Origin of the sequence: Streptomyces naganishii JCM 4654, from assembly GCF_014650575.1 — a bacterium.
In the GTDB taxonomy this organism is placed as follows: Bacteria; Actinomycetota; Actinomycetes; order Streptomycetales; family Streptomycetaceae; genus Streptomyces; species Streptomyces naganishii.
The window spans coordinates 1-55403 of record NZ_BMVF01000015.1; the positions used below are offsets into that span (position 1 = coordinate 1).

The 55403-nt window shown below is 73.0% G+C and carries 55 protein-coding genes (1 of these 55 running past the window's edge); 25 read left to right on the plus strand and 30 right to left on the minus strand.

The annotated features are described in order from the left end of the window. The first annotated feature begins 5 nt into the window (after positions 1 to 5). The 3 genes from IE217_RS24690 to IE217_RS24700 all read left to right on the plus strand — a co-directional run bounded on the left by IE217_RS24690 (position 6) and on the right by IE217_RS24700 (position 1239). A complete protein-coding gene (locus IE217_RS24690; RefSeq protein WP_229865602.1) occupies positions 6 to 155 on the plus strand; it encodes an HNH endonuclease in 150 nt (49 codons plus the stop codon). 106 nt (positions 156 to 261) lie between these two features. Then, on the plus strand, positions 262 to 834 hold the full coding sequence (locus IE217_RS24695) for a Uma2 family endonuclease (protein WP_506004910.1): 573 nt from the start codon (positions 262 to 264) through the stop codon (positions 832 to 834). A gap of 66 nt (positions 835 to 900) precedes the next feature. Next, complete coding sequence (locus tag IE217_RS24700) at positions 901 to 1239, plus strand: STAS domain-containing protein (protein WP_190180144.1); 339 nt, start codon at positions 901 to 903, stop codon at positions 1237 to 1239. Here IE217_RS24700 and IE217_RS24705 read toward each other — a convergent pair. Both IE217_RS24705 and IE217_RS24710 read right to left on the minus strand, forming a co-directional pair. Next, positions 1123 to 2139, minus strand: coding sequence for a sigma-70 family RNA polymerase sigma factor (locus IE217_RS24705; protein WP_190180145.1), 1017 nt, complete (start codon positions 2137 to 2139; stop codon positions 1123 to 1125). The two genes, IE217_RS24700 and IE217_RS24705, sit on opposite strands and share 117 nt — an antisense overlap. Before the next feature lie 142 nt (positions 2140 to 2281). Further along, entirely contained in the window at positions 2282 to 3571 is a 1290-nt protein-coding gene (locus IE217_RS24710; RefSeq protein ID WP_190180146.1) for an MFS transporter, read from the minus strand. 63 nt (positions 3572 to 3634) lie between these two features. Between IE217_RS24710 and IE217_RS24715 the strand changes: the two genes are divergently transcribed. Next, complete coding sequence (locus IE217_RS24715; RefSeq protein WP_190180147.1) at positions 3635 to 4597, plus strand: LysR family transcriptional regulator; 963 nt, start codon at positions 3635 to 3637, stop codon at positions 4595 to 4597. A gap of 77 nt (positions 4598 to 4674) precedes the next feature. Here IE217_RS24715 and IE217_RS24720 read toward each other — a convergent pair whose 3' ends face one another. Beyond that, entirely contained in the window at positions 4675 to 5436 is a 762-nt protein-coding gene (locus tag IE217_RS24720; RefSeq protein WP_190180148.1) for an alpha/beta hydrolase, read from the minus strand. Positions 5437 to 5550: 114 nt separating this feature from the next. Between IE217_RS24720 and IE217_RS24725 the strand changes: the two genes are divergently transcribed. After that, entirely contained in the window at positions 5551 to 6714 is a 1164-nt protein-coding gene (locus tag IE217_RS24725; protein ID WP_190180149.1) for an adenosine deaminase, read from the plus strand. A 128-nt stretch (positions 6715 to 6842) separates the two neighbouring features. Beyond that, the gene (locus IE217_RS24730) at positions 6843 to 7190 is read left to right on the plus strand and encodes an ATP-binding protein (protein ID WP_190180150.1); all 348 of its coding nucleotides are present in this window, start codon (positions 6843 to 6845) and stop codon (positions 7188 to 7190) included. A gap of 99 nt (positions 7191 to 7289) precedes the next feature. On the opposite strand, the gene IE217_RS24735 is transcribed toward IE217_RS24730, so the two are convergent. The 5 genes from IE217_RS24735 to afsQ1 all read right to left on the minus strand — a co-directional run bounded on the left by IE217_RS24735 (position 7290) and on the right by afsQ1 (position 11179). Further along, complete coding sequence (locus tag IE217_RS24735; protein ID WP_190180151.1) at positions 7290 to 7490, minus strand: PspC domain-containing protein; 201 nt, start codon at positions 7488 to 7490, stop codon at positions 7290 to 7292. A gap of 63 nt (positions 7491 to 7553) precedes the next feature. Next, complete coding sequence (locus IE217_RS24740) at positions 7554 to 8135, minus strand: VanZ family protein (protein ID WP_190180152.1); 582 nt, start codon at positions 8133 to 8135, stop codon at positions 7554 to 7556. 94 nt (positions 8136 to 8229) lie between these two features. Next, a complete protein-coding gene (locus tag IE217_RS24745) occupies positions 8230 to 8838 on the minus strand; it encodes a hypothetical protein (RefSeq protein ID WP_190180153.1) in 609 nt (202 codons plus the stop codon). Further along, on the minus strand, positions 8835 to 10505 hold the full coding sequence (locus IE217_RS24750) for a sensor histidine kinase (protein WP_373298126.1): 1671 nt from the start codon (positions 10503 to 10505) through the stop codon (positions 8835 to 8837). The genes IE217_RS24745 and IE217_RS24750 overlap by 4 nt, the downstream gene beginning before the upstream one ends. Then, entirely contained in the window at positions 10502 to 11179 is a 678-nt protein-coding gene (gene afsQ1 / locus IE217_RS24755; RefSeq protein ID WP_189703548.1) for a two-component system response regulator AfsQ1, read from the minus strand. Before afsQ1 ends, IE217_RS24750 begins: the two co-directional genes overlap by 4 nt. A gap of 304 nt (positions 11180 to 11483) precedes the next feature. On the opposite strand from afsQ1, the gene IE217_RS24760 reads away from it, so the two are divergent. Then, complete coding sequence (locus IE217_RS24760; protein WP_190180154.1) at positions 11484 to 12266, plus strand: SigE family RNA polymerase sigma factor; 783 nt, start codon at positions 11484 to 11486, stop codon at positions 12264 to 12266. A 187-nt stretch (positions 12267 to 12453) separates the two neighbouring features. Here IE217_RS24760 and IE217_RS24765 read toward each other — a convergent pair whose 3' ends face one another. Further along, the gene (locus tag IE217_RS24765; RefSeq protein ID WP_190180155.1) at positions 12454 to 13098 is read right to left on the minus strand and encodes a uridine kinase family protein; all 645 of its coding nucleotides are present in this window, start codon (positions 13096 to 13098) and stop codon (positions 12454 to 12456) included. Between the two features lie 127 nt (positions 13099 to 13225). On the opposite strand from IE217_RS24765, the gene IE217_RS24770 reads away from it, so the two are divergent. Then, positions 13226 to 13624, plus strand: coding sequence for a hypothetical protein (locus IE217_RS24770; protein ID WP_190180156.1), 399 nt, complete (start codon positions 13226 to 13228; stop codon positions 13622 to 13624). A gap of 7 nt (positions 13625 to 13631) precedes the next feature. Here the strand turns inward: IE217_RS24770 and IE217_RS24775 are convergent, their stop codons facing one another. Both IE217_RS24775 and IE217_RS24780 read right to left on the minus strand, forming a co-directional pair. After that, the gene (locus IE217_RS24775) at positions 13632 to 13841 is read right to left on the minus strand and encodes a DUF397 domain-containing protein (RefSeq protein WP_190180157.1); all 210 of its coding nucleotides are present in this window, start codon (positions 13839 to 13841) and stop codon (positions 13632 to 13634) included. Further along, the gene (locus IE217_RS24780) at positions 13820 to 14668 is read right to left on the minus strand and encodes a helix-turn-helix domain-containing protein (protein ID WP_190180158.1); all 849 of its coding nucleotides are present in this window, start codon (positions 14666 to 14668) and stop codon (positions 13820 to 13822) included. The genes IE217_RS24775 and IE217_RS24780 overlap by 22 nt, the downstream gene beginning before the upstream one ends. A 196-nt stretch (positions 14669 to 14864) precedes the next feature. On the opposite strand from IE217_RS24780, the gene IE217_RS24785 reads away from it, so the two are divergent. Next, positions 14865 to 15188, plus strand: a complete 324-nt coding sequence (locus tag IE217_RS24785) for a hypothetical protein (protein WP_190180308.1) — start codon at positions 14865 to 14867, stop codon at positions 15186 to 15188. Positions 15189 to 15334: 146 nt separating this feature from the next. On the opposite strand, the gene IE217_RS24790 is transcribed toward IE217_RS24785, so the two are convergent. From IE217_RS24790 to deoC, 3 genes are read right to left on the minus strand one after another with little or no spacing between them, the layout of a single operon-like run. Next, complete coding sequence (locus tag IE217_RS24790; RefSeq protein WP_190180159.1) at positions 15335 to 16234, minus strand: aldehyde dehydrogenase family protein; 900 nt, start codon at positions 16232 to 16234, stop codon at positions 15335 to 15337. After that, positions 16227 to 17663, minus strand: coding sequence for an aldehyde dehydrogenase family protein (locus IE217_RS24795; RefSeq protein ID WP_190180160.1), 1437 nt, complete (start codon positions 17661 to 17663; stop codon positions 16227 to 16229). Before IE217_RS24795 ends, IE217_RS24790 begins: the two co-directional genes overlap by 8 nt. 5 nt (positions 17664 to 17668) lie before the next feature. Then, the gene (deoC, locus tag IE217_RS24800; RefSeq protein ID WP_190180294.1) at positions 17669 to 18658 is read right to left on the minus strand and encodes a deoxyribose-phosphate aldolase; all 990 of its coding nucleotides are present in this window, start codon (positions 18656 to 18658) and stop codon (positions 17669 to 17671) included. 122 nt (positions 18659 to 18780) lie between these two features. Between deoC and IE217_RS24805 the strand changes: the two genes are divergently transcribed. Further along, positions 18781 to 19509, plus strand: a complete 729-nt coding sequence (locus IE217_RS24805; RefSeq protein WP_190180161.1) for a PH domain-containing protein — start codon at positions 18781 to 18783, stop codon at positions 19507 to 19509. A gap of 170 nt (positions 19510 to 19679) precedes the next feature. On the opposite strand, the gene IE217_RS24810 is transcribed toward IE217_RS24805, so the two are convergent. From IE217_RS24810 to IE217_RS24820, 3 genes are all read right to left on the minus strand, one after another. Continuing rightward, the gene (locus IE217_RS24810) at positions 19680 to 21311 is read right to left on the minus strand and encodes a phospho-sugar mutase (protein WP_190180162.1); all 1632 of its coding nucleotides are present in this window, start codon (positions 21309 to 21311) and stop codon (positions 19680 to 19682) included. A gap of 301 nt (positions 21312 to 21612) precedes the next feature. Then, entirely contained in the window at positions 21613 to 22437 is an 825-nt protein-coding gene (locus tag IE217_RS24815; RefSeq protein ID WP_190180163.1) for a purine-nucleoside phosphorylase, read from the minus strand. A gap of 181 nt (positions 22438 to 22618) precedes the next feature. Continuing rightward, a complete protein-coding gene (locus IE217_RS24820; protein WP_190180164.1) occupies positions 22619 to 23056 on the minus strand; it encodes a gamma-glutamylcyclotransferase family protein in 438 nt (145 codons plus the stop codon). A 114-nt stretch (positions 23057 to 23170) separates the two neighbouring features. Here IE217_RS24820 and IE217_RS24825 point away from each other — a divergent pair, with 114 nt between their 5' ends. Continuing rightward, positions 23171 to 24619, plus strand: coding sequence for an NAD(P)H-quinone dehydrogenase (locus IE217_RS24825; RefSeq protein ID WP_190180165.1), 1449 nt, complete (start codon positions 23171 to 23173; stop codon positions 24617 to 24619). A 193-nt stretch (positions 24620 to 24812) separates the two neighbouring features. Further along, positions 24813 to 25781 (plus strand): DeoR/GlpR family DNA-binding transcription regulator, encoded by a 969-nt coding sequence (locus IE217_RS24830; RefSeq protein ID WP_190180166.1) that lies wholly within the window; start codon positions 24813 to 24815, stop codon positions 25779 to 25781. 108 nt (positions 25782 to 25889) lie between these two features. Here the strand turns inward: IE217_RS24830 and IE217_RS24835 are convergent, their stop codons facing one another. Then, a complete protein-coding gene (locus IE217_RS24835) occupies positions 25890 to 27662 on the minus strand; it encodes an acetyl/propionyl/methylcrotonyl-CoA carboxylase subunit alpha (RefSeq protein WP_190180167.1) in 1773 nt (590 codons plus the stop codon). A 374-nt stretch (positions 27663 to 28036) separates the two neighbouring features. Between IE217_RS24835 and IE217_RS24840 the strand changes: the two genes are divergently transcribed. Beyond that, positions 28037 to 28660, plus strand: coding sequence for a hypothetical protein (locus tag IE217_RS24840; protein WP_229865588.1), 624 nt, complete (start codon positions 28037 to 28039; stop codon positions 28658 to 28660). Positions 28661 to 28707: 47 nt separating this feature from the next. On the opposite strand, the gene IE217_RS24845 is transcribed toward IE217_RS24840, so the two are convergent. Continuing rightward, positions 28708 to 29328, minus strand: coding sequence for a Maf family protein (locus tag IE217_RS24845; RefSeq protein ID WP_190180168.1), 621 nt, complete (start codon positions 29326 to 29328; stop codon positions 28708 to 28710). A gap of 291 nt (positions 29329 to 29619) precedes the next feature. Between IE217_RS24845 and IE217_RS24850 the strand changes: the two genes are divergently transcribed. Then, complete coding sequence (locus IE217_RS24850; protein ID WP_373298127.1) at positions 29620 to 30813, plus strand: RNA-guided endonuclease InsQ/TnpB family protein; 1194 nt, start codon at positions 29620 to 29622, stop codon at positions 30811 to 30813. Positions 30814 to 30847: 34 nt separating this feature from the next. On the opposite strand, the gene mmpB is transcribed toward IE217_RS24850, so the two are convergent. From mmpB to IE217_RS24860, 3 genes are all read right to left on the minus strand, one after another. After that, complete coding sequence (gene mmpB, locus IE217_RS35125; RefSeq protein ID WP_268249171.1) at positions 30848 to 30976, minus strand: morphogenic membrane protein MmpB; 129 nt, start codon at positions 30974 to 30976, stop codon at positions 30848 to 30850. A gap of 120 nt (positions 30977 to 31096) precedes the next feature. Further along, complete coding sequence (locus tag IE217_RS24855) at positions 31097 to 31303, minus strand: acyl-CoA carboxylase epsilon subunit (RefSeq protein WP_190180170.1); 207 nt, start codon at positions 31301 to 31303, stop codon at positions 31097 to 31099. 9 nt (positions 31304 to 31312) lie between these two features. After that, on the minus strand, positions 31313 to 32917 hold the full coding sequence (locus tag IE217_RS24860; RefSeq protein ID WP_190180171.1) for an acyl-CoA carboxylase subunit beta: 1605 nt from the start codon (positions 32915 to 32917) through the stop codon (positions 31313 to 31315). A gap of 110 nt (positions 32918 to 33027) precedes the next feature. Between IE217_RS24860 and IE217_RS24865 the strand changes: the two genes are divergently transcribed. Both IE217_RS24865 and IE217_RS24870 read left to right on the plus strand, forming a co-directional pair. Then, on the plus strand, positions 33028 to 33912 hold the full coding sequence (locus tag IE217_RS24865; protein WP_190180172.1) for a biotin--[acetyl-CoA-carboxylase] ligase: 885 nt from the start codon (positions 33028 to 33030) through the stop codon (positions 33910 to 33912). Positions 33913 to 34114: 202 nt separating this feature from the next. Next, a complete protein-coding gene (locus tag IE217_RS24870; protein WP_190180173.1) occupies positions 34115 to 35251 on the plus strand; it encodes an adenylate/guanylate cyclase domain-containing protein in 1137 nt (378 codons plus the stop codon). Positions 35252 to 35263: 12 nt separating this feature from the next. Here the strand turns inward: IE217_RS24870 and IE217_RS24875 are convergent, their stop codons facing one another. Continuing rightward, entirely contained in the window at positions 35264 to 35968 is a 705-nt protein-coding gene (locus IE217_RS24875; protein ID WP_190180174.1) for a hypothetical protein, read from the minus strand. A gap of 216 nt (positions 35969 to 36184) precedes the next feature. On the opposite strand from IE217_RS24875, the gene IE217_RS24880 reads away from it, so the two are divergent. The 3 genes from IE217_RS24880 to hutH all read left to right on the plus strand — a co-directional run bounded on the left by IE217_RS24880 (position 36185) and on the right by hutH (position 39888). Next, the gene (locus IE217_RS24880) at positions 36185 to 36979 is read left to right on the plus strand and encodes an enoyl-CoA hydratase/isomerase family protein (protein ID WP_190180175.1); all 795 of its coding nucleotides are present in this window, start codon (positions 36185 to 36187) and stop codon (positions 36977 to 36979) included. Positions 36980 to 37067: 88 nt separating this feature from the next. After that, positions 37068 to 38219: a GGDEF domain-containing protein gene (locus IE217_RS24885; RefSeq protein ID WP_190180176.1), complete on the plus strand. Its 1152-nt coding sequence runs from the start codon at positions 37068 to 37070 to the stop codon at positions 38217 to 38219. A gap of 100 nt (positions 38220 to 38319) precedes the next feature. Continuing rightward, a complete protein-coding gene (gene hutH, locus IE217_RS24890) occupies positions 38320 to 39888 on the plus strand; it encodes a histidine ammonia-lyase (protein ID WP_190180296.1) in 1569 nt (522 codons plus the stop codon). A 67-nt stretch (positions 39889 to 39955) separates the two neighbouring features. On the opposite strand, the gene IE217_RS24895 is transcribed toward hutH, so the two are convergent. Then, positions 39956 to 40267 carry a hypothetical protein gene (locus IE217_RS24895; RefSeq protein ID WP_190180297.1) on the minus strand — a complete coding sequence of 104 codons (312 nt, stop codon included), beginning with the start codon at positions 40265 to 40267 and terminating at the stop codon, positions 39956 to 39958. 528 nt (positions 40268 to 40795) lie between these two features. Between IE217_RS24895 and IE217_RS24900 the strand changes: the two genes are divergently transcribed. Next, positions 40796 to 42040, plus strand: a complete 1245-nt coding sequence (locus IE217_RS24900; protein WP_229865590.1) for a L,D-transpeptidase — start codon at positions 40796 to 40798, stop codon at positions 42038 to 42040. Between the two features lie 277 nt (positions 42041 to 42317). Further along, positions 42318 to 45641, plus strand: a complete 3324-nt coding sequence (locus IE217_RS24905) for a S8 family peptidase (RefSeq protein ID WP_229865591.1) — start codon at positions 42318 to 42320, stop codon at positions 45639 to 45641. A gap of 81 nt (positions 45642 to 45722) precedes the next feature. Here IE217_RS24905 and IE217_RS24910 read toward each other — a convergent pair whose 3' ends face one another. Continuing rightward, positions 45723 to 46634, minus strand: coding sequence for a helix-turn-helix domain-containing protein (locus IE217_RS24910; RefSeq protein ID WP_190180178.1), 912 nt, complete (start codon positions 46632 to 46634; stop codon positions 45723 to 45725). Positions 46635 to 46823: 189 nt separating this feature from the next. On the opposite strand from IE217_RS24910, the gene IE217_RS24915 reads away from it, so the two are divergent. Further along, positions 46824 to 47864 carry an NAD(P)-dependent alcohol dehydrogenase gene (locus IE217_RS24915; RefSeq protein ID WP_190180179.1) on the plus strand — a complete coding sequence of 347 codons (1041 nt, stop codon included), beginning with the start codon at positions 46824 to 46826 and terminating at the stop codon, positions 47862 to 47864. A gap of 784 nt (positions 47865 to 48648) precedes the next feature. Next, positions 48649 to 49641, plus strand: a complete 993-nt coding sequence (locus IE217_RS24920) for a hypothetical protein (RefSeq protein WP_190180180.1) — start codon at positions 48649 to 48651, stop codon at positions 49639 to 49641. On the opposite strand, the gene IE217_RS24925 is transcribed toward IE217_RS24920, so the two are convergent. Both IE217_RS24925 and IE217_RS24930 read right to left on the minus strand, forming a co-directional pair. Continuing rightward, a complete protein-coding gene (locus tag IE217_RS24925) occupies positions 49620 to 50114 on the minus strand; it encodes a hypothetical protein (protein WP_190180181.1) in 495 nt (164 codons plus the stop codon). The genes IE217_RS24920 and IE217_RS24925 overlap by 22 nt on opposite strands. A gap of 201 nt (positions 50115 to 50315) precedes the next feature. Next, the gene (locus IE217_RS24930; RefSeq protein ID WP_190180182.1) at positions 50316 to 51434 is read right to left on the minus strand and encodes a hypothetical protein; all 1119 of its coding nucleotides are present in this window, start codon (positions 51432 to 51434) and stop codon (positions 50316 to 50318) included. 126 nt (positions 51435 to 51560) lie between these two features. Here IE217_RS24930 and IE217_RS24935 point away from each other — a divergent pair, with 126 nt between their 5' ends. Beyond that, the gene (locus IE217_RS24935; protein WP_190180183.1) at positions 51561 to 52715 is read left to right on the plus strand and encodes a cystathionine gamma-synthase; all 1155 of its coding nucleotides are present in this window, start codon (positions 51561 to 51563) and stop codon (positions 52713 to 52715) included. 10 nt (positions 52716 to 52725) lie between these two features. Here IE217_RS24935 and IE217_RS24940 read toward each other — a convergent pair whose 3' ends face one another. From IE217_RS24940 to IE217_RS24950, 3 genes are all read right to left on the minus strand, one after another. After that, positions 52726 to 52974, minus strand: a complete 249-nt coding sequence (locus tag IE217_RS24940; protein ID WP_190180184.1) for a hypothetical protein — start codon at positions 52972 to 52974, stop codon at positions 52726 to 52728. Between the two features lie 52 nt (positions 52975 to 53026). Then, complete coding sequence (locus tag IE217_RS24945; protein WP_190180185.1) at positions 53027 to 53530, minus strand: sigma factor-like helix-turn-helix DNA-binding protein; 504 nt, start codon at positions 53528 to 53530, stop codon at positions 53027 to 53029. A 152-nt stretch (positions 53531 to 53682) separates the two neighbouring features. Further along, complete coding sequence (locus IE217_RS24950) at positions 53683 to 54192, minus strand: MarR family winged helix-turn-helix transcriptional regulator (protein ID WP_190180186.1); 510 nt, start codon at positions 54190 to 54192, stop codon at positions 53683 to 53685. A 165-nt stretch (positions 54193 to 54357) separates the two neighbouring features. Here IE217_RS24950 and ilvA point away from each other — a divergent pair, with 165 nt between their 5' ends. Continuing rightward, positions 54358 to 55403, plus strand: the 5' portion of a protein-coding gene (gene ilvA, locus IE217_RS24955; RefSeq protein ID WP_190180187.1) for a threonine ammonia-lyase. Its footprint extends 184 nt past the window's final position; only the first 1046 of its 1230 coding nucleotides appear in the window; its start codon is at positions 54358 to 54360; the stop codon falls past the right edge of the window.

Here is a 55403-nt window from a genome sequence, read left to right on the forward strand (position 1 = left end):
CATCGATGAAGCCGCTGCACAAGCACCACTTCATCTACCGGCGCGACGGCGGCTCGGACGAGCGGACGAACCTTCGCCTCGTACACGCCGACTGCCATCGCCAGCACCATGCCGGCGACCACAGAAGGGCCAAGCAAGATGACCGACCCGCGTGACTCCAGGGGCCCGCTTGAGCCGGATGCGGTGAACAGCCGCACGTCCGGTTCTGAGGGGGCCGGGGGGCGGCAACGCCCTCCGGCTACCCGACTGAGCGCACTCACCGTGAGCCAGGACCCCGAGCAGAGCTGGGACGACCTCGTCCGGTTCTGGGAGGAGATGGAGTGGCCGGAGGGCAGCAAGGTGGAGATCATCGAGGGGATCGTCACCGTGTCACCACCGCCTTCCGAGAAGCACAACGACACCGCGGAGCTGCTTCACGAGCGCCTGTACGGCGCGCTCCCGGCCGGCCGCGACTGGGGCGTCTACCAGACGCTGGGGCTGACCTGCCCGGAGTCGGGCAGCCTGTACGTCCCCGACCTGTGTGTGGTGCCGAGAGCCGCCCTGCGCCTCGGCAGGCGCGTGCACGCCGGCGAGGCGGAACTGGTCGTCGAGATCACCTCGCAGAGCAACGCGAACCACGATCGCATCAAGAAGGCTCACGGCTATGCCGTCGCGGGTGTGCCGTACTACCTTCTCCTGGATCCCTGGCACTCGGGCCGCCCCACGGCAACGCTCTACGGCGAACCACGGGGCGGCACGTACCGCGTGCTCGCCTCGGTCGAGTACGGCGATCAGCTCAAACTGCCGGAACCGTTCGAACTGGTCCTCGACACCGGGATCTTCCCCTGCAACTGAGGGCGTGATCATCGTCGGGCCGCGATGAGTCGGGGCCTCTTCGGGGGTCTACCGTTCGTGGACGCCATGACACCCGCTGTGCTCGTGCTCGCCGGACCCGTCGGCCGGGGGGAGGTGGCCGGGCTGTGTGAGGACGTGCGGGGGCTGGTGGGACCGGAGCGGGTCGTGGTGTGCGATGTGGGCGCCCTGGGGCCGGCGGGGCTGGGAGCCGTGGAACTGCTGGCGCGGCTCCAGCTCGCCGCGCGGCGGGCCGGAGGGCGCGTACGGCTGCGTGATCCCGACCCGGGGCTACGCGCCCTGCTCGACCTGGTCGGCCTCGCCTTCGAGGTGGAGGGGGAGCCCGAACAGCGGGAACCAGCGCTGGACGTCGAGGAAGCAGTGGAACCCGGTGATCCTGCCCTCTGAGGTCTCCAGCACCTGCACCGCCCACGGCGCGAAGCCGCCCTGGTCCGGGTCCGGCTTGTAGTGCGCGAACCCCGGCAGCCCGTTGGCCTCGACGGGCAGCAGCCGGGAGCCCGCGCAGGACGCGCCCAGCGTGCTCATGAAGCCGGTGATGTCCGCGGGGCCGGTCAGCCACAGGTCGAACGGCGGCATCGTCATCACCGCGTCCTCGTGCAGCAGGGCGGTGAGCGCCGTCATGTCGTACCCCTCGAAGGCCTTCACATAGCGCTCCAGGAGCTTTTGCTGCTCCTCGTCCAGCGGGTCCGACACCGCCGCCCCGGCACCCCGGTCCTCGCGCTCGGCGAGGGTCGCGCGGGCCCGCTGGAGCGCGCTGTTGACCGAGGCGACCGTCGTGCCGAGCAGGTCGGCCACCTCACTCGCCCGCCAGGCCAGCACCTCACGCAGGATCAGCACCGCCCGCTGCTTGGGCGGCAGTTGCTGGAGGGCGGCCATGAACGCGAGCCGCACCGACTCCTTGGCGACGGCCGCCTCCGCCGGGTCCTCGACCGCCGGCAGGACGCGGCCGTCGGGCATCGGTTCCAGCCAGGTGTTGTCCGGCCGGGGCGCCAGCGCGGCCTGCGCGAGCGGCGTCGACTCGGTCAGGTCCATGGGCCTGGCCCGCTTGTTGCCCGCCGTCAGCATGTCCAGGCAGACGTTCGTGGCGATCCGGTACAGCCACGATCTGAGGCTGGAGCGGCCCTCGAACTTGTCGTGGCTCCGCCAGGCGCGGACCAGGGTGTCCTGGACCGCGTCCTCCGCCTCGAAGGAGGAACCGAGCATGCGGTAGCAGTACCCGGTCAGCTCGACGCGGTACTTCTCCAGCTGTGCGTCGAGGTCCGTCGTCGTCGCCGTGCCGTCGCCCATCGTCGTCCACCCGCCCCTGTGGCCGTTCCTTCGCGGGACGCATCGTCACGTCCAGCACTTCGGAAGCTACCGCAGCCCACTGACAACGGCCCCCGGAGTGGGGAAAACCCCTGGTGGGACGGGTGGGACGGCTCGCCCGGGGCTACGCCGGCACCGGCTGGCGCCGCGCGGCGACCCGCGCCGCCCGGGAGCCGAGCAGCGTGATCGTCACCACGCCCAGCACCGCCAGCAGCCCGACCCCCACCGTCCCGGCCCAGCCCTGGGCGTGGAAGGCGACCGCGCCGGCCGTGCTGCCCGCGCTGGAGCCGACGTAGTACGCGGACTGGTACAGGGCCGAGGCCTGCGCGCGGCCGTGGACGGCCGTCCTGCTGACCGCCGAGGACGCCACGGCGTGCCCGGCGAAGAAGCCCGCCGTGATCAGGACCAGGCCCAGCAGGACCGGCACGACCGAGTCCAGCAGGGACACCAGCAGGCCCGCGGCCGTCGTCGCGCCCGCCAGGTACAGGGCGCCCCTGCGGCCCACCCTGCCCACCAGCCGGCCCGCCGTCGACGCCGACACCGTGCCCACCAGGTACACCAGGAAGACCGAGCCGATGATGCCCTGCGGGAGCGAGAAGGGCGCCTCGGTGAGCCGGTAGCCGATCACCGTGTAGACCCCGCCGAACACCGTCATGAACAGCGCGCCGATCGCGTACAGCCGGCGCAGCAGCGGATCGGCGAGGTGGTCGCGGACCGTACGGGCCAGCACGCGCGGCCGCAGCGAGCCCGCGCTGAAGTGCCGCGGCGCGGGCAGCAGCAGACGGAAGGCCACCGCGCACACCACCGCGATCACGCCGACCACGCCCACGGCGACCCGCCAGCCCCACTCCTGGGCCACCCAGCCGGTGATCACCCGGCCGCTCATGCCGCCCACGCTGTTGCCCGCCACGAACAGACCGATCGCCGTCACCAGCGCCCTCGGCCGGACCTCCTCCGCCAGGTACGCCTGCGCCGAGGCCGGCAGCCCGGCCAGCGCGGCGCCCTGGAGCGCCCGCAGCACGACCAGCGCGCCGAGCGAGGGCGCGAACGGCACGAGCAGTCCGACCGTCACCGCGACCGCCAGGGACGCCGTCATCACGGTGCGCCGCCCGAACCGCTCCGACAGGGCGCTCATCGGCAGCACGAACAGGGCGAGACCGCCGGTCGCCGCCGCCACCGTCCAGCTCGCGTCGCTCGCCGTCACCCCGAAGTCCCCGGAGATCAGCGGCAGCAGCGCCTGCGTGGAGTACAGCAGCGCGAAGGTCGCCACCCCGGCGAGGAAGAGGGCGAGGCTCATCCGGCGGTAGCCGGGGCCGCCCGGGGCCATCCGGGAGTCGGCGGAAGGGATCTCGGGGGCGGGAACGGGCGCTGCGGCGTCCACGGTGGCGGACGCCCCGGTACTGGCGGGAGACATGCCACGACCGTAGGGACGGACCGTCTGATCCGTCCAATGCACACGACCGCCATAATCGTTCCCATGGTGCATCAGCAGAGCTCACCGGCGCGCGTGTCACCGAACAGTGACACGGAAGACATGTTCGAGATGGCGAAGGTGCTCGCGCCCCGCCTCGCCCACTTCGCGGGCGTCGCCCGCACCGAGCACGTCACCCGGGCCGCGCAGGAGATGCGGGTGCCGCAGTCGACGCTGTCCCGGGCCATGGTCCGTCTCGAACAGGACCTCGGCGTCGACCTCTTCGCCCGCCGCGGCCGCACCCTCTCCCTGACCCCGGCCGGCCGGACCTTCCTCGGCTCCGTCGAGCGCGCGCTCGCCGAGATCGGGCGCGCCGCCGACGAGGTGCGCGCCGACGCCGACCCGGCCACCGGCAAGGTCGCCTTCGGCTTCCTGCACACCATGGGCGCCGAGACCGTGCCCGGCCTCCTCCACGCCTTCCGCGCCGACCACCCCCGCGTCCGCTTCAGCCTGGTGCAGAACTACGGCGAGGCGATGCTGGAGCGGCTGCGGGCCGGCGAACTCGACCTGTGCCTGACCTCGCCGGTGCCCAGCGCGCCCGACCTCGTCGCCCGCCGCCTCGACGAGCAGAAGCTGCGCCTGGTGGTCCCGGCCGACCACCGCCTCGCCGGCCGCCGCCGGATCCGGCTCGCGGAGGCCGCCGAGGAGACCTTCGTGACCCTGGAGCCCGGCTACGGACTGCGCCGCATCACCGACGACCTGTGCCGCGAGGCCGGCTTCTCACCGCGGATCGCCTTCGAGGGGGAGGAGGCCGAGACGCTGCGGGGCCTGGTCGCGGCCGGGCTCGGGGTGGCCCTGCTGCCGCCCCCGGCCGTGCCCCGCCCGGGGGTCGCCGAACTGACGGTGACGGCTCCGCGCGCCGCCCGCGAGATCGGGGTGGCCTGGCTCGACGGCCACCCGGACACACCCCCGGTGGCCGCCTTCAAGAAGTTCCTGCTGTCCAAGCGCGGCAATCTGCTGCCCGGTTGATCCGGCACGGCCCCCGGTGATCCGGCGCGGCCCCTCGGCAGAAACGGCGCCGACCCCTGGCAGGCACGCCACCGTCCCTACCACCGCAGCGACTTGCCGAACCCCGCCGCGAGCGGCATCCGCAGTCCCAGCGGCGGCGGCGCGGCCAGCGCGTCCTGCACCGGCCGCGAGAACGGCCGCCCGAACAACGTCCCCATGACGAAGTCGCAGGCCAGCGCGTGGACTTCGGAGCGGTACTGGTGCAACCCGTGCCCGTCGGCGTGCACTTCGAAGCGGCACACGTCCCGGTTGGCCTTCTTCGCCCGCTCCGCGAACCGGAAGGACAGCTCGGGGTCGGTGCGCCCGTCGTTCGTGCCGTGCACGACCAGCACCCGGCGCCCGGCGAGCTGCTTCACCGGTTCGGGGGAGGCCGCCACGTCGTCCTCCGGCAGCCAGGGCGCGATCGCCACCACCGAGTCGACGGCCTCGTGACCGCCCGCGTGCAGGGCCGCCCGGCCTCCCATGTCCAGCCCGGCCAGGCACACCGGGACGTCGCCGTAGCGCCGTACGGCCTCCTCCACGGCCCAGGTGGCGTCGCGCGCCAGATGCGCCTCGCTGCCGTTCCAGCCGCGGTAGCGGTAGCGCACCACGTGGACGGCCAGGCCCTCGCCGCGTCCCGCGCGGGCCAGCCGGCGCCCGAGCGCGCGCACCGAGGAGGCCGCCAGCACCGGCGCCGGTCTGCGGGCCGAGACCTCCTCGCCGCCCGGGAGCAGCAGCACCACTCCGCTCACCGTGGCCGGCTCCGGGCCGAGCGTCCTTGCCAGCCGGGCCGTGCGAACCGGCGTCGCTTGCTGTGCCATGACAGAACAGTGTCAGAAGCAGTGGTGTACGCCACCCGTCCGTGCGGTCACCGTTACGTATCGACGGATGTGTACACCGGCGCCGTCTACGCGCGTAGGGAGTACAGTGCGGAAATGACGAGCCAGACTGCCCACCTGGGGAACACCCCGAGCTCGGACCAGATCCGCCGGGCGCCCAAGGTTCTGCTGCACGACCACCTCGACGGCGGCCTCCGTCCGGCCACGGTCGTCGAACTCGCCCGTGACTGCGGGTACACCCAACTCCCCGACACCGACCCGGAGAAGCTCGGCCTGTGGTTCCGCGAGGCCGCCGACTCCGGTTCCCTCGAACGGTACCTGGAGACCTTCTCCCACACCGTCGCGGTGATGCAGACACGGGACGCGCTGGTCCGCGTCGCCCGCGAGTGCGCCGAGGACCTCGCCGCCGACGGCGTCGTCTACGCCGAGGTGCGCTACGCCCCCGAGCAGCACCTGGCGGGCGGGCTCACCCTGGAGGAGGTCGTCGAGGCCGTCAACGAGGGCTTCCGGCAGGGCGAGCGGGCCGCGCGGGAGGCCGGCCGGCGCATCCGGATCGGCGCCCTGCTCACCGCGATGCGGCACGCCGCCCGGGCCCTGGAGATCGCCGAACTCGCCAACCGCTACCGGGACCTGGGCGTCGTCGGCTTCGACATCGCGGGCGCCGAGGCCGGCTACCCGCCCACCCGGCACCTGGACGCCTTCGAGTTCCTGAAGCGGGAGAACAACCACTTCACCATCCACGCCGGCGAGGCGTTCGGGCTGCCGTCCATCTGGCAGGCGCTGCAGTGGTGCGGGGCCGACCGGCTCGGGCACGGGGTGCGGATCATCGACGACATCGAGGTCCGCGAGGACGGCACCGTCGAACTCGGGCGGCTGGCCGCGTACGTGCGCGACAAGCGCATCCCGCTCGAGCTGTGCCCGAGCTCCAACCTCCAGACCGGTGCGGCCGCCTCCTACGCCGAGCACCCGATCGGGCTGCTGCGCAGGCTCCACTTCCGTGTCACCGTCAACACCGACAACCGGCTCATGTCCCACACCAGCATGAGCCGGGAATTCGAGCACCTTGTCGAGGCATTCGGCTACACGCTCGGGGACATGGAATGGATCTCCGTCAATGCGATGAAATCAGCGTTCATCCCTTTCGATGAACGCCTGGCAATGATCAATGACGTCATCAAGCCCGGATACGCGGCGCTGAAATCCGAATGGCTGTTTCAGCAGACCGCCACCACCAGCGGTTTCTCGGGCGATCAGCGCTGATAGGGGGACTCGGGATGCGGACGGGCTTCACAACCCGTCCGCATTTCGATGTTTGCGGCCGGCGGGTCGGCATGTTTACGGTCGTGGACCGCTCGGTTCCCCGTCTTCCATTTCAAGGACGCGTTTTCATGAAGCAGTCTGCCGCAAAGACCCTCGGCGTCGCCGCCCTCGGTGCCGCCTTCGCCGCCGCCGGTGCGGGCGCCGCCAACGCGGCTCCGTCCCTCCCGGACACCGGCCAGGCGCTGGGCACCGTCAGCAAGGCGCTCCCGGAGAACCTCACCGGTTCGCTGCCGGCCGGGCAGGCGCTGAAGCACGCCAAGCCCGCCGTCGCGACGGGTCTGGCCGCAGCCCAGCCGGTGGCCCAGAGCATGGTCGAGCACGGCCCGACCAAGCCGGTCGCCGGCCTGCTCGGCGGACTGCCCGTGCAGGGCCTGCCCACCCACGGCCTGCCGGTCAACGGCATCCCGCTGGGCTGACCCGCACCGCCCCCCCCCGTGACGCCGCCGGGGCGCCCTGGAAGTCCCAGGGCGCCCCGGCGGCGTTCGTCCGTCCCCGGCCCCGACGGGCCCCGGCCGTCACCAAGCCGTACGGGGGTTGTCCTCGGAGGGCAGCAGGATCCACAGCGCGATGTAGACCAGGAACTGCGGACCCGGCAGCAGGCAGGAGAGCAGGAAGATCACGCGCATCGTCGTCGCGGAGGTACCGAAGCGCCGAGCCAGCGCAGCGCACACTCCGCCGATCACACGGCCGTGGGTCGGGCGGGCAAGGGCGGTCATCTCGACTCCTCGTGAGCGGTCGGTCCGGGGCCTCCCCGTCGGCGGCTCCTTGTGACCACAACGCTACGGAGCCGACGGCGGCAGCGCGTCGCTCCACGGAGCGAGACCGACCCTGGAATAGGTCGGGGTCCGACCCTGAGCCGGATCGTCCTGGCGGACGGCCGGGGACCGCCGCCGCTCCGCCCTGCGGCGCAGCCGGACCCGGACCGCGGGGACGACGGCGAGGTGGGCGAGGGCCACGCCCACGGTGTTCAGCAGCAGCGTGTCCACGTCCACCACGCGGCCGGGCACGCCGGTCTGCAGCAACGCGATGCCCAGGGAGGTCAGGGCGCCCGCGGCGACCGTACGGGCCAGGGAGGCGAGCGGGGAGACGTCCAGCCGGCCGTGCGTCATGGGCAGCAGCGCGCCCAGCGGGGCGAGCAGCGCGAGGCCCTCACCGAGCCGTTCGGCCGCCTCCGGCCAGCCGAGCGCCAGGTCGGCGCGGACGGTGGCGAGCGGGCGCAGGTTGGCCGGCATCACCCAGGGCACGTCCAGCGGCCGCAGCGTGAGCCAGGCGACGAGCGCGAGATGGGCGACGAGGAGGACACCTCCTGTCACGCGGACGCGGATCGCGGGGCTGCCGCCGATGGAGCCTTGACGCTGCACGCCCCCCAAGACGCGACGACCACCACGATCGGTTCCGAGCCCCCCACACCCCACACCGCGGGGGAGCCCGGCCTCACACACCGCGGCCACGCCCTCAGCCGGCCGGCACCTCCGTCGACGGGGGCTCGGTCGTGCCGGGGTGGCCGCGCAGGGCCTCCGTGCACTCGTAGTGGCGGGGCCGGGTGCCGCCGGGGCCGCCCAGGACCACCGAACCGTCGCCCTCGGCGGCCGCCGAGTCGGACAGGGTGCACACGATCTGGGCGAGGGCGTAGGAGTTGAGGCCGGACGGGGCGGTGCTCAGGCGGAGGGTGTCCTCCGGGTCGTGGGGGCGCGGCCCGGTGACGGTCAGGCCGCCCGGCACGTGCGTGGTGTACCCGGCCGCCTTCTCGCTGGCCGAGGGCGGCGCGGCGAGCTGGTCCAGCAGGCCCTGCGCCACGATCACGCGCCGCCGGGCGTCCGCCGTGCCCTCCGGCACCCGTACCGTACGGTCGACGGTCACCAGGGACTGTCCGCACAGCAGGAACGCCTGCACGGGCACCCCGTGCGCGCCCTGCGTGGACAGCTCGGGCTGGGACAGCGAGCAGGGCACCCGCGACGGCGCGCCGCCGAAGTCGGTGGGCACCTCGGTGGGGCGGATCCCGCAGCCGGCGAGCAGCAGCAGCCCGAGGGCGGGAGCGGCCCGCAGCGCACGGCGTACGTTCATCGCGCGCCCCCCTTCGTGTCCTTGCCCCGGCGTGTGCCCTTGCCTCGGCCCGTGTCCTTGTCCCGGCCCGTGCCCTCGTCCCTGCCGCCGGTCCCGTCCCCGTCCCCGTCCCCGCCGGTGCTGCCGCCGGCGCCTTCGTCCTGCTCGGTCAGCGCGGAGGCGTCCCGGGGCAGCCGGAGCGTGAACACCGCACCGCCGCCAGGGGAGTTGGCGGCCGTGATGTCGCCGCCGTGGATGTGGGCGTTGTTCAGGGCGATGGACAGGCCCAGGCCGCTGCCCTCGGAGCGCGGGCGGGAGGCGCTCGCCTTGTAGAACCGGTCGAACACGTGCGGCAGGACGTCCTCCGGGATGCCCGGCCCGTGGTCGCGGACCTCGATGACGATCTCGTCGTCGGCCTCGCGCACCGACACCCGCACCGGCGAGCCGCCGTGCTTGAGCGCGTTGCCGATCAGGTTGGCGAGGATCACGTCCAGGCGCCGCGGGTCGAGGCGGGCGTGCAGGCCGCGCTCGGCGTCCAGCTCCACCGCGTCCAGCCAGGCGCGCGCGTCGATGCAGGCGGTGATCTGGTCGGCGAGGTCGACGTCGTCCAGGACCAGCCGGGCCGTGCCCGCGTCGAAGCGGGTGACCTCCATCAGGTTCTCGACCAGGTCGTTCAGCCGCCGGGTCTCGCTGACCACCAGCCGCACCGCCGGTTCGATCATCGGGTCGATGCCGCCGCTCTCGGAGTCCAGCTCCTCCTCCAGCACCTCCGTCACGGCGGTGATGGCGGTCAGCGGCGTACGCAGCTCGTGGCTCATGTCCGCCACGAAGCGGCGCGAGGCGTCGTCCCGGGCGGCCATGTCCGCGACCCGCTTCTCCAGCGCCTCGGCCGCGTTGTTGAACGTCCGTGACAGATCGGCCAGTTCGTCGGTGCCGGAGACCCTGAGCCTGGTGTCCAGCCTGCCCTCGCCCAGCCGGCGCGCGGCGACGCCGAGCCGGTGCACGGGCTTGAGCACCGTCGTGGCGGCGGCCTGCGCGAGCAGCGCGGCGCCGATCAGGGCGAGCCCGGTGGCGATCCCCAGCGACCAGGCCAGCGAGTTGAGGTCCTTGGCCTCCGGCTCCAGCGACTTGAGCATGTAGCCGGTCGGCCCGCCCCCGACCAGCCTGGTCCCGGCCACCAGGTACGGCGTGCCGTGCTCGGTGACCCGCTGCCAGTACAGGTGGTACGGCGACTTGTTGGCCGCCGACAGCGGCTGCCGCTTGTCCACCGCGGCGCGCAGGGACCCCGGCACGTCCTCCAGCGCGAAACCGCTCAGCCCGCCGGAGTTGCCGTACACCGTCCGGCCGGTGGGGTCCTGGCCGACCAGCAGCACGCTGAAGCGCTGGCTGCTGCCCGCCATCTGACCGGCCGTGTGCTGCAACTGGTCCTGCGACGGATGCACCGGCAGCGCGCCCGCCCGGTTCTGCATCTCCTGCTGGAAGTCCCGCAGCACCGCGTCCTGCGTACGGGTGAGCACCGCCTCGCGGTTGAGCCAGTACGCGATTCCCGAGGCCGACACGGCGGCCGTCAGGGCCACCAGCGCGAAGACGACGACCAGCCGCAGCCGCAGGCTGGTGAAACGCAGCCGGGACATCGCCCTTCCGCGCCCCGCGGCCCAGCCGCGGAGCCCCCCTTGCCGTTCGGTCACTGAGGCGCGTCCAGGCGGTAACCGACTCCGCGGACGGTACGGATCAGCGTCGGGGACGAGGGCACGTCCTCGACCTTGGCGCGCAGCCGCTGCACACAGGCGTCCACCAGCCGCGAGTCGCCGAGGTAGTCGTGCTCCCACACCAGCCGCAGCAACTGCTGCCGGGACAGCGCCTGCCCGGGCCGCCGGCTCAGCTCCAGCAGCAGCCGCAGCTCGGTCGGCGTGAGCTGGAGGTCCTCGCCGTTCTTCGTCACGGTCATCGCCGCACGGTCGATCACCAGGCTGCCGAAGGTCGCCGAGTCGTTCGCCTCCCGCTCGCCGCGGCGCAGCACGGCCCGGATCCGGGCGTCCAGCACCCGGCCCTGCACGGGCTTGACCACGTAGTCGTCGGCGCCGGACTCCAGCCCGACCACGACGTCGATGTCGTCGTTCCGCGCGGTCAGCAGGATGATCGGCAGCTGGTCGGTGCGCCGGATGCGCCGGCACACCTCGAACCCGTCGATGCCGGGCAGCATCACGTCCAGCACGATCAGGTCCGGCCGCTGCTCGCGCAACAGCTTCAGACCGTCCTCACCGCTGGCAGCGGTGGCCACCCGGTGTCCCTGGCGCGTCAGTGAGAGCTCCAGGGCCGTCCGGATGGCGTCGTCGTCCTCAATCAGCAACAGGGAAGGCACGGGCCTCATTCTGGCCCATGCCGGGCCGGGGTTTCGACACCTGGAGCGCTCCCACCCCGACTCGCGGGAACGATCCGCGGCGCGTGTGCGTCCTGGGGTTCGTTCGCGTAGCCGTGCCGCTCTGTGCTGTGACCACGCCGTGCACCGGCCGCGCGGGACCCCTGTGACAGGTCTGTGACAGTCGGCGGACACGGCGATGAAGTGGCGGCGGCAAGCTTTTCGGCACGGCGGGAAAGCAGGCCACCAGGCAGGCCGGACCGCCCGAACCGCAAGAACACCGGAAGTCCACGACGGGGGGCGCGAGATGAACACGCTGCACGGCAACAGCACCAGCGCAGTGATCACGCGTCTGCACGACGTGAACGGGGGCCGGGGGCACGAGAAGACCGGCGCCGATGGGGGTGCCTCCCGCTCGAGCGCGTTCGAGCGTGGGGGAGCGCGGGGGTGCGCTCGGGGCGCCGGGCGTCAGCACACCGGCTTCATGACGGTGGTTGACGCGAACACGGGGGAACCGCACGGGGGAAGCGCGTACAGGGAGGACTCGGGGGAGTGCCGGCGCTCGCTGTCGGAGGCGGAGTTCACCGCCTACGTCCAGGAGCGCCGCGCCTCCCTGTACGCGACCGCGTACCACCTCACCGGCGACCGCTTCGAGGCCGAGGACCTGCTCCAGAGCGCGCTGTTCTCGACGTACCGGGCGTGGGACCGGATCAGCGACAAGGCCGCGGTCGGCGGATACCTGCGCCGCACCATGACGAACCTGCACATCAGCGCCTGGCGGCGCCGCAAGCTCAACGAGTACCCGACCGAGGAACTGCCGGAGACGCCCGGCGACACGGACGCCATGCGCGGCACCGAGCTGCGCGCGGTGCTGTGGCAGGCGCTGGCCCGGCTGCCCGAACTCCAGCGCACCATGCTGGTCCTGCGCTACTACGAGGGCCGCACGGACCCGGAGATCGCGGAGATCCTCGGCATCAGCGTCGGCACGGTGAAGTCCAGCATCTGGCGGTCCCTGCGCCGGCTGCGCGAGGACGAGGTCCTCAGCTTCGGCCGTGACCAGGAGGAGTCCTTCGGCGAGCTCGTCGCCTGAGCGGGCGGCCCGGAGGCGGGGGGAACGGGGAACACGGGGGAACAACCGGGGGGCGGGGGAGCACCACCCACGGGGGAGTGTGGGGGAGCACCACAGGGAGCGGGACCGGAGGGCCGGGGGGTCCGTCCGGTCCCGCTTCCGCGTGTGCGCCGGTCCCGGATCCGTACGGCCGGGGCCTGCGCCTCGCCTACGCCTCCTGCGCCGCCGCCGGGGCCTGCCGCCGGCGTCCCGCCGCCGCGGCGGCCAGCCGGCCCAGGGCCTCGTCGCGGTCGCAGGGGTGGGCGCCCTGCGCCACCTGGCGGGCCACGATCGACCGCTCCGTCCGCATCAGCCGCCAGCCGCGCCGCAGCAGGAACGGCACCGACTTGCGGCCTTCGCGCAGGTCCCGCACGAAGCGGCGGCGGAAGGTGGTGACCGGCCCGCGCGACAGGCACAGCGCGTCGGCCAGCACGCCCAGTTCCCGGCAGCGGGTGACGATCTCGGCGGCGAAGACGCCCTCCGCCACGAACAGCGGGGTGCGCCCGATGTGCAGCGTGTCCTCACCGGTGCGGGCGCTCAGCGAGATGTCGTACACCGGCACGTTCGCCGTGCCGGTCGCGCACAGGCCGGTGATCGCCGCGACCGCCGCGTCCGCGTCCCACGAGTCCGGGTGGTCCCAGTCGATGTCCGAACTCCCCGCCACCTGCGGCAGCGTGGGGTCGTCACCCTCCTTGTAGAAGTCGTCCAGGCGCAGCACGGGCAGCCCGGAACGGGCGGCGACGAGTGACTTTCCGGAGCCGGAGGGGCCGCAGAGCAGCACCACACGGGCGGGTGACGGGGGATGAAGGCTCACGGAACACCAGTTTGACGCATGCCGGCCCGGCTGCCGACCCCGCGGGTCGGCTTTGGAGCGTGGGTTACGTCTCAACTACCCTGTGCACCGACTCGGTTACCCAGCGCACCAGAAGGCGGCACCATCCATGGCTCGACACGCGTCCCTCCCCCAGCCCACCGCCCGGCGCGTCCTGGTGGCCCTCGCGACCGCCTCGGCCGCCCTGGGCGCGGGCGCTTCGACGGCCGCGGCGGACTCGGTCCCCGTCGTGGGCGGGGCTCACGAGGCCGGCTCCCTCGGCAAGGTCGACCCGCGCGCCGGCCTCCAGGGGCTGACCGGCACGGTCGGCCACGTCACCGGCACGGTCGCGGGCCTCAAGCCCAACCCGCTCGCGGGCACCGGCGTCGACCCGCTCGACAACGGAGTGGCCACCCGGATCGCCGACTTCCAGCCCCTGGCCTCCCGGGGCCTGACCGCCCCTGTCGCCGAGGCGCCCTCGGTCGGAAGCATCCCGGTGCTGGGGCAGGTGCTGGGCTCGGCCCACTGACCGGCGGTTACAGGGAACCGTCCCTGACACCCTGGACGAACGGCCGCCAGGCCGCGCTGCTCAGCATCAGCACCGGCCCGGCCACGTCCTTGCTGTCACGGACGGGGACCGCACCGGGGAGGTCGTCGCGGACCTCGACGCATTCGGCCCCTTGCTGGCCTCCGCTGTAAGAGGACTTGCGCCAGCGGGCGGTACTCAGGTCCGAGGTGACTCGCATGGCTCGAAGGTCTCCATCACTGCTTCGATCAACGCTGCGGATTCCTGCGGCGAGAGGGCGCAGGCCTTCATACGATCGTACTCTCGCACGCAGCGCTGGACGGTTTCCCGGTCGTCGTAGATCTCTCCGTTCCAGGGACCTTCGTGGTACACGGTGGTGGAGTTGTCGGGGAGCGTGAGCAGGATGAGCGTGCCGTTCATCAAGGCGCACGCGCCCGCCGTGAAGGGAACCACCTGGACCGTGGTGTGGCCCGTGTACACCAGGGGCAGCAGCGACGCGAGTTGCCCGCGCATCACCGTCGGGTCGCCTACGGTCTGCCGCAGGGCCGCTTCACCAAGGATCCACCAGAAGTCCGGTGGGCAGTCGCGACGCAGGATCTCCTGGCGGCCCAGCCGAGTCGCCACGAGCCTGTTGATCTCGTGAGGGGTCCGCCCCGGCTCGGCCTTGAGGAACAACTCCCGCATGTACGCCCGCGTCTGCAGCAGTCCTGGAATGATGCTCGCGCCGAACGCCTGAATCCGCGCCGCCCTCGCCTCCAGCTCCAGGCAATGATCGAACCGCCTCGGCGTGTACTCCCGCTTGACGGCCCCCCACAACCCCTGGAACAACTCCCCCGTCCCGAAAGCCGCGTCCAGCTTCTCCGAGATCGGGGGCAGGGGGAGCCGTTCCCCTGCCTCCACCCCGTGCAGATGCGTCTTGCTGTAGTTGACGATGTCCGACAGCCGGTCCAACGACAGCCCGGCGAGCTGGCGTTGGCGGCGCAGTTCGACGCCGTACAGGTCGCGGGCGGAGCGGGAGGGTTCGAGGTCCCGGGCGGGCTGGGTCATGGTGATCGGCTCCCTTGCCGTGTGCTGTGCCGGTCGCGGTTCCCCCGCCCCTGAGGGAACGAGCGCCAAACGTCAGTCGCGGATGGTGACAGTGTGACCCCGAAAAGTGAGGGGTGGCAGGTGACGGCTGTTCCGTAACCCGGTTGGGAACGCCGTCACCCTGGTCCGGGCCGTCGCGCGCCGAGACGCTGAGGACGTGAGCAGCGAGAAGCGGCAGGAGGCACCCCTGGCCTCCCGCGAGAACAGGACCACCGGCCCGACGCCCCGCCCCGGCGGCGCCGAGCCGGAGACGACCCGGCTTCCGGTCGGCCGGCCCGCGTACGACACGCGGCGGGAGAGGCGCGGGGTCGTCATGGACCACCAGGACGGATTCGTATGGCTGCGCCCCGAGGGCGGCGGCACCGAGTGGACGGCACGGCCCGGTGACGTGCGGCCGCTGAACGTCCGCGAGGCGGCGGAAGCACTGATGTGGGCCAGGGTGGCCCGGGCCAACGCCCGCAGCAGAGGGGAGGTCCTCTGACGTCTCGGACGTTGCGCCATCGAATGACCTGACCTGACCTGACCTGACCGACCGGCGGGCCGGGCCGCGGAACTCGTACGGAAAGAGCCGCGCCTCCCCCGGACGGAGGGGAAGCGCGGCTCTCGGCTGCGGGGGGTGGCTGTGGGTCAGTAGGAGGAACCGGAGGCGCCCAGGGAACCCGTCGGGTGCCAGACCGTCTTGGTTTCCAGGAAGGCCGTCATGCGGTCGGTGCCGGGCGTCGCCGTCCAGTCGTCCACAGGCTGTGGACGCAGGACGCGCTTGAGGTTGTCCGCCGCCGCGATCTCCAGCTCCTTGGCCAGCGCCTCGTCGGCGCCCGCGAGGTCGATCGCGTTGACGTCCTGGTGGGCGGCGAGCGGCGCCGCGATCTCCGCCGTACGGCCGGAGAGGACGTTGACGACTCCGCCGGGCACGTCGGAGGTGGCCAGCACCTCGCCGAGCGAGAGCGCCGGCAGCGGGGCCCGCTCGCTGGCGATCACCACGGCGGTGTTGCCGGTCGCGATCACCGGGGCGAGGACCGAGACCAGGCCCAGGAACGACGACTTCTGCGGGGCGAGGACCGCGACCACACCGGTCGGCTCCGGGGAGGAGAGGTTGAAGAAGGGGCCCGCGACCGGGTTGCCGCCGCCCACCACCTGGGCGATCTTGTCGGTCCAGCCCGCGTACCAGACCCAGCGGTCGACCGCCGCGTCCACCTGCGCGGCGGCCTTGGCCTTCGACAGCCCCTCGGCCTCGGCGACCTCGCGCACGAACTGCTCGCGGCGGCCCTCCAGCATCTCCGCGACGCGGTAGAGGACCTGGCCGCGGTTGTACGCGGTCGCGCCCGACCAGCCGCCGAACGCCTTGCGCGCGGCGACCACCGCGTCACGGGCGTCCTTGCGGGAGGACAGGGGCGCGTTGGCCAGCCAGTTGCCCTTGGAGTCGGTCACCTCGTACACCCGGCCGCTCTCGGAACGCGGGAACTTCCCGCCGACGTACAGCTTGTAGGTCTTGAAGACCGTCAGACGCTCAGGGGTGCGGTCAGACATCGAGGTACGCCTCCAGGCCGTGGCGGCCGCCCTCGCGGCCGAAGCCCGACTCCTTGTAGCCGCCGAACGGCGAGGTCGGGTCGAACTTGTTGAACGTGTTGGACCAGATCACGCCCGCGCGCAGCTTGTTCGCGACCGCCAGGATCCGCGAGCCCTTCTCCGTCCAGATGCCCGCCGACAGGCCGTACTGCGTGTTGTTGGCCTTGGCGACCGCCTCGTCGGGCGTGCGGAAGGTCAGCACCGACAGCACCGGGCCGAAGATCTCGTCGCGTGCGATGGTGTGGGCCTGGGTGACGCCGGTGAACAGCGTCGGGGCGAACCAGTAGCCGGACGAGGGCAGTTCGCAGGCGGGCGACCAGCGCTCGGCGCCCTCCGCCTCGCCCCGCTCGGCCAGCGCGGTGATACGGGCCAGCTGCTCGGCGGAGTTGATCGCGCCGATGTCGGTGTTCTTGTCCAGCGGGTCGCCGAGGCGGAGGGTGGAGAGCCTGCTCTTGAGGGACTCCAGCAGCTCCTCCTGGACCGACTCCTGCACCAGCAGCCGGCTGCCGGCGCAGCAGACCTGGCCCTGGTTGAAGAAGATGCCGGTCACGATCCCCTCGACGGCCTGGTCGATGGGCGCGTCGTCGAAGACGATGTTGGCGCCCTTGCCGCCCAGTTCGAGGGTGAGCTTCTTGCGGGTGCCCGCGACGGTCCGCGCGATCTCCTTGCCGACGGCCGTGGAACCGGTGAAGGCGACCTTGTTCACGTCCGGGTGCGCGACGAGCGCGGCGCCCGCGTCGCCGTAGCCGGGAAGGATGTTGACCACACCGTTCGGCAGGCCGGCCTGGCGGCAGATGTCCGCGAAGAACAGCGCGGACAGCGGGGTGGTCTCGGCGGGCTTGAGGACCACCGTGTTGCCGGTGGCCAGCGCCGGGGCGATCTTCCACGCCAGCATCAGCAGCGGGAAGTTCCACGGGATGACCTGGCCGGCGACGCCCAGCGGCCGGGGGTTCGCGCCGAAGCCCGCGTGGTCGAGCTTGTCGGCCCAGCCCGCGTAGTAGAAGAAGTGGGCGGCGACCAGGGGGAGGTCGGCGTCCCTCGTCTCCTTGATCGGCTTGCCGTTGTCCAGCGTCTCCAGGACCGCCAGCTCACGGCTGCGCTCCTGGATGATGCGGGCGATGCGGAACAGGTACTTGGCGCGCTCCGAGCCGGGCAGCGCCGACCACTTGGCGAAGGCCCTGCGGGCGGCCTTCACGGCACGGTCGACGTCCTCGGCGCCGGCCCGGGCGACCTCCGAGAGCACCTCCTCGGTGCTGGGGGAGAGGGTCTTGAAGACCTTGCCGTCGGCCGCGTCCGTGAACTCGCCGTCGATGAACAGGCCGTAGGAGGGCGCGATGTCGGCGATCGCGCGGGACTCGGGCGCGGGTGCGTATTCGAATGCCGATGCCATGGTGATCAGTCCACCGTCACGTAGTCGGGGCCGGAGTAGCGGCCGGTGGCCAGCTTCTGACGCTGCATCAGCAGGTCGTTCAGGAGCGAGGAGGCGCCGAAGCGGAACCAGTGGTTGTCGAGCCAGTCCTCGCCCGCGGTCTCGTTGACCAGGACCAGGAACTTGATCGCGTCCTTGCTGGTGCGGATGCCGCCGGCCGGCTTCACCCCGACCTGGATCCCGGTCTGCGCGCGGAAGTCGCGCACCGCCTGGAGCATCAGGAGGGTGTTGGCGGGGGTCGCGTTGACGGCGACCTTGCCGGTGGAGGTCTTGATGAAGTCCGCGCCCGCCAGCATGCCGAGCCAGCTCGCCCGCCGGATGTTGTCGTACGTCGACAGCTCGCCCGTCTCGAAGATGACCTTCAGGCGGGCCGACGTGCCGCAGGCCTCCTTCACGGCCACGATCTCGTCGTACACCTTCATGAAGTGGCCGGCGAGGAACGCCCCGCGGTCGATGACCATGTCGATCTCGTCGGCGCCCGCGGCGACCGCCTCGCGCACGTCGGCCAGCTTCACGCCGAGCGTCGCACGGCCGGCCGGGAACGCCGTGGCGACCGAGGCCACCTTCACGCCGGAGCCCGCGACGGCCTCCTTGGCGACGGCCACCATGTCGGGGTACACGCAGACGGCGGCGGTCGTGGGCGTCGTACGGTCCGTCGGGTCGGGGTGGACCGCCTTGGCGCCGAGCGCCCGGACCTTGCCCGGGGTGTCCGCGCCTTCCAGCGTCGTCAGGTCGACCATCGAGATGGCGAGGTCGATCGCGTAGGCCTTCGAAGTGGTCTTGATGGAACGGGTGCCGAGCGAGGCGGCGCGCGCCTCGAGGCCGACCGCGTCGACGCCGGGCAGCCCGTGCAGGAAGCGGCGCAGCGCGGCGTCCGACGCGGTCACGTCGGAGAGGGCGTGCGCGGCGGCGGATGCGGTGGGTGCGGAGGGTCCGTTGGGTGCGGTGGTGGGCATGGTCACCAGCCGAGCATATCTACGCGCGTAGCGGCTGTACAGCCCCGGGCCCGGATCCGGTGCCCGCCCGCCGGGGGACACCCCGGGTGAGCAGCCCCGGGGCGTCGGGCACAATCGGGGCCATGACGACGCCCGAGCCCCAGTCCCCCGCGCCGCGGCCGCCGGCCCCCGAGTCCCCGGACCGGATCCACCGGTCGGCCGGTGGCATCGCGGCCGGTGTCCTGCTGCTCGCCATCGTCCTGTGGCTGGGCTGCGACGCGCTGGTCACCGGCCACGGCCGCGTGCCCTGGCTGGCGCTCGCCGCGATGATCCTCGCCGTGCCGCTCGTGACCGCCTTCACCCTGCGGCCCGCCGTGTACGCCAACGAGGAACGCCTGCGCGTCCGCAACCCGTTCCGCGTGATCGTGCTGCCCTGGGGGCAGGTCGCCGCGCTGCGCTCCGGCTACTCCAACGAGGCCATCGGCAAGTCCGGCGCCAAGTACCAGCTGTGGGCGGTGCCCGTGTCGATGCGGGCGCGCAAGCGGGCGGCCCGGCAGAAGGCGCGGGAGAACGCCGTGGGGGAGCGGGAAGGGCGTCCTGGGCGGTTCGGGCTCGGGAGCCGCGGCGGGCCCTTCGCGGGCACCGGCTTCGGTGGCGGGGGCGCCGGGACCGGTGCCGGTGCGGGCGGTGCCGGCGGCGCGTCCGGGCGGGCGCCCGCCGACCAGTTCATGAGCGACCTGATCGATCTGCACGAGGCCCGCGAGAACGCCGACTCGGCCCAGGGCGAGGTGTCCGTGCGGTGGGCGTACGAGATCCTCGGGCCCGCTGTCGCCGGGGCGGTCGTGCTGGCGATCCTGCTCGCCGTGGGGTGAGCCGGCGCGGGCCGCGCCGTGAGGCGCCGGACACGCCGTGAGGCGCCGGACACGCCGTGACGCGCTGGACACGCCGTGACGCGCTGGACACGCCGTGACGCGCTGGACACGCCGCACGCGAAGAGGGTGCCTCCCACGGGAGGCACCCTCTTCACGTGGTACCCGTCGGGTCAGATGCCCGCGGCCGCGGACAGGTCCCGCTTGATCGCCGCCAGCGTCTCGGCGGCCTTCGCGCGCGCCGCCGGGAGGTCCGCGTGCTCCGCCACCGGGACCACCACCTCCAGGTAGCACTTGAGCTTCGGCTCCGTGCCGCTCGGGCGGACGATCACCCGGGCGCCGTCGAGCGTGTAGCGCAGGCCGTCCGTCGGCGGCAGGCTCCCGGCACCTTGCGTCAGGTCCTCGGAGCGGGTGACGGGCAGGCCCGCCAGCTCCGTCGGCGGCTGCTCGCGCAGGCGGCGCATCGCGTCCGCGATCACCGAGAGGTCCTGGACCCGCACCGCGAGCTGGTCGGTCGCGTGCAGGCCGTGCTCGACGGCCAGGTCGTCGAGGAGGCCGAGGAGCGTGCGGCCCTCCTCCTTGAGCTGCGAGGCCAGTTCCGTGATGAGCAGGGCGGCCGTGATGCCGTCCTTGTCGCGTACGCCGTCCGGGTCGACGCAGTAGCCGAGGGCCTCCTCGTAGCCGTAGCGCAGGCCCTCCACGCGGGCGATCCACTTGAAGCCGGTGAGGGTCTCCTCGTACGGCAGTCCCGCCTTCCGGGCGATGCTGCCGAGGAGGGAGGAGGAGACGATCGACTCCGCGAAGGTGCCCCTCGCGCCGCGGGCCACCAGGTGGGCGGCGAGCAGGGCGCCGACCTCGTCGCCGCGCAGCATCCGCCACCGGCCGCCGTCCTCGACCGCGACCGCGCAGCGGTCGGCGTCCGGGTCGTTGGCCACGATCAGGTCGGGGCGGACCTCGCGGGCCCTGGCGAACGCCAGGTCCATCGCGCCCGGCTCCTCCGGGTTGGGGAAGGCGACCGTGGGGAAGTCCGGGTCGGGCTCGGCCTGCTCCGCGACCAGGGCGGGGGCCGGGAAGCCGGCGCGGGCGAAGGCGGCGAGCAGGACGTCCTTGCCGACGCCGTGCATCGCCGTGTAGACGGTGCGGGCCGTGCGGGGGGAGCCCTCGGCGAGGACCGCGTCCGTACGGGCCAGGTAGGCCTCGAGGACCTCCTCGCCGAGGGTGTCCCAGCCGGAGTCCGGGCGGGGGACGTCGTGCAGGCTCCCGATCGCGTCGATCTCCGCCGCGATGTCCGCGTCGGCGGGCGGGACGATCTGGGAGCCGTCGCCCAGGTACACCTTGTAGCCGTTGTCGCGGGGCGGGTTGTGGCTGGCGGTGACCTCCACGCCGGCCACCGCGCCGAGGTGCCTGATGGCGAAGGCGAGGACCGGGGTGGGCAGGGGGCGGGGCAGTACGGCGGCGCGCAGGCCCGCGCCCGTCATCACCGCGGCGGTGTCGCGGGCGAAGTCGGCGGACTTGTGGCGGGCGTCGTAGCCGATGACGACCAGGCCGTCGGGGCTGCCGTTCTTCCTGAGGTACGCGGCCAGGCCCGCGGCGGCGCGGATCACCACGGCGCGGTTCATGCGCATGGGTCCGGCACCGAGTTCGCCGCGCAGGCCGGCGGTGCCGAACTGGAGCGTGCCGGCGAAGCGGGCCGTGAGCTCGGCCGTGTCCCCGGCGTCGATGAGTGCGGCCAGTTCGTCACGGGTCTGCGCGTCGGGGTCCTCGGCCAGCCATGCCTTGGCCCGTGCGATGAGGTCTTCCTGCACGGTTGCGTCAGCCTCTCGTTTGGTTGCGCTTGTGTTGTCGGCTCGCGGCGCGTTGTCCGCTCGCGGTGCCTTGTCTGCTCGCGGTGCGTCGTCCTCGCCTGCGGTGCGTCGTCCTCGCCCTGGTCCGTTTTCGGGGGCGGGCGGGGCCGCGGGGGTGCGGCCGGCCCGCCGCACACGGACATACTGCTCCGGGTCTCGCCGGCCCGGCTCGGCGGGGACCGCTGTACGCGGTGGGCCGCCGGCGCACTCCCCCGTCCCCTTCCGCCGTCGTGCGGCTGTCCCGGCGTGTCCCGCAGGGGCCTTACAGCCGGCCGAGGACCTGCGCGAGCAGGGAACCCATGCGGGTGGCGCTGTCGCGGCCCGCCTGGAGGACCTCCTCGTGGTTGAGGGGTTCGCCCGTCATGCCGGCGGCGAGGTTGGTGACCAGGGAGATGCCGAGGACCTCCGCACCGGCCTCGCGGGCCGCGATCGCCTCCAGGACCGTGGACATGCCCACCAGGTCCGCGCCGATCACGCGGGCCATGCGGATCTCGGCCGGGGTCTCGTAGTGCGGGCCGGGGAACTGCGCGTAGACGCCCTCCTCGAGGGTGGGGTCGATCTCCTTGCACAGGGCGCGCAGGCGCGGCGAGTAGAGGTCGGTGAGGTCGACGAAGTTGGCGCCCACGATCGGCGAGGTGGCCGTGAGGTTGATGTGGTCGCTGATCAGGACCGGCTGGCCGGGGCGCATGCCCTGGCGCAGGCCGCCGCAGCCGTTGGTGAGGACGATCGTCTTCGCGCCGGCGGCGACCGCGGTGCGCACCCCGTGGGCCACGGCGGCCACGCCGCGACCCTCGTAGTAGTGGGTGCGGCCGAGGAAGACCAGGGCGCGCTTGTTCCCGGTGCTGTACGAGCGGATCTTGCCACCGTGGCCCTCGACGGCCGGCGGCGGGAATCCGGGCAGCTCGGTGACCTGGAGCTCGGCGTCGGGGGCACCCAGGGCGTCGACGGCCGGAGCCCAGCCGGAGCCCATCACGAGGGCGACGTCGTGGGTCTCGGCGCCCGTCAGTTCCCGCAGGCGCGCGGCGGCGGCGTCGGCGGCCGCGTAGGGGTCGCCCTGGATGTCGTCCGGAAGGAGAGATGCGTTCACGCGCATGAGAGTAGCCGGTATCGGCCTACGCGCGTAGATGACAGAGGTCACGGGAATGCGATCGTTGTCTTGTCGTTTCCGGCGAAGCCGCCTGCTCGTCGGTTCCGGCCGGCCCTCGTCCGGGACGAGGGCGTTCCGGGTGAGCCGGATAGTGCGGGACCGATTCTGAGGCCGCCACCGCTCAGCAGGGCCGCTTGCGCAGTTCCATCACGTAATCGTGTGGTGCGCCGGCGGATTCCGCGGCGTCGGCGATCTCGCCCAGGTAGCGGGCGGAGGGGAGGCCGCCCTCGTAGGCGTCGAGGACGTAGGTCCAGGCCTGTTCCTCGCCGTCCAGGGTGTGCGCGCGCACGCGGGTGCGCCGGTAGACGTCCAGGCCCACGCCCTCCCAGCGGTCCAGGGAGTCCTCGTCCATGGGGGCGATGTCGTAGAGGGCCACGAAGACCTGGGAGATCGGGTCCTCGACCAGGGTGGCCAGCGCGCCCTCCCAGCCGATGTGCTCGCCACCGAAGGTGAGCCGCCAGCCGTTCAGCCAGCCCGTCGCGCGCAGCGGGGAGTGCGGGGCGCGGCGGGACATCAGCCGCGCGTCGAGATTGCCGGCGTACGCGGCGTAGAGCGACATGGGTCGAAGGGTACGGCAGCGCGGAGCGTGCCCCCCGCCTCTCCCGGGCCCGGAGGTAACAGAACGGGGCTGCCCGCGGGGGCCGGGCGGTAGCACCTTGAACGGTGCGGGACAATGGAGTACGTGACTCGGATCGTGATCATCGGTGGCGGACCCGGCGGATATGAAGCGGCGCTGGTCGCCGCGCAGCTCGGCGCGGAGGTGACCGTCGTCGACTGCGACGGCCTGGGCGGCGCCTCGGTGCTGACCGACTGCGTGCCGTCGAAGACTCTCATCGCCACGGCCGAGGTGATGACGACCTTCGACTCCTCCTACGAGGAGCTGGGCATCATCGTCGCCGACGACACCCCGCCGCTGGAGCGGGCCGCCCGCGTGGTGGGCGTCGACCTGGGCAAGGTCAACCGGCGTGTGAAGCGCCTCGCGCTCGCCCAGTCGCACGACATCACGGCGTCGGTCACGCGTGCCGGCGCCCGGGTCATGCGCGGCCGCGGCCGGCTGGAGGGCATGCAGGCCCTCGACGGGTCGCGCAAGGTCGTGGTGACGGCCGCCGACGGCAGCGAGGAGACGCTGAGGGCGGACGCCGTGCTCATCGCCACCGGCGGCCACCCGCGCGAGCTGCCCGACGCCCAGCCCGACGGCGAGCGCATCCTCAACTGGACCCAGGTGTACGACCTCGACGAGCTGCCCGAGGAGCTCATCGTGGTCGGTTCCGGCGTCACCGGCGCCGAGTTCGCCGGCGCCTACCAGGCGCTCGGCTCCAAGGTCACGCTGGTGTCGTCCCGCGACCGGGTGCTGCCCGGCGAGGACCCCGACGCCGCGGCCGTGCTGGAGGACGTCTTCCGGCGCCGCGGGATGAACGTCATGGCGCGCTCCCGGGCCGCCGCCGCCAAGCGGGTCGGCGACCGGGTCGAGGTGACGCTGGCCGACGGCCGGGTCATCTCCGGTTCGCACTGCCTGATGGCCGTCGGCGCCATCCCGAACAGCGCCGGACTCGGTCTGGAGGAGGCCGGCGTCAAGCTGCGCGAGTCGGGCCACATCTGGACCGACAAGGTCTCGCGCACGACGGCCCCCGGCGTCTACGCGGCCGGTGACGTGACCGGCGTCTTCGCGCTCGCCTCGGTCGCGGCGATGCAGGGACGCATCGCCATGTACCACTTCCTGGGCGACGCGGTGGCCCCGCTCAACCTCAAGACGGTCTCCTCCAACGTCTTCACCGACCCCGAGATCGCCACCGTCGGCTACAGCCAGGCCGACGTCGACGCCGGCAAGATCGACGCCCGCTGTGTGAAGCTGCCGCTGCTGCGCAACCCGCGCGCCAAGATGCAGGGCATCAGGGACGGCTTCGTCAAGATCTTCTGCCGGCCGGGCACCGGGATCGTGGTCGGCGGTGTGGTCGTGGCGCCGCGCGCCTCGGAACTCATCCACCCCATCTCGATCGCCGTCGACAACAATCTGACGGTCGAGCAGATCGCGAACGCCTTCACCGTGTACCCCTCCCTGTCGGGCTCGATCGCCGAGGTGGCACGTCAGCTGCACGGCCGCAAGGCGACCGGCGAGGCGTAGCGGCCCGGGCGGCGCAGCGGCCGGGGCGGCCGGTTCCGACTCCCCGCCGGTCACGGGGAGTTGCCCGACCATCCGCTCGGCATAGGCGGGGGGCCTAACCCCCATACCACTTCGTGTCATGCCGTGCGAACAACTTCTGTTAATCGGCGCAAACTGCTGAAAGCAGACGGTCGCTGGGGTTACTGTCAGTTTCGTGTTCGCTGCTGAACGTCGTCAATTGATCCTCGAAATGGTGCGCGCGAACGGAGCCGTGTCGCTCCGTGAGCTCGCCCGCGTCGTCCAGACCTCCGAAGTGACCGTACGGCGGGACGTGCGCGCACTGGAGGCCGAAGGACTCCTCGACCGCCGCCACGGCGGCGCGGTGTTGCCGGGCGGGTTCACCCGCGAGTCCGGCTTCCCGCAGAAGTCGCATCTCGCGACCGCGGAGAAGACGGCCATCGCCGACCTCGCCGCGGGCCTCGTCGAAGAGGGCGAGGCGATCGTCGTCGGGGCCGGGACGACCACGCAGGAGCTGGCGCGCCGGCTCGCGCGCGTGCCCGGCCTGACCGTCGTCACCAACTCCCTCCTGGTCGCCCAGGCGCTCGCCCACGCCAACCGGGTGGAGGTGGTGATGACCGGCGGCACCCTGCGCGGGTCGAACTACGCCCTCGTCGGCTCCGGGGCCGAGCAGTCCCTCCAGGGCCTCAGGGTGTCCAAGGCGTTCCTGTCGGGCAGCGGTCTGACCGCCGAGCGCGGACTGTCCACGTCCAACATGCTCTCGGCGTCCGTCGACCGCGCCCTCGTCCAGGCCGCCGCGGAGGTCGTCGTCCTCGCCGACCACACCAAGCTCGGTACGGACACGATGTTCCAGACCGTCCCCACCGACCTCATCACCCGCCTGGTCACCGACGAGCCCCCGGTCCACGACGACCGCGCCGCCACCGAACTCCAGGCCCTCGCCGACCAGGGCGTGCAGATCAACGTGGCCGGCCCGGCGGGAAACCCGGTGGGTGATCAGCCCCCGGCGCGCGGCGACCGCCGCCGGGACCTGCCCCTGCCCGGCCCGCGCCGCGGACAGGTCGGCGGACCGGCCACCGCGCTGCGCCCGGCGGGCGGCCTGGGCGGCGAGCAGTCACAGGGCGCCGAGCGCGCCGCCCGGGTGGCGGATCTGCGCAGGCGCTGAGGGACCGCGACGACGAGGCGCCCGGTGGCCGCTGGTGCGGCCGCCGGGCGCCTCGAAAAGGGTCGTACAGGGTCGTACGAGGGTCGTACGGGTCCTACACGGACCGGGTCAGTCCTTGATCTCGCAGATGGCCGCGCCGGACGTCACCGAGGCGCCGACCGCCGCGCTCAGGCCCTTGATGGTGCCGCTCTTGTGGGCGTTGAGGGGCTGTTCCATCTTCATGGCCTCCAGGACGACGACCAGGTCGCCCTCCTTGACCTCCTGGCCCTCCTCCACCGCGATCTTGACGATGGTGCCCTGCATCGGGGAGGCGAGGGTGTCGCCGGAGGCGACGGGGCCGGACTTCTTGGCCGCCCGCCGCTTGGGCTTGGCGCCGGCGGCGAGGCCGGTGCGGGCCAGGCTCATGCCCAGCGAGGAGGGCAGGGAGACCTCCAGGCGCTTGCCGCCGACCTCGACGACGACCGTCTCGCGGCCCGGCTCCTCGTCCGACTCGGCGTCGGCGGGGGCGGTGAAGGGCTTGATGTCGTTGACGAACTCGGTCTCGATCCAGCGGGTGTGGACCGTGAACGGGTCGGTGGAGCCGGTCAGTTCGGGGGCGAACGCCGGGTCGGTGACGACCTTGCGGTGGAAGGGGATGGCGGTGGCCATGCCCTCGACCTGGAACTCCTCCAGGGCGCGCGAGGCGCGCTCCAGGGCCTCCTTGCGGGTGCGGCCGGTGACGATCAGCTTGGCCAGCAGGGAGTCCCAGGCCGGGCCGATGACCGAGCCGGCCTCCACGCCCGCGTCCAGGCGCACACCGGGGCCGGAGGGCGCCTCGAAGCGGGTGAGCGTGCCGGGGGCGGGCAGGAAGTTGCGGCCCGGGTCCTCGCCGTTGATGCGGAACTCGAAGGAGTGGCCGCGCAGCACCGGGTCGCCGTAGCCGAGTTCCTCGCCGTCGGCGATGCGGAACATCTCGCGCACCAGGTCGATGCCGGCGACCTCCTCGGTGACCGGGTGCTCGACCTGGAGGCGGGTGTTCACCTCCAGGAAGGAGATCGTGCCGTCCTGGCCGACCAGGAACTCGCAGGTGCCGGCGCCCTCGTAGTGGGCCTCCTTGAGGATGGCCTTGGAGGCGCGGTACAGCTCGGCGACCTGCGCCTCGGACAGGAACGGCGCCGGGGCCTCCTCGACCAGCTTCTGGTGACGGCGCTGCAGGGAGCAGTCGCGGGTGGAGACCACGACGACGTTGCCGTGCTTGTCCGCCAGGCACTGGGTCTCGACGTGGCGGGGGCGGTCCAGGTAGCGCTCGACGAAGCACTCGCCGCGGCCGAAGGCGGCGACCGCCTCGCGTACGGCGGAGTCGTAGAGCTCGGGGACCTCTTCCAGGGTGCGGGCGACCTTCAGGCCGCGGCCGCCGCCGCCGAAGGCGGCCTTGATGGCGATGGGCAGGCCGTGCTCCTCGGCGAAGGCCACGACCTCCTCGGCGCCGCTGACCGGGTCAGGGGTGCCCGCCACCAGCGGGGCGCCGGCGCGCTGGGCGATGTGCCGGGCGGCGACCTTGTCGCCGAGGTCGCGGATGGCCTGCGGCGGCGGGCCGATCCAGATCAGGTCGGCGTCCAGGACCGCCTGGGCGAATTCGGCGTTCTCCGAGAGGAAGCCGTATCCGGGATGGATGGCGTCCGCGCCGGACTCCTTGGCGGCCTTCAGGACCTTGTCGATGTCCAGGTAACTGGTGGCCGGGGTGTCACCGCCCAGGGCGAACGCCTCATCCGCGGCGCGGACATGCAGAGCGTCCCGGTCCGGGTCGGCGTAGACGGCCACGCTCGCGATACCGGCGTCCCGGCAGGCCCGGGCCACGCGGACAGCGATTTCGCCACGGTTGGCGATGAGCACCTTGCGCACGATTGAGGCTCCCTCCTTGAAACAAGCCGAGTTTAGGGACTGCCGACACGGCACTTCGACCCGTCCCCAATGGTGAGCTTGCCCACACGGAGCGTGATTCGAGGCTTGCTCGACCTGCGAAATCCCTTGTCGCATCGCTGTACGCAGGACCTCTCCGGCAAACCCTAGCCCTCCGGTGTGGTCAAGGTCTCTGTGAGAGCGTGCTGCGGCCCACTTCGTTTCTTTGTGGAGTCCCTACGAATGGCCCAATGATTCTTTGCCGTTCGCAGGACCCTTGTCCCCACGTTTACCCGTTAGTAGCGTTCGCGATGTCACGACGGTACTGGCGGTAACAGGGCTCCTGATGGAGTCGCAGTCGAAAGTGGGTGGGACCGGTGGTGCGCAGACCGGTGGCGTGGGTGGTGGCGGTCGTGCTCTTCGGCGAGGCGTTCTTCCTCGCGGCGCTCAACTGGTTCCTCGGGGAGGTCGTCCACCGTCAGAAGATGTCCCTGGCCGGCCTGGACCCGGACGTGATGTCCACGTCCTCGAAGGCCGGCGGCGTCGTCTTCGGCCTCTACTTCGCCCTGTGCGGCCTGGTCGCCCTGCTCGTCGCCCTGCGGGGCCGCCGCCCGGCCGGGTTCGGCCGCATCCTGCTGATCAGCGCCGCCGTGGTGCACGGGCTGCTGGGCGCCTTCGCCTGGGGCCTGGTGGGCTGGACGGCGTTCGTGTTCATGGTGGTGGTGCTGGGGCTGATCGTGCTGCTGCTGATGACGTACGACCGCGAGGAGGGCCGCCCGGCGGGCGCGGCGAAGGACGGCGCCGCACCGGACGGCGAGGGACCGGGAGGCGGCGTGGGCCCGCGGGGCGGGGAAGGCCCGCTGGGTGGCGAGGGCCCGAGGGCCGGTGAGGGTCCGAGGGGTGGCGAAGGGCCCGTGGACGCCGACGGGCCCCGGGACGGGGACGGGGCACGGGAGACGGGCGGTCCACTCACTCCTCCGGCGGAGCCCAGCACCGCCTGAGCCGCAGTCGGTGGCCGGTCGGTGCCGGTCCGGGGCCGCGGTCCGGGTCAGTCCGCGGCCGGCCGCCACAACTGCGTGATGCCCACGCCCAGTTCGGCCAGCAGCCGCCGTACCAGCGGCAGGCTGATGCCGATGACGTTGCCGTGGTCGCCGTCGATGCCGTCGATGAAGGGGGCCGAGCGGCCGTCCAGGGTGAAGGCGCCGGCCACGTGGAGCGGCTCGCCCGAGGCGACGTACGCGGCGACCTCCTCGTCCGTGGGGTCGCCGAAGCGGACGACGGTGGAGGCGATGGCGGAGGCGTGCCGGCCGCTCGCCGTGTCCCAGACGCAGTGGCCGGTCTGGAGGGTGCCCGCGCGGCCGCGCATCGACTTCCAGCGGGCGGTGGCCTCCTGAGCGTCGGCGGGCTTGCCGAGCGCCCGGCCGTCGAGGTCGAGCACCGAGTCGCAGCCGATCACCAGGGCGCCGTGCACGTCCGGCCGGGCCGCCACCACGGAGGCCTTGGCCTCGGCGAGGGCGAGGGCGAGTTCGGCGGGGGTGGGCGCGGTGATCGCGTCCTCGTCGACACCGCTGACGATCACGTCGGGGTCCAGTCCGGCCTGCCGGAGCAGTCCGAGCCGGGCGGGGGACTGGGAGGCGAGCACGAGCCGGCGGCGGGGCTGATCGTTCATGCGGTCAGCGTATCGGCGGGACGCGTCCGGGCTCACCTGGCTCTTGCGAGGAGGCTGCGGCGTGCACGCCGGTGAGGAATCCTCAATGGCGTGGAGGGCCGCGGTGCCCGGCTGCCCAGGGCGCGGAGCGCCCTGACGGCCTGCCCGGCAGAGCCGGGTCAACGTCAACACTTATGCCTGCATTCGCTGATCAGGGTGATCTCGGCGGGAGGGGGTGCGGTTGTTCGGGTCCCGCGCGTACGGTCGGGTGGCCGGAGTCGGTGGAGCGGATCAAGGGGTGGGGGTGTGCGGGTGGGGGAGATCGAGGTGGCCGGGCACGCCCGGTACACGTTCAGGTTGCGGGTGTCGGCCGCAGCGAGGGCGGGACTGGCGGCGGAGTGGGGCCGGTGCCGGTGGGTGTGGAACGAGTGTGTGGCCCGCTCGCAGAAGGCGTACCGGGAGGGGGAGGCATGCGGTGGGGCCCGGCTGGACAGGATGCTCACGCAGGCCCGCGCGGTGACACCGTGGCTGGCGGCGGGCTCCTGCGTGCCGCAGCAGCAGACCGTCCGCGACTTCGCCGCCTCGCGCACCAAAGCTCTCAAGGACATCAGGGACCGGCTGCCCCCGAAGCGGCGGGCGGGCATGCCCCGGCGCAAGAAGAAGCGTGAGGCGCAGCCGACGCTGAACTACACCCGGCGCGGCTTCCGGCTGACGGGCGGACGGCTGCACCTGGCGGGCGGGATCGTGCTGAGGGTGGTGTGGTCGCGTGAGCTGCCGGCCGAACCGTCCAGCGTGCGGGTCTACCGTGACGCTCTGGGCGCCTGGTACTGCTCGTTCGTCGTCCCCGCCATCGTCGAACCGCTCCCGGCGACCGGGGCGGTGATCGGTATCGACTGGGGCGTCAAGGAGACGGCCACCACCACCTCCGACGCCCACGACCTGGCCCACGCCCGGCACGGCCACAAGGCCCGGCAGAAGCTGTCCCGCTACGACCGGATGATGGCCCGCCGCGAACCGAAGAAGGGCCGACCCGCGTCGAAGGGCTACCGGGAGGCGAAGAAGTGGCGGGCCCAGACGTACGCGAAGATCGCCCGGCAGCGTCATGATGCCGCCCGCAAGTGGGCGAAGAAGGTCGTGCGCGACCATGACGTGATCGCGGTGGAGGACTTCCGGCCGAAGTTTCTGGCCAGGACCACTATGGCGCATAAGGCGGCGGACGCCGCGATCGGCGCGACCAAGCAGGCCTTGGTCGAGATGGGCCGCAAACACGCACGGGACGTCCGCCTGGTCGATCCCGCGCACACCACCATGGATTGCGCACGGTGCGGAGCGAGAACCAAGCACGCCCTGCCGCTGTCGGAACGCACCTACACCTGCACCACCTGTGGAGCCGTGTCCCCCCGGGACAAGAACTCCGCGCGCGTGATGCTCGTCCGGGCAGGTCTGGACCCGGCTGGTGTCGAGGGCACAAGACCTCCCGGAGCGCCGCTCCGGGAGGCAGCCTGAGCCAGGAATCCCCTCCTTTCAGGGAGGGGAGCATTCAACTCAGCCCGATCACCAGCATCGCGAGCACCATGGCCAGCGCCATGAGAACACCCAGCCGCCGCAGCATGTCCTGCGTCTCCCGCATCTCCTCGGGCGGCTCGTTCTCGGGGTCGGACCACAGCATCCTCCGATACTCCGCCGCCGGCCCGGCCGGGCGCCTGAGTACGCGTACTCAAGTTGCCGGGTGGGGGCACGGGCCGGCCGCTGCCCCCACGGGCGGGGCAGCGGCCGGTGGCCGCGCGGGTCAGCTGGGCCAGTAGGTGCGGGTCCAGGCCGCGGGACCGGGGTGGGGGACCCGGCTGCCCGCGATGCGGGCGGGGTCGGCCCAGGAGTCCTTCGCGGCGGCCGCGCCGGACGGCAGGGCCGCTGCCGCCGCGGCGCGGGCCCGGACCACCGCCAGGGCGGCGGCGAGCTCCTCGGGCGTCGGGTTGCCTCGTACGACCTTGATCACAGCGGCTCCTTACAGGGGGATGTTGCCGTGCTTCTTGGGAGGCAGGGATTCCCGCTTGGTGCGCAGCTGACGCAGGCCGCGGACGACGTGGGCGCGGGTGTCGGACGGCATGATCACCGCGTCGACGTAGCCGCGCTCGGCCGCGACGTAGGGGTTGAGGAGGGTGTCCTCGTACTCCTGGATCAGCCGGGCCCGGGTGGCCTCGGCGTCGTCGCCCGCGTCGGCGATGGTGCGGCGGTGCAGGATGTTGACCGCGCCCTGGGCGCCCATGACGGCGATCTGGGCGGTGGGCCAGGCCAGGTTGAGGTCGGCGCCCAGGTGCTTGGAGCCCATGACGTCGTAGGCGCCGCCGAAGGCCTTGCGGGTGATGACGGTGATCAGCGGCACGGTGGCCTCGGCGTAGGCGAAGATCAGCTTGGCGCCGCGGCGGATGATGCCGTCGTGCTCCTGGTCCACGCCGGGCAGGAAGCCGGGCACGTCGACGAAGGTCAGCACCGGCACGTTGAACGCGTCGCAGGTGCGCACGAAGCGGGCGGCCTTCTCGGAGGCGTCGATGTCCAGGCAGCCGGCGAACTGCATGGGCTGGTTGGCGACGATGCCGACCGGGTGGCCCTCGACCCGCCCGAACCCGGTGAGGATGTTGGGCGCGAACAGCGGCTGGGTCTCGAAGAACTCGGCGTCGTCCACGATGTGTTCGATCACCGTGTGCATGTCGTAGGGCTGGTTGGCGCTGTCCGGGACCAGCGTGTCCAGCTCCAGGTCCTCCGCGGTGACGGACAGGTCCGCCTCCTCGGGGAAGACGGGGGCCTCGGAGAGGTTGTTGGAGGGCAGGTACGACAGCAGCTGCTTGACGTACTCGATGGCGTCCTTCTCGTCCCCGGCCATGTGGTGGGCCACGCCGGAGGCGGAGTTGTGGGTGCGGGCGCCGCCCAGCTCCTCGAAGCCGACGTCCTCGCCGGTGACGGTCTTGATGACGTCCGGGCCGGTGATGAACATGTGGCTGGTCTGGTCGACCATGACCGTGAAGTCGGTGATGGCGGGCGAGTAGACCGCGCCGCCCGCACAGGGGCCCACGACCAGGCTGATCTGCGGGATCACGCCGGAGGCGTGGGTGTTGCGGCGGAAGATCTCGCCGTACGCGCCCAGGGAGGCCACGCCCTCCTGGATGCGGGCGCCGCCGGAGTCGTTGATGCCGATGACCGGGCAGCCGGTCTTCAGGGCGAAGTCCATCACCTTGACGATCTTCTGGCCGTAGACCTCGCCCAGGGCACCGCCGAAGACGGTGAAGTCCTGGGAGAACACGGCGACCGGGCGGCCGTCGACCGTGCCGTAGCCGGTCACGACGCCGTCGCCGTAGGGGCGGTTCTTCTCCAGGCCGAAGTTGGTGGAACGGTGCCGGGCGAACTCGTCCAGCTCGACGAACGAGCCCTCGTCGAGGAGCAGCTCGATCCGCTCACGGGCCGTCAGCTTGCCCTTGGCGTGCTGCTTCTCGACGGCACGTGCGGAGCCGGCGTGCGTCGCTTCCTCGATGCGGCGCTGAAGATCCGCGAGCTTGCCCGCGGTCGTGTGGATGTCGGTCTCTCGGACCTCGGGACGCTCTTCCGGCTCGGACATCGGGATGCGGCTCCCTGCCTGCTCAAAAGGGGGGACGGTTACTCATCCGTAGAGTAGTGGTGGCCCTACGGTTCGGCAGTGCGGCGTTTGCCACACCTAGGGTTGCTTGCATGACGCCGCGAGATGCAGCAGACGACAACCACGCCAACACGCCCCGGCGCAGCCGCTGGTCCGACCTCGACCGGCCGCCCCTCAACACCACGGCGCTGCGGCGCGGGCTGGTGCACGAGGGGAGCCTGTGGACCGGGGTGGAGGTGGTGCAGCGCACCGGCTCCACCAACTCCGACCTGGTCGCGCGGGCCGCCGCCGGTTCGGCCGCCGAGGGCGCGGTCCTGGTCGCCGAGGAGCAGACCGCCGGGCGGGGGCGCCTGGACCGGCAGTGGACGGCCCCGCCGCGGTCCGGCCTCTTCTTCTCGGTACTGCTGCGGCCGCGCGAGGTGCCGGTGGCCCGCTGGGGCTGGCTGCCGCTGCTCACCGGGGTCGCGGTGGCCACCGGCCTGTCCCGGGCCGCCGGCGTCGACACGGCGCTGAAGTGGCCGAACGACCTCCTGGTGACCGTGGGCGGCGAGGAGCGCAAGGCCGGCGGCATCCTCGCGGAGCGCGCCGGTGACGACGGCGTCGTGATCGGCGTCGGCGTCAACGTCAGCCTGCGCGAGGACGAGCTGCCGGTCCCGCGGGCCGGGTCCCTGGCTCTCGCCGGGGCGGTGAGCACGGACCGCGACCCGCTGCTGAGGGCGATGCTGCGCTCGCTGGAGGACTGGTACGGCCGCTGGCGCCGCGCGGGCGGCGACCCGGCCGCCTCCGGCCTCCAGGAGACCTACGCGGCGGGCTGCGCCACCCTCGGCCGCACGGTCCGCGCGGAACTCCCGGGCGACCGGTCTGTCGTCGGCGAGGCGGTCGCCGTCGACGGTGACGGCCGCCTGATCCTCGCCACGGAATCCGGCCTCCAGGAACCGGTGGGCGCGGGGGACATCATCCATTTGCGGCCGGCCTGAGGGAGCGGTGTCCGCTGTGGCGCGGGGCGGCGGCGGTGGGCCCGGCAGGGGGCCGTGAGGGGGTCGGCAGGGGGTCCGGAAGGGGGCTCACCTCGCGTTCTGGGGGGCCGGGGTGGAGCCTGACGGAGTGAGCTGGCGCACACCTGCCGTAGAGTTGAGGCCGGTCGATACCTGACCGTGGCAGATCGGAAGGGCAGCAGGCGTGACCGTCGACGACACGGGCTCCGGCGCGGATGCGGACGGCCGGGTGGACCCGCAGGACGCCGACTCCGGCGGGGACCCGCTGGCCCTGCGCCTGGAACAGCTCATCCTCGGCGCCGAGCGGCGCTACACCCCCTTCCAGGCGGCCCGCAGCGCCGGTGTCTCGCTGGAGCTGGCCACCCGCTTCTGGCGGGCCATGGGCTTCGCCGACATAGGCCAGGCCAAGGCGCTGACCGAGGCCGACGTACTGGCCCTGCGCCGCCTCGCCGGTCTGGTCGAGGCGGGCCTGCTCAGCGAGGCCATGGCCGTGCAGGTGGCCCGCTCCACCGGTCAGACCACCGCCCGGCTGGCCGAATGGCAGATCGACTCCTTCCTGGAGGGGCTGACCGAGCCGCCCGAGCCGGGCATGACCCGCACCGAGGTGACGTACCCGATCGTCGAGCTGCTCCTGCCCGAGCTGGAGGAGTTCCTGGTCTACGTCTGGCGCCGCCAGCTCGCCGCCTCGGCGGGCCGGGTGGTGCAGGCCGCCGACGACGAGGAGATGGTCGACCGGCGGCTCGCGGTCGCCTTCGCGGACCTCGTCGGCTTCACCCGGCTGACCCGCCGGATGGAGGAGGAGGAGCTCGGCGAGCTGGTCGAGGCCTTCGAGACGACCAGCGCCGACCTCGTCGCCGCGCGCGGCGGACGCCTGATCAAGACCCTCGGCGACGAGGTGCTGTACGCCGCCGACGACGCCGGCACGGCGGCCGACATCGCGCTGCGCCTGGTGGAGACGCTGGGCAACGACGAGACGATGCCCGAGCTGCGGGTCGGCATGGCGTTCGGCACGGTGACCACCCGTATGGGCGATGTCTTCGGCACGACGGTCAACCTCGCCTCCCGGCTGACCTCCATAGCCCCGCGCGACGCCGTACTGGTCGACAGCGCCTTCGCCGAGGAGCTGATCCGTACCGGCGAGGCGCCCGCCTCCGAGGCCGAGGCCGCCGAGGCAGCGGCCGCCGCCGAGAAGGAGGGCGAGGAACCGCCGGTGTACCGGTTCGCCCTCCAGCCCATGTGGCAGCGCCCGGTGCGCGGACTGGGCGTGGTCGAGCCCTGGCTGCTCACCCGCCGCCCTGACGGCGGCGCCGGCCCGTCCTGACCCCGGCCGGCGTCAGCGGACCGAGGCGCCCACGCACAGCCCGACGACCGGCAGGCACAGCCCGTCCCCGCCGCCCGAGGAGGGCGGCGGGGCGCTGGTGCCCCGGCTCGGCGGCGGCGTGGACCGCGGGGCGGGAGTCGCCGGGGCGGGCCCGCGGGGGGTGGTGCTGCGGGCCGGGGCCGGCGCCTGCGCCGTGGCCGGCGGCCCGGGCGGGTTCGTGGCCTGCGGGATCGTCGACGGTACGGCCGTGGGGGCGCCCGTGGTGCCGGGCAGCGCGGAGGCCGGGACCGCGCCGGCGGCGGAGGAGGAGGCGGCGGACGCGGTGCCCGTGACCGGGCCGCCGACGCCGCCCAGGGGAGCGGTGGCCGTGGGGCCGGCGGACGCGCCGTCCGAGGCGGTGCCGGACACCCCGGCCGGCCGGTCCGCTCCACCGTCCCCGGCCTGGGCACCCACCCGGGGCACGGCCTCGGGGCCACCGCCGGGCCCGGTCGCCGCCCGCAGCAGGCTCAGCGCCCCGGCCGCGAGCGCAAGGCCCCCTGCGGCGAGCAGCACCTTGCGCGGCCGCGGCCGGCGGTGCCGCCCCCGCCCCCGGACCGGCACGAAACCCACCCGCCCGGTCCCGGCCGCGGCTTCCGCTTCGGTGTCCGCCGTCCCGGCGGGCGCGCTGTTCCCCGTGGCGGGTATGCCGTCCCGTGCCGGCCTGGTGTCCGTGCCCATCGCAGTCCTCCCCGGTGCGCGCCCCCTGTGTGCCGTGGCCGAGCACGCTAGGTGGTGCGGGGCCGGGCCGGGCGGTACTCGGGGGCGGTGTCACTCGAACGGGTGGCCGGGTGTCGACAGGCGGGGCGTGCGGTGGGACCGGGGCTCTTTCGCCGGGCGGGCGGGGCTGCGATGATCGGGGCGTACGTTGTTAACCCGCGTTAACCGGAGGGTGTCATGAGCGAGGAGCGGTTCGGGGAGTTCGTGCTGGTGCGACGGCACGACCACGTCGCGGAGCTCGTCCTGGACCGGCCCAAGGCCATGAACGCGGTGTCGACCGACATGGCCCGGTCGATCGCCGGGGCCTGCGCCGCCCTGGCCGCCGACCGGGACGCGCGCGTGGTCGTGCTGACCTCGTCGCACGAGCGGGCGTTCTGCGTCGGCGCCGACCTGAAGGAGCGCAACTCCTTCACCGACGCGGAGCTCGTCCGGCAGCGCCCGGTCGCACGCGGCGCCTACACCGGCGTACTGGAACTGCCGATGCCCACCGTCGCCGCGGTGCACGGCTTCGCGCTCGGCGGGGGCTTCGAGCTGGCGCTGTCCTGCGACGTCATCGTGGCCGACCGCACCGCCGTGGTGGGGCTGCCCGAGGTGTCCGTGGGAGTGATCCCCGGCGGCGGCGGTACGCAGCTGCTGCCCCGGCGCGTCGGAGCGGCCCGCGCCGCCGAGCTGATCTTCACCGCGCGCCGCCTGGAGGCCGCCGAGGCGCACGAACTCGGCCTGGTCGACGAGCTGGTGGACGAGGGGCAGGACAGGGACGCGGCGCTGGGCCTGGCCGCGCGCATGGCGGCGAACTCCCCGGTCGGGCTGCGCGCGGCCAAGCGGGCGCTGCGGCTCGGGCACGGGCTGGACCTGCGGGCCGGCCTGGAGGTCGAGGACGCGGCCTGGCGCTCGGTTGCGTTCTCCGGGGACCGCGCCGAGGGCGTGGCGGCGTTCAACGACAAGCGCGCGCCCCGCTGGCCGGGCGAGTGAGGGGGCGGCGCAACCGCGGTGGGCGGGCCGTTCACCGACGGTCGTACCAATATCCCCGATTCGCCCAGAAAATCCCTAACCTGGGGTAATGGGCGAGAACAGGCGGCTGGCCGCCGTCGTGGCGTTGGCGCAGGGCATGGCCGCGGCGCACACCCCGCGCGAGTCGTGGCGGGCGGCCGCGCTCGGCGCGTGCCGCGCTCTGGAGGGGAACTTCGCCGCGCTGTCCGTGTGGGAGCGCGAGCGCGGCCGGCTGCGGGTCCTGGTGAACGTGGGCGAGCGCGCGCCCGGGGAGGAGGAGTTCCCCGAGGACGAGACCTACCCGGTGCACCAGTTCCCGGAGATCGCCGAGTTCCTGCACGAGCGCTGGGCCTCGGGCGGCGAGCCGGACGCCTGGGTGGAGACCGCCGGGGGCCCGGCCGCCGGCGACCCGGGCTACTGCCACCAGCGGGTCGCGGCCCTGCGCCGGCGCGGCCGCGGCTGCTGTGTGGTCGCGCCGGTCGTGCAGCACGGCCGGGCCTGGGGCGAGCTCTACGTCGCCCGCGCGGCCGGCGCCCCGCTCTTCGCCCGTGCCGACGCCGACTTCGCCACCGTGCTGGCCGCGGTCGTCGCCGCCGGGCTCGCGCAGACCGAGCGGCTGGAGGAGGCCCGCAGGCTGGCGTTCACCGACTCGCTCACCGGGCTCGCCAACCGCCGCGCGGTGGACGTACGGCTCGACAAGGCGATCGAGCGGCACCGCGAGGAGGGCATCGCCGTCAGTCTCGTCGTCTGCGACCTCAACGGGCTCAAGAAGGTCAACGACACCCTCGGCCACGCCGTGGGCGACCGTCTGCTGGAACGGTTCGGCTCGGTGCTGTCGCTGTGCGGGGCGATGGTGCCGGGCGCGCTGGTGGCCCGGCTCGGCGGTGACGAGTTCTGCTTGCTCGCGGTCGGGCCGTCCGCCGACGAGGTGGTCAAGGCGGCCGACGAGCTGTGCCGGCGCGCGGCCGAGCTGGAGCTGGGCGAGGGCGTCGCCTGCGGGGTCGCCTCCACCGACGACGCCGTCGGGCCCGTACGCTCGGCCCGGCGGCTGTTCCGGCTCGCGGACGCCGCGCAGTACCGGGCGAAGGCGCTGCGCGCCGACCGGCCGGTGGTCGCCGGCCGCGAGGGCCCCGAGGACCCGGTGGTCCGCCTCGCCGACGAGCCCTCCCCGGACCCGGGCGCCCCGGCGGAGCGGCGGCGGTTCCGGGGCCGCAGGCCGTGACGGGGGAGACCGGCCGGGACCGGCCCGCGGCGGTAAGGGGCAGTGGGCCGCACCACTAGTGACATCTTCGCATTCACTGCGTACGCTCCTGAATATGGATATGCACACTGTGGTGGTGGGGACGTCGGGTGTCACCGCGTCCGACGTTCTCGCCGTGGCGCGCGGCGGCGCCCGGGTCGAGCTCTCCGGGGAGGCGGTGGCGGCCCTCGCGGCGGCCCGGGAGATCGTGGACGCGCTGGCGGCCAAGCCCGAGCCCGTCTACGGCGTCAGCACCGGCTTCGGCGCCCTGGCGACCCGGCACATCAGCCAGGAGCTGCGCACCCAGCTTCAGCGCAACATCGTCCGCTCGCACGCCGCCGGCATGGGACCGCGGGTCGAGCGCGAGGTCGTGCGCGCCCTGATGTTCCTGCGGCTGAAGACCGTCTGCTCCGGGCACACCGGGGTGCGCCCCGAGGTCGCGCAGACCATGGCCGACGTGCTGAACGCGGGCATCACCCCGGTCGTGCACGAGTACGGCTCCCTCGGCTGCTCCGGCGACCTGGCCCCGCTCTCCCACTGCGCCCTCGCGCTCATGGGCGAGGGCGACGCCGAGGGCCCCGACGGGGTCGTACGGCCCGCCGGCGAACTCCTCGCCGAGCACGGCATCGAGCCCGTCGAGCTGCGCGAGAAGGAGGGCCTGGCCCTGCTCAACGGCACCGACGGCATGCTCGGCATGCTGATCATGGCCCTCGCCGACCTGGAGACCCTCTACACGTCCGCCGACATCACCGCCGCCCTCAGCCTCGAGGCGCTGCTCGGCACCGACAAGGTCCTCGCCCCCGAGCTGCACGACATCCGCCCGCACCCGGGCCAGGGCGCCTCCGCCGCCAACATGCTGGCGGTGCTGAAGGGTTCGCAGCTCACCGGCCACCACCAGGACGACGCGCCCCGCGTCCAGGACGCGTACTCCGTGCGCTGCGCCCCGCAGGTCGCCGGCGCCGGCCGGGACACCCTGGCGCACGCCCGCCTGGTCGCCGAGCGCGAGCTCGCCTCCGCGGTCGACAACCCCGTCGTGCTGCCTGGGGGCACCTCCCAGGCGTTCAGCGCTGGGGGAGGCAGGGTCGAGTCCAACGGCAACTTCCACGGCGCCCCGGTCGCCTACGTGCTGGACTTCCTCGCCATCGCCGCGGCCGACCTCGGCTCCATCGCCGAGCGCCGCACCGACCGACTGCTGGACAAGAACCGCAGCCACGGCCTGCCGCCCTTCCTCGCCGACGACGCCGGTGTCGACTCGGGCCTGATGATCGCCCAGTACACGCAGGCCGCGTTGGTCAGCGAGATGAAGCGGCTCGCCGTGCCCGCCTCCGCGGACTCCATCCCGTCCTCCGCGATGCAGGAGGACCACGTCTCGATGGGCTGGTCCGCCGCCCGCAAGCTGCGCACGGCCGTGGGGAACCTGACCCGGATCCTCGCGATCGAGCTCTACGCCGCCACGCGCGCCGTGGAGTTGCGCGAGGGCCTCGCCCCGGCCCCGGCGACCCGCGCGGTCATCGACGCCGTGCGCGAGGCGGGCGTCCAGGGCCCCGGCCCCGACCGGTTCCTCGCCCCCGACCTGGCCGCCGCCGACGCCTTCGTGCGCGCCGGGAAGCTCGTCGCCGCCGCGGAGACGGTCACCGGCCCGCTGCGGTGAACCGCTGAAGAAGGGGCTGCCGGCGCGCGCGGCGCGGTGGCAGCCCCTTCGGGACGTCCGTGAGCCCTCAGAAGCCGAGCCGTTCCCGCCGTACCGAATACACCACGAAACCGGCGCCCAGTCCCAGGAACAGCGTGCCGCCGACGACATAGGGAGTGGTGTCCACGCTTCCCGTGTCGGCGAGTTCGGTCCCGCCGCGCGTGAAGGCGCCGGAGCCCGGCTCGTCGGCCGTGGTCGCGGCCCGCGCCTGCTCGGTGACCTGCGTCGTCGTCGACGCCGCACGCTCCGCCGCTCTCGCCGGGGTGTCCACCGTCGCGTTGGCGGAGGGGACGAACCACAGGGCGCCCAGCAGGGTGCCCGCGGCGGTGGCGGTCAGCAACGTACGGCGAGCGGGTGACACGGAATATCGATCCCCTTGTGACGCTGGCGAATTGGCCGTGTGGGCTGATGGTAGTGAAAATCCAGGGTCACGGGAAAGTCACGGGAGGTTTGAACCTGGAAGTCACGGAAGCTGTGAAGGGGGGCTCACGGGGCTTTGGTCCGAAGGCTCCCGCCGTGACGTGACGGAAGACACCGTGAAAGCACCGGAGTTCAGGGCCCGTTCGTCCGTACTGGTCGGCACCGGGCCCGACCCCGGTTTCCCCGGCCGCACTCCGGGCGGGGATGATGGAGGGCGGTGGGGACGGCGAGGGCCGGGCCGTCGGCGCCCTGGGACGGCAACCGCCGGCCGGGGTTTCGTCGTCTCTCCCGGCGCGGGGACCGGCACCCGCACCGCCCGCCTCGGCGGACGTGGTGAGCCCCACACCCGTACGGCGAGGGGAACGGGAACAAACGGTCGTAGCGTTGATGGTTCGGTGACGGGGGACTCGAGGGGCTTTGGGGTTCGGCGACGATGGAGAAGCGTGTGATGACGGACAGTAAGCGGCGCAGGAGCCTGGTGGCCGCGTCGACACTGCTCGGCGGGGTTCTGGTGCTCACTGCCTGTTCCGGGAGCGGCAGCGGCTCCGGCGGCAGCGGCGGCGACACCTCGCAGGCCAAGGCCGACAAGGCCGCGGCCCAGGAGTCGTCCGAGGCCCAGATCAAGATCACACCGGGTGACGGCTCCGACAACGCCTCCATCAACAACTCCGGCGTCACCGTCACCAAGGGAACGCTCACCGGCGTCACCATGACCACGTCCGACGGAAAGGCCGTCAGCGGCCAGATATCCGCCGACAAGAAGAGCTGGAAGCCCAGCGTCCAGCTGGAGCGCGCCACCACCTACAAGGTCGCCGCGACCGCCACGGACGCCAAGGGCCGCGCCGCCCACGAGAACGCCTCCTTCACCACGGTCGCCCCGGCGCACAGCTTCATCGGCTCCTTCACGCCGGACAACGGCGCCACGGTCGGCGTGGGCATGCCCGTCTCGATCAACTTCGACAAGGGCATCACCAACAAGGCGGCCGTCCAGAAGGGCATCACCGTCACCTCCTCCAGCGGCCAGGAGGTCGTCGGCCACTGGTTCGGCGCCAACCGCCTGGACTTCCGGCCCGAGCAGTACTGGAAGGAGGGCTCCACCGTCACGCTGAAGCTCGACCTCGACGGCGTCCAGGGCACGAACGGCGTGTACGGCGTGCAGCAGAAGACGGTCACCTTCCGCATCGGCCGCAACCAGGTCTCCTACGTCGACGCCAAGACCAAGCAGATGAAGGTCACGCAGGACGGCAAGACGGTCAAGACCATCCCGATCTCCGCCGGCGCCCCGGACCACACCACGTACCAGGGCCAGATGGTGATCTCCGAGAAGTTCACCCAGACCCGGATGAACGGCGCGACGGTCGGCTTCAAGGACTCCGACGGCAAGGGCGAGTACGACATCAAGGACGTGCCGCACGCCATGCGCCTGACCACCTCCGGCACCTTCATCCACGGCAACTACTGGGGCGCGCCGTCCGTCTTCGGCAACGTCAACACCAGCCACGGCTGTGTCGGCCTCCAGGACAAGAAGGGCGCGGGCGACCCGAGCACGCCCGCCGCGTGGTTCTTCAGCCACTCCCTGATCGGTGACGTCGTGGTCGTCTCCAACACCGGCGACAAGACCGTCTCCCCGGACAACGGCCTCAACGGCTGGAACATGAGCTGGGCCCAGTGGAAGGCCGGCTCCGCCGTCTGACGCCCCGTCAACACCCCTGCCGGTGCCGCCCTTCGGGGCGGCATCGGTGTTCTCCGGCGACCCCTCGACGGGCCCGGCACGTAACGGAGTCCGGGAGGGCACGTAACAGTTCCCCGACGGAGTTCTTACCCTTCTCTCATCTATTGAGCGGCTGATCACCCCCCGGCATACTGCGTGATCCGGGGGGCGTACGCGCACCAGTACGAGTCTTCCCCCGGCCGGGTGAACGGGGAATTCGCCCGGCAGACCGGCTCCAGGGGGAGTTTTGCGCACACAAGTGAAGAGAGCCTGTGCGGCCACGGTCGCCACGGCGGCCTCCGTCGCACTCGCCGCGGGCATGACCAGCCCGGCCGCCGCGGACACGGCCCCGGCACACGGCGGGCAGCGCCCGGCCGGCGCCGCCCGGCTCACGTCCCACCACAGCATCGCCCTGATCACGGGCGACCGCGTCACCGTGGACGCCAAGGGACGCGTGACCGGCCTGGAACGGGCCAGGGGGCGCGAGCACATACCCGTCCAGGTCCGCACCGTGAACGGGCACACGCTCGTGGTGCCCGCCGACGCCGCCCGTCTGGTCGCCTCCGGCAAGCTCGACCAACGGCTGTTCGACATCACGGAGTTGAACACCTCCGCCGCCCGCAGGTCCTTCCGCCACGGGCTCAAGGTCATCGTCGGCTACCAGGGCGCCGCCGCCCCCGCACGGGCCGGCGTCCGCTCCTCCGGCACCCTGCGCCGCACCCTGACCGCGCTGAACGCCGACGCGGTGCAGACCCCGGACACGGACACCCACGCGCTGTGGAAGGCGGTCACCGACGGCCAGAAGACCGCCGCCGGCATCGCCCACATCTGGCTCGACGGGGTCCGCAAGGCCAGCCTCGACAAGTCCGTGCCGCAGATCGGCGCCCCGGCGGCCTGGAAGGCCGGCTACACCGGCAAGGGCGTGAAGATCGCCGTCCTGGACACCGGCGTCGACGCCACCCACCCCGACCTGAAGACCCAGGTGATCGCGGCCAGGAACTTCTCCGCCGCCACCGACGCCAAGGACCACTACGGCCACGGCACGCACGTCGCCTCCATCGCGGCGGGCACCGGCGCCAAGTCCAAGGGCAAGTACAAGGGCGTGGCGCCCGGCGCCCGGATCCTCAACGGCAAGGTCCTCGACGACAGCGGATCCGGCGACGACTCCGGCATCCTCGCCGGCATGGAGTGGGCCGCCCAGCAGGGCGCCGACATCGTCAACCTCAGCCTCGGCGGCCCGGACGCGCCCGGCGTCGACCCGCTCGAGGCGGAGGTCGACAAGCTCTCCGCCCAGAAGGGCATCCTCTTCGCCATCGCCGCCGGCAACGCGGGCCCGGAGTCCATCGGTTCGCCCGGCAGCGCGGACGCCGCCCTCACCGTGGGCGCCGTCGACAAGAAGGACAAGCTGGCCGACTTCTCCTCCACCGGCCCGCGCGTCGGCGACGGCGCCATCAAGCCCGACGTGACCGCGCCCGGCGTCGACATCACCGCCGCCGCGGCCAAGGGCAGCGTCATCGACCAGGAGGTCGGCGAGAACCCGCCCGGCTACCTCACCATCTCCGGTACGTCGATGGCGACCCCGCACGTCGCCGGCGCGGCCGCGCTGCTCAAGCAGGAGCACCCCAAGTGGGGCTACGCCGAGCTGAAGGGCGCGCTGACCGGATCCGCCAAGGGCGGCCCGTACACGCCGTTCCAGCAGGGCGCCGGGCGGATCGCCGTGGACAAGGCCATCAAGCAGACCGTCGTCGCCGACCCGGTCTCGCTGAGCTTCGGCGTCCAGGCCTGGCCGCACACCGACGACAAGCCCGTCACCAAGAAGCTCACCTACCGCAACCTCGGCGCCAAGCCCGTCAGCCTCGCCCTCACCGACACGGCCACCGGCCCCAAGGGCAAGGCGGCCCCGGCCGGCTTCTTCAAGCTCGGCGCCACCAAGGTGACGGTCCCGGCCGGCGGCACCGCCTCCGTGAACCTGACCGTGGACACCCGCCTCGGCGGCACCCTCGACGGCGCCTACTCGGCGTACGTCACCGCGACCGGCGGCGGGCAGAGCGTCCGCACGGCCGCCGCGGTGATCCGCGAGATCCAGTCGTACGACGTCACGCTGAAGTTCCGCGGCCGCGACGGCAGGCCGTCGAAGAACTACAACGCCGCCCTGTCCGGCATCGCCGGCCTCGGCGCCGGCCGGAACTACGCGCCCTACGACCCCTCCGGCACCGTCAAGGTGCGCGTCCCCAAGGGCACGTACATCCTCGACTCCTCCGTCCTCGTCGACCCGGACGACCCCGCCAAGGGCGTCGACTGGCTCGCCCAGCCGAAGCTGGACGTCACCGCGAACACCACGGTCACGCTGGACGCCCGCAAGGCCAGGCCCGTCGACATCACCGTCCCGGCCAAGGGGGCCAAGTCCGAGTTCGCCGCCGCCTCCTACACCGTCGGGCAGGGCGACCGCGCCTACGGCTTCGGCTGGTTCCTTCAGACGTACGCCAACTTCCGCACCGCGCACCTCGGTCCGGCGGTCACCGACGGCTCGCTCTCCCAGCAGTGGGACGGCCACTGGAGCGCGGGCGGCAAGGAGCAGTACGACACGACCGTGGTGAACCGGGTCAAGCGGCTCGCCACCGGCTACTCCAGGCACTACAAGGCCGGTGAACTGGCCACCGTCAAGGTCGGCATGGGCGCCTCGGCACGCGGCAAGAAGGGCGTGGTCAGCGCCGCCGGCTGGCTGCCCGACAGCTTCGGCACCAGCTCCGTCGGCCTCCCGCAGCCCATCCCCGGCACCCGCACCCTGCACCTGTCCACGCAGGGCGGCGTCAAGTGGGGCCTCGACTTCGAACAGGACGGCGGAGTCGACCAGGACGGCTTCCCGCTCGCCGACGCCTACTACACACTGGGCGCCCCGCAGACCTTCAAGGCCGGCACGAGCTACGAGAAGGTCTTCAACACGGCCGTCTTCGGCCCCCACCTCAACGCCGACTACGGCATCTTCCGCGACGGCGACGACCTCTACGGGTTCGTGCCGCTGTTCGCCGACGGCGACCAGCACGCCGGCTCGTCCACCTTCACCAAGGTGACCACGACGCTCTACCGCAACGGCGCCAAGGTCGGCTCGAACGACGACCCGCTCTTCGGCGGCAAGGCGTTCAGGGTCCCGGCCGGCGACGCCGCCTACCGGCTCACCACCTCGGTCAGCCGCAGCACCAAGGTCGCGGACGCGTCCACCCGCATCGACGCGAGCTGGACCTTCCGCTCCAGGAAGCCGTCCGGTGCGGGCGTGGCCCAGCTGCCCGCCTCCACCGTCCGCTTCGACGCCGCCACCGGCCTGGACAGCCGCGTCCCCGCCGGCAAGCAGGTCAGCCTGCCGGTCTCGGTGGAGGGCGCGGCACGCGGCGCCAACCTCAAGTCCCTGACCGTCTGGATCTCCTACGACCAGGGCAGGACCTGGAAGAAGGTCAAGGTCACCGGCGGCCGGATCACGCTGAGGAACCCGGCGAAGGGCAAGAGCGTCTCCTTCCGCGCCGAGGTCGTCGACAAGAAGGGCAACCAGTCGACGCTGTCGATCTACAACGCGTACTACGGCAAGTGATCCGCCGCCGCGGACGGTGACGGAACGGGGCGGCCCGCCGGGAGGACTCCTCCCGGCGGGCCGCGCCCGTCGCCGGCACTCTCAGCCTCCGGGGTGCGGGCTCGCCGTCCCCGCCCGGGTGGCGTCCGCGCCCCAGCTCGCCAGCAGGCGCAGCGCCTGCGCCGAGGGGGAACCGGGCTCGGCGTGGTACAGCGTCAGGGACTGATCGGCGTCGTCGGCGAGCTTGAACGACTGGTACTGCAGGGCCAGTTCCCCCACCAGCGGGTGGCGCAGCCGCTTGACGCCGTGACTCTTCTCCTTGACGTCGTGAGTGGCCCACAGCCGCCGGAAGTCCTCGCTCTTGACCGACAGCTCGCCCACCAGCGCGGAGAGCCGGGGGTCGTCGGGATAGCAGCCGGCCTCCATGCGCAGCCCGCACACCACGTCGATCGCCTTCTGCTCCCAGTCGATGTACAGGTCCCGGTACTCGGGGTTGAGGAAGACCATCCGCGCCCAGGTCCGCTCCTGCGCCGGCACCAGCGACCAGTCGCCGAACACGGCGGCCGCCATCCGGTTCCACGCCAGCAGCTCCGAGCGCCGCCCCACGATGTACGCCGGCACCTCGTCCATGGTGTCCAGCAGCTGCCGCAGCCCGGACCGCACCTGCGGGGTGCGCGCGGCCTGCTTCTTCTTGTGCTTGGGCTTGGCCAGGTGCGTGAGATGGGCGTGCTCGGCGTCGGAGAGCCGCAGCGCGCGGGCGATGGAGTCCAGGATCTCCGCCGAGACGTTGCGCCCGTTGCCCTGTTCCAGCCGGGTGTAGTACGCCACCGACACCCCGGCCAGCTGGGCCAGCTCCTCGCGGCGCAGCCCGGGCACCCTGCGCTGCCGCCCGTAGTGCGCGAGGCCGACGTCCTCCGGCCGCAGCCGGGCCCGGCGGGTGCGCAGGAACTCGCTCAGCTCGGCACGGCGGTCCAGCCCGCCGGCGTCCTGGGGAAGATCGGGCCGCTCGTCCATATGTCAAGTATCCCCGGTCCTACGCACGGCGGCCTGACCCCGCCAGTGGTAGGCACGGCGGGCGTACGCAGAGGCGGGACCTGGGTGAACACCGGACGCTGGGGCACGCTGGAAGAGCGCCCGGCCGGAACACCGGCCAGGCGCCGACAACCGCTGAACCACTGAACGGAAGAACCGGAGAATCCCGGCATGACCACCGTTGCCGCATACGCCGCACCCGCCGCCAAGGCTCCGCTGGAGCGCACCACCATCGAGCGCCGCGCCGTGGGCGAGTTCGATGTGCTGATCGACATCAAGTTCGCCGGTATCTGTCACTCCGACATCCACCAGGCACGCGAGGGCTGGGGCAAGGCGACCTTCCCCATGGTCCCCGGCCACGAGATCGCCGGCGTCGTCTCCGAGGTCGGCCCGGGCGTCACCAAGTACGCCGTGGGCGACCGCGTGGGCGTCGGCTGCATGGTCGACTCCTGCCGCGAGTGCGACAACTGCAGGGCCGGCCTCCAGCAGTACTGCGCCGAGGGCCCGGTGTGGACGTACAACGCCGTCGGCAAGGACGGCGAGCCGACCTACGGCGGCTACAGCGAGAAGATCGTCGTCGACGAGAACTACGTCGTCCGCATCCCCGACGGCCTCTCCCTCGACGTGGCCGCCCCGCTGCTGTGCGCCGGCATCACCACGTACTCCCCGCTGAAGCACTTCGGCGTCGGCCCCGGCAAGAAGGTCGCCGTGGTCGGGCTCGGCGGCCTCGGCCACATGGGCGTCAAGATCGCGCACGCGATGGGCGCCGAGGTGACCGTGCTGTCCCAGTCCCTGCGCAAGAAGGACGACGGCCTCCGGCTCGGCGCCGACCACTACCGCGCCACCAGCGACCCGCAGACCTTCGAGGACCTGCGCGGCACCTTCGACGTCGTCCTCAACACCGTCTCCGCCCCGCTGGACTTCGCCGCCTACCTCTCGCTGCTGCGCACCGAGGGCGCCATGGTCAACGTGGGCCTGCCCGAGGAGCCGGTCCGCATCGAACTCTCCGCGATCTTCGGCAACCGCCGCGTCCTGACCAGCTCCAACATCGGTGGCATCCCCGAGACCCAGGAGATGCTCGACTTCTGCGCGGAGCACGGCCTCGGCGCCGAGATCGAGCTCATCGGCGCGGACCGGATCAACGAGGCGTACGAGCGCGTCCTGAACAGCGACGTCCGCTACCGCTTCGTGATCGACACGGCGACGATCTGACGCACGGCGCCCGGTCCTTGCGCGCACCGGGGCGCACCGGGCCGGGCCGCGCGGTCGGGTGACTGTGCGGCCCGGCGGGCGGGGCTGCGCCGGTCGGTGGCTCGGTGGCGGGGCGGCTCGGCGGCCGGGCTGTTGAGGGCGTGACCGCCGGGCGGCCGGTGACCGGTGGCCGGTAGCGGCGGTTGACCGGTCGCCGGATGCCGGGCGGGCAGGCAGGGCCGGTGGCCGGGCCGTAGCGGGCCGGCAGGTCGCCGGATGCCGGCGGACGGGCAGGCAGGCGAGCGGGTGCAGGCGAGCGGGGCGGGTGGCCTGGTGGGAGGGGCCCGGTGGGCGGTGGCCGGGCTGCCGGTGGCCGGTGGCCGGTGGCCGGTTGCTGCGGTTGACCGGTCGCCGGATGCCGGCGGACGGGCAGGCAGGCGAGCGGGTGCAGGCGAGCGGGGCGGGTGGCCTGGTGGGCGGGGCCCGGTGGGCGGTGGCCGGGCTGCCGGTGGCCGGTGGCCGGTTGCTGCGGTTGACCGGTCGCCGGATGCCGGCGGACGGGCAGGCAGGCGAGCGGGTGCAGGCGAGCGGGGCGGGTGACCTGGTGGGTGGGGCCCGGTGGGCGGTGGCCGGGCTGTGGCGGGGCGGCCGGTCGCCGGATGCCGGGCTGTGGCGGGCGGCCCGGCGGGCCGATACCGTGGCCGGGGGCCCGGCCCGTGACGGGTGGGCGCGACCACCGGCCCATGGCCGTGGCCTGTCGGCGGCGCCGGACCCGTTGGATCTGCCGGGGGTGGGGCGGGGAGCCATGGATCCATTGACGGCGGTCACCGCCGGGAAGGCCGCGGCGGGGCGGCGGTTCGCCTTCTACGTCTCCGTACAGCTGACCTCCGTCCTCGTGCCCGGCCTGGTCGCCGTGACCTGCCTGGCCGCGCTCATGCTGCACGCCCGCCACCCCGGGGACGCGGGCGCGGCCCTGGGCGAGGCCGTGCGCGCGCTCCGGGGTCCGGCCATGGTCCTGGTCGACGTCTCCTGGCTGGCCTTCGCCTACATCCTGGGCTACGTCGGCCGGGAGCTCGCCTTCCGCCTCCTCGGCCTCGCGGAGCGGCTCAGCCCGAAGCACCGGTCGTCGCTCGGCTCGCTGCACGGTGAACTGGAGGCCGTCTACGGGCGTACGGCCCTGCGCCGCTGCCTGCGGACGCACCCCTTGCTGCGGCACCTGCTCGACCCCGCGCACAGTGCCTCCACCCCGGCGCAATTACTGCGCCGGCCGGGCGGCGCCCTGCGCGGCGGCAACGCCTACGAGGCCTTCACCTACGCCAAGTTGTGGCTGCGGGAGCACAATCCCGGACTCGCGCCGGACGCCACCGAGGCGGAGATCAACATCCTCCTCTCCACGCCGGCGCCGCTGATCCTCGGCACCTGGGCCCTGATTACCCTGGCCCCTCTGAGCGTGGTGGCCGCCGCGACGAGCGCGCTGGTCGCGGCGGCCACGGCGGCCCTCACCTTCGCCCAGGTGCTGCGCCTGCGCCGCACGGAGTGCTGGGAGGCGCTGCGGAACCTCGTGGAGGACCACGAGATGCGGCTCGCCGCGGCCAGGCTCCCCGGGCCCGCGTTCCCGGCGGAGCCGGACGACGAGGAGGGGGACACCGGCTCCGACCCCGACGCCGCCCCCGGCTCCGACCCCGACGCCGGTTCCGGCCCCGATGCGGGTGCGGCTGCGGGTGCGGGTGCGGGCGCCGGTGCCGGCGCTCGGGCGGGTGGTGCGGGTGTCGGCCGTCAGGCGAGCGGGGCCGCGTAGTGGCGCAGGTCGGGCAGTATGCCCTCGCACACGGGCCCGGTCAGCGCCCACAGTGTCAGCTCGACGTCCCCGCCCGCCCGGTGGGCCGCCACGGCACGGTGGTTGCCGTCGAGGAGGACATGGCAGTCCTCACCGACCCGGTACGTGGGCAGGGTGAGCGGCACCGGCCCCGGCCCCCCGGCGTACTCCCGCGCCAGCGCGTCGACGGCGCGCCTGCGGCCCTCGGGCCAGCTGGGCAGCGTACGCCCGGCCGAACCCACCCGCAGCGGATGGCTCCCCGGAGAGTTCCACCTGCTGTCCGCGCCCCGGGCGTCGGCGTACCAGACGGTGAACAGCCCCGCCAGGCACCGCCTGGCCGCGCCCCCGGTCACCGTCTCCACCCGGACCCCGGCCCCCACGTCCGCCAGCCGCCCCCAGTCCAGCTTGGCCCGGATCACCGGCCGGAACCGGACCGTGAAGTCCCCGAACTCCACCGACATCCTCCTCTTCCCGCCCCGCGTCCGTAGCCCTTCCCCTCTGGACCACGCCCCACGCGGCGCGGATCCCGGCGCACGGCGCGTGCGGGAGCGCTGTCGCTGGACGGAGTCGTCCCGCGGGGTATGGCGCCGGAGGCGGAGACCGGACGGCACCGGCAGGTCCCGAGCGGACCTGAGTGGTTCGCGGTGGGCCGGAGGTCAGCCCGCGAGTGTCGCCGGGCTGCCGCCGTTGGCTTCGTACCCGGCCACCGCCAGGGCGCGGTGGACGGCGAACTCGGCCGCCGGGTCCGGGGACAGGGTCCAGGGGAGGGCGCCGACGTGGCCGTCGACGTGTATGAGCTGGTTCATGGCCTCCGCCCAGCGCTCGGAGCGGACCAGGAAGAAGACCAGCAGGTGACGGACGTGCGCGAGCATCGGGTCGCCGGGGCGGGCCGCGTGCACCGCGAACAGCGCGCCGTGGATCGCCTTGGTGACGACCTCGCTCTGGTAGAAGCCGCTGACGAGGTTCACCTCGGGCAAGTGCTCGAAGACCGCGAACAGGGGCATGGCCGCGAGCAGTGACCCGCGCGGCGCGCGGGCGGCGGCCGCCTCGGCGAACTCCATCGCGAGCTTGCGCGAGCCGTGCCACTTCTCGCACCAGTAGTGCAGGGCGGCCAGGTGCGCCCCCATGTGCGCCGGGGCGCGGTCGAGGATCTTCAGCCAGAGCTGCTCGAACTCGGGCTGCGAGTAGCCCAGTCCGCGCGCCACCGACAGCTCGACGATGTACGGCACGGGGTCGCCCGGGGCGAGCAGCGCGGCCTGGCCGCAGACGTCCCTGGCCTCCTCCATGATGATCCGGAACTCGTCCGTCCCCGGCGTCGACGTACGCCACGCCTGCTGCACCAGGAACTCGGCCTGCACCGCCGCGCCGCCCGCGTCCTTGGGGGCCTCGGCCCGCCACACCCTCAGCCACTGCCCGCCGGGCGTCTCGTGTATCCCGCCCGGCCGCTGCCGCAGCTCCAGCGAGGCGGCCCCGGCGAAGGCCTGCACGCGCTGCCAGCGCAGCTCGCCCGCCGCCTCGGTGCCCGCGAGCAGCTGGGAGGCCGCGCGGTAGTCCTGCGTGCGCTGCACCAACTCCAGCACGTCCAGCAGGTCCTGGTCGGGGCCGGGCATGCGGACGTCCAGCTCCTCCGTGGGCACGAATCCGTAGTTCGCCGGGTCCGCGGCGTCCGGGTGCCCGGGCGGCACCTGCTCGATGACACCCCGCCCGCGCCGCAGGAAGGGGACCAGCACGAAGCCCAGCATGACCAGTGCCATCAGGACCCAGAGAATCTCCATGCCTCAAGCGAACCAGACAGCGCCGACAATTGGCCAACCCGTCCCGCGAGCCTGTGGAAAACCCGCCACCGGCGCGGTGCGGCCGCCGTCCGGCACCCGGCCCGCGGGCGCACTACCCTCGGGCCCATGAGCGACAGGCACATCAGTCAGCACTTCGAGACCCTCGCGATCCACGCGGGCAACACCGCGGATCCCCTCACCGGCGCGGTCGTCCCGCCGATCTACCAGGTCTCCACCTACAAGCAGGACGGCGTGGGCGGTCTGCGCGGCGGCTACGAGTACAGCCGCAGCGCCAACCCGACCAGGACCGCGCTGGAGGAGAACCTCGCGGCCCTCGAGGGCGGCCGCCGTGGCCTCGCCTTCGCGTCCGGACTGGCGGCCGAGGACTGCCTGTTGCGTACGCTGCTCACCCCCGGCGACCACGTCGTCATCCCCAACGACGCCTACGGCGGAACCTTCCGCCTCTTCGCCAAGGTGGTCTCCCGGTGGGGCGTGGAGTGGTCGGTGGCCGACACCAGCGACCCGGCCGCCGTACGGGCCGCCCTCACCCCGAAGACCAAGGTCGTCTGGGTGGAGACCCCCTCCAACCCGCTGCTCGGCATCACCGACATCGCCGCCGTGGCCCAGGTCGCCCGGGACGCGGGCGCCCGGCTCGTCGTCGACAACACCTTCGCCACGCCCTACCTCCAGCAGCCCCTCGCGCTCGGCGCGGACGTGGTCGTGCACTCGCTCACCAAGTACATGGGCGGCCACTCGGACGTCGTGGGCGGCGCGCTGATCGTCGGCGACACCGCGCTGGGCGACGAGCTGGCGTACCACCAGAACGCCATGGGCGCCGTCGCCGGCCCCTTCGACTCCTGGCTGGTGCTGCGCGGTACCAAGACCCTCGCGGTCCGCATGGAGCGGCACAGCGAGAACGCCACGAAGATCGCCGACATGCTCACCCGGCACGCGCGCGTGACGAGCGTGCTGTACCCGGGCCTGCCCGACCACCCCGGTCACGAGGTCGCCGCCAAGCAGATGCGGGCGTTCGGCGGGATGGTCTCCTTCCGGGTCGAGGGCGGCGAGGAGGCGGCCGTGGAGGTCTGCAACCGCGCCAAGGTGTTCACGCTCGGCGAGTCCCTGGGCGGCGTCGAGTCCCTGATCGAGCACCCCGGACGCATGACCCACGCCTCCGCGGCCGGCTCCGCCCTGGAGGTCCCGGGCGACCTGGTCCGTCTCTCGGTGGGCATCGAGAACGCCGACGACCTGCTCGAGGACCTTCAGCAGGCCCTCGGCTGACGGTCGCCTCTCACCAGCCCGTCAGCGGTGGGGTCGTCTGCGAGGGCGGCTCCACCCAGGGGCGTACCGTCAGCGCCCACACGGTGAAGGCCACGGCCGCGGCGACGAGCAGCAGCCACAGCATCCGGCGGGCGGCCGTCCGGCGGCGCAGCATCCGGCCGCCGCGGCGCACCACGTCCTCGTACAGATCCGCCGGCACCTGCGGCGGGGTCTGGTCCAGGATCCGCCGTACGGCCGCCTCACGCTCGGTCCGGTTCACGTCCCTCCCCTGCCCTTCCCTCCCTCTGGCTTCCTCCCCCGGCGCTCCCCGCTCACGACGGAGCGACCTTCGGGCCGCGCACCGTGGGGGCGCGGCCGCGGGGCGGGTGGGTGAGCGTGGTGATCGCCCGGTCGCAGATGGCGCGGACGCGTTCCGTGGGCAGCCCCAGCAGGGCCGCCGCCTGCTCCTCGGCGACGCCCTCGTACAGCCTGAGGACGACGATCAGCCGCTCCTGCGGCGTGAGGACGGCCAGGGTGCCGGGCGGCCGCGGGCGGTCCCGGCCGATCGCGGCGTGCTGATGCCACGCCTCGCGCGCGTACCGGGTGGCCAGGTACTGGCGGGCGCGGTCGTACGGGTCCTCGCCGCGCAGCCGGTGCCAGCACGCGTACGTGTGCGCGAGGGCGAGGGTCAGCAGGCGCCGCGCGCGCGGGTTGGCGTCCGGGGCCTCCGCGGTGAGGAGCGTGGCGGCATGCAGCAGCCGCCCGGCCGCGCCCGCGACGAACGCCTCGAACTCCCGGGCCGGGCGAGCGTCGTGGGACGCCTGCCGTTCTCGCACCGCGCCTCCCCCCGAGGGCGATCGTGAGGGACCGGGCCCGTCCGCGTACGGCATGCGCGACCGCGTGCGACTGGGGGCCCGGTCTCATCTGAGGCCAGGCGGGGGCCGCCGGTCAAGAGTCGCGCGCCGGGCGCCCGCGCACCGCGGGGTTCCTACGACGCCGGGGTCGTCGCCTCCGCCGGCGGCACCGACGGGGATGCCTGCCGGGCGGACAGGGCGTGGTTGAAGCGGGTCAGCAGGGAGCAGAACGTCTCGCGTTCCTCCGGCGACCACTCCCCGGTCAGCTCGGCCATCAGCTGCCGCCTGGAGGTGCGCACCTCGTCCAGCCGCGACAGCCCGCGCGGGGACAGCTGAAGCACCACCGCCCGGCCGTCCTCGGGGTGCGAGGTGCGCTTGACCAGCCCGGTGTCGACGAGCGGCGCCACCTGGCGGGTGACCGTGGAGGAGTCGATGCCCATGCTCGCGGCGAGCGCCTTGACGCCCATCGGGCCCTCCTTGTCCAGGCGGTTGAGCAGGAGGTACGCGGCGCGGTCCATGGAGTTGCGCACCTGCCCGACCCCGCCGAGCCGGGTCTGTTCGGCACGCCGGGCGAACACCGCCACCTCGTGCTGGAGGATGTCGAGAAGACCGGTGTCACCGACGGTCGTCATGTCCATCGACATTTCAGGTGTTGTGGGCATGGCCGGGGGCTCACTTCTGAAGGGCGGCTGCTTGGGTTGGGGGACAGGGTACGCGGCCGGGGCACGGGCCGTACCGGCGCTGCGCAATCCGGTCTCGGAGGTTGGTCACACCGCCGTCCGCGGCCCGTGAACTGCGAGACTTGGGGCATGAGCTACAGCACGGCCGGCTCCCTGCGTTCGGTCACCCTCGACGACGTGCTCGGTGCCCAGAAGATGCTCTCCGGGATCGCGCGCGTGACCGCGATGGAAGGCAGCAGGCACCTGTCCCAGCTGGTGGGCGCGCCGGTGCTGCTGAAGTGCGAGAACCTCCAGCGGACGGGTTCGTTCAAGCTGCGCGGCGCCTACGTCCGCATCGCCGGGCTGCTGCCCGAGGAGCGCGCCGCGGGCGTGGTGGCCGCGAGCGCGGGGAACCACGCGCAGGGCGTCGCGCTCGCGTCCTCGCTGCTCGGCGTGCACTCCACGGTGTTCATGCCCAAGGGCGCCCCGCTGCCCAAGATCAGCGCGACCCGGGACTACGGCGCGGAGGTGCGCCTGCACGGCCAGGTGGTCGACGAGACGCTGGCCGCCGCCCAGGAGCACGCGGAGCGGACCGGCGCCGTCTTCATCCACCCCTTCGACCACCCGGACGTCATCGCGGGCCAGGGCACGGTGGGGCTGGAGATCCTCGAGCAGTGCCCGCAGGTGCGCACGATCGTCGTCGGCATCGGCGGCGGCGGGCTCGCGGCCGGGATCGCGGTGGCGGTGAAGTCGCTCAAGCCGGACGTGCGGATCATCGGCGTGCAGGCCGAGGGCTCGGCGGCGTATCCGCCCTCGCTGGCGGCCGGGCGGCCGGTGGCGATCGAGAACCCGGCGACGATGGCCGACGGGATCAAGGTCGGCCGGCCGGGCGAGGTGCCCTTCGCGATCGTCGAGGAGCTGGTCGACGAGGTCCGCACGGTCGGCGAGGACCAGCTCTCCGCGGCGCTGCTGCTGTGCCTGGAGCGGGCCAAGCTGGTCGTCGAGCCGGCCGGCGCCAGCCCGGTCGCGGCGCTGCTCGGCGGCGGCGAGGGGATCGAGGGCCCGGTCGTGGCGGTGCTGTCGGGCGGCAACGTCGATCCGGTGCTGCTCCAGCGCGTCCTGCGGCACGGCATGGCCGCGCAGGGCCGCTACCTGGCGGTACGGCTGCGGCTGACGGACCGTCCCGGCGCCCTCGC

Excerpts from the sequence above, each read along its gene's own strand:
- IE217_RS24950 (WP_190180186.1), bottom strand. The coding sequence starts at position 54,192 with ATGTCGATGGACATGACGACCGTCGGTGACACCGGTCTTCTCGACATC.
- IE217_RS24760 (WP_190180154.1), top strand. The coding sequence starts at position 11,484 with ATGAACACGCTGCACGGCAACAGCACCAGCGCAGTGATCACGCGTCTG.
- IE217_RS24700 (WP_190180144.1), top strand. The coding sequence starts at position 901 with ATGACACCCGCTGTGCTCGTGCTCGCCGGACCCGTCGGCCGGGGGGAG.
- IE217_RS24795 (WP_190180160.1), bottom strand. The coding sequence starts at position 17,663 with ATGGCATCGGCATTCGAATACGCACCCGCGCCCGAGTCCCGCGCGATC.
- IE217_RS24900 (WP_229865590.1), top strand. The coding sequence starts at position 40,796 with ATGACGGACAGTAAGCGGCGCAGGAGCCTGGTGGCCGCGTCGACACTG.
- IE217_RS24710 (WP_190180146.1), bottom strand. The coding sequence starts at position 3,571 with ATGTCTCCCGCCAGTACCGGGGCGTCCGCCACCGTGGACGCCGCAGCG.
- IE217_RS24825 (WP_190180165.1), top strand. The coding sequence starts at position 23,171 with ATGGAGTACGTGACTCGGATCGTGATCATCGGTGGCGGACCCGGCGGA.
- mmpB (WP_268249171.1), bottom strand. The coding sequence starts at position 30,976 with ATGCTGTGGTCCGACCCCGAGAACGAGCCGCCCGAGGAGATGCGGGAG.
- IE217_RS24805 (WP_190180161.1), top strand. The coding sequence starts at position 18,781 with ATGACGACGCCCGAGCCCCAGTCCCCCGCGCCGCGGCCGCCGGCCCCC.
- IE217_RS24875 (WP_190180174.1), bottom strand. The coding sequence starts at position 35,968 with ATGGGCACGGACACCAGGCCGGCACGGGACGGCATACCCGCCACGGGG.
- IE217_RS24910 (WP_190180178.1), bottom strand. The coding sequence starts at position 46,634 with ATGGACGAGCGGCCCGATCTTCCCCAGGACGCCGGCGGGCTGGACCGC.
- IE217_RS24935 (WP_190180183.1), top strand. The coding sequence starts at position 51,561 with ATGAGCGACAGGCACATCAGTCAGCACTTCGAGACCCTCGCGATCCAC.
- IE217_RS24720 (WP_190180148.1), bottom strand. The coding sequence starts at position 5,436 with ATGGCACAGCAAGCGACGCCGGTTCGCACGGCCCGGCTGGCAAGGACG.
- IE217_RS24790 (WP_190180159.1), bottom strand. The coding sequence starts at position 16,234 with ATGTCTGACCGCACCCCTGAGCGTCTGACGGTCTTCAAGACCTACAAG.
- hutH (WP_190180296.1), top strand. The coding sequence starts at position 38,320 with ATGCACACTGTGGTGGTGGGGACGTCGGGTGTCACCGCGTCCGACGTT.
- IE217_RS24820 (WP_190180164.1), bottom strand. The coding sequence starts at position 23,056 with ATGTCGCTCTACGCCGCGTACGCCGGCAATCTCGACGCGCGGCTGATG.
- IE217_RS24770 (WP_190180156.1), top strand. The coding sequence starts at position 13,226 with ATGGCTCGACACGCGTCCCTCCCCCAGCCCACCGCCCGGCGCGTCCTG.
- IE217_RS24705 (WP_190180145.1), bottom strand. The coding sequence starts at position 2,139 with ATGGGCGACGGCACGGCGACGACGACGGACCTCGACGCACAGCTGGAG.
- IE217_RS24775 (WP_190180157.1), bottom strand. The coding sequence starts at position 13,841 with ATGCGAGTCACCTCGGACCTGAGTACCGCCCGCTGGCGCAAGTCCTCT.
- IE217_RS24915 (WP_190180179.1), top strand. The coding sequence starts at position 46,824 with ATGACCACCGTTGCCGCATACGCCGCACCCGCCGCCAAGGCTCCGCTG.
- IE217_RS24780 (WP_190180158.1), bottom strand. The coding sequence starts at position 14,668 with ATGACCCAGCCCGCCCGGGACCTCGAACCCTCCCGCTCCGCCCGCGAC.
- IE217_RS24880 (WP_190180175.1), top strand. The coding sequence starts at position 36,185 with ATGAGCGAGGAGCGGTTCGGGGAGTTCGTGCTGGTGCGACGGCACGAC.
- IE217_RS24735 (WP_190180151.1), bottom strand. The coding sequence starts at position 7,490 with ATGACCGCCCTTGCCCGCCCGACCCACGGCCGTGTGATCGGCGGAGTG.
- IE217_RS24690 (WP_229865602.1), top strand. The coding sequence starts at position 6 with ATGAAGCCGCTGCACAAGCACCACTTCATCTACCGGCGCGACGGCGGC.
- IE217_RS24845 (WP_190180168.1), bottom strand. The coding sequence starts at position 29,328 with ATGAACGATCAGCCCCGCCGCCGGCTCGTGCTCGCCTCCCAGTCCCCC.
- IE217_RS24860 (WP_190180171.1), bottom strand. The coding sequence starts at position 32,917 with ATGTCCGAGCCGGAAGAGCGTCCCGAGGTCCGAGAGACCGACATCCAC.
- IE217_RS24715 (WP_190180147.1), top strand. The coding sequence starts at position 3,635 with ATGGTGCATCAGCAGAGCTCACCGGCGCGCGTGTCACCGAACAGTGAC.
- deoC (WP_190180294.1), bottom strand. The coding sequence starts at position 18,658 with ATGCCCACCACCGCACCCAACGGACCCTCCGCACCCACCGCATCCGCC.
- IE217_RS24930 (WP_190180182.1), bottom strand. The coding sequence starts at position 51,434 with ATGGAGATTCTCTGGGTCCTGATGGCACTGGTCATGCTGGGCTTCGTG.
- IE217_RS24885 (WP_190180176.1), top strand. The coding sequence starts at position 37,068 with ATGGGCGAGAACAGGCGGCTGGCCGCCGTCGTGGCGTTGGCGCAGGGC.
- IE217_RS24865 (WP_190180172.1), top strand. The coding sequence starts at position 33,028 with ATGACGCCGCGAGATGCAGCAGACGACAACCACGCCAACACGCCCCGG.
- IE217_RS24920 (WP_190180180.1), top strand. The coding sequence starts at position 48,649 with ATGGATCCATTGACGGCGGTCACCGCCGGGAAGGCCGCGGCGGGGCGG.
- IE217_RS24730 (WP_190180150.1), top strand. The coding sequence starts at position 6,843 with ATGAAGCAGTCTGCCGCAAAGACCCTCGGCGTCGCCGCCCTCGGTGCC.
- IE217_RS24725 (WP_190180149.1), top strand. The coding sequence starts at position 5,551 with ATGACGAGCCAGACTGCCCACCTGGGGAACACCCCGAGCTCGGACCAG.
- IE217_RS24745 (WP_190180153.1), bottom strand. The coding sequence starts at position 8,838 with ATGAACGTACGCCGTGCGCTGCGGGCCGCTCCCGCCCTCGGGCTGCTG.